48 protein-coding genes and 2 pseudogenes (2 of these 50 running past the window's edge) are annotated in these 56735 nt (G+C 72.0%); 27 read left to right on the top strand and 23 right to left on the bottom strand.

From position 1 onward, the window contains the following. The 3 genes in view from ABD976_RS10540 to ABD976_RS10530 are tightly spaced (at most 9 nt apart) and all read left to right on the top strand, a layout consistent with a single transcriptional unit that may run on beyond the window. Positions 1-638, top strand: the 3' portion of a protein-coding gene (locus ABD976_RS10540; RefSeq protein ID WP_345361086.1) for a DUF1028 domain-containing protein. Its footprint begins 31 nt before the window's first position; only the last 638 of its 669 coding nucleotides appear in the window; its start codon lies beyond the left edge, outside the window; its stop codon occupies positions 636-638. A gap of 9 nt (positions 639-647) precedes the next feature. Then, complete coding sequence (locus ABD976_RS10535) at positions 648-1799, top strand: M20 family metallopeptidase (RefSeq protein ID WP_345361084.1); 1152 nt, start codon at positions 648-650, stop codon at positions 1797-1799. After that, a complete protein-coding gene (locus ABD976_RS10530; RefSeq protein WP_345361082.1) occupies positions 1796-3223 on the top strand; it encodes an aspartate ammonia-lyase in 1428 nt (475 codons plus the stop codon). The genes ABD976_RS10535 and ABD976_RS10530 overlap by 4 nt, the downstream gene beginning before the upstream one ends. A 111-nt stretch (positions 3224-3334) precedes the next feature. Here the strand turns inward: ABD976_RS10530 and ABD976_RS10525 are convergent, their stop codons facing one another. Beyond that, positions 3335-4852 carry a SulP family inorganic anion transporter gene (locus tag ABD976_RS10525; protein WP_345361080.1) on the bottom strand — a complete coding sequence of 506 codons (1518 nt, stop codon included), beginning with the start codon at positions 4850-4852 and terminating at the stop codon, positions 3335-3337. A 345-nt stretch (positions 4853-5197) separates the two neighbouring features. Further along, positions 5198-5578 (bottom strand): MerR family transcriptional regulator, encoded by a 381-nt coding sequence (locus ABD976_RS10520; RefSeq protein ID WP_345361077.1) that lies wholly within the window; start codon positions 5576-5578, stop codon positions 5198-5200. A 568-nt stretch (positions 5579-6146) separates the two neighbouring features. Here ABD976_RS10520 and ABD976_RS10515 point away from each other — a divergent pair. Then, positions 6147-8378: a glycoside hydrolase family 3 protein gene (locus tag ABD976_RS10515; protein ID WP_345361074.1), complete on the top strand. Its 2232-nt coding sequence runs from the start codon at positions 6147-6149 to the stop codon at positions 8376-8378. Between the two features lie 186 nt (positions 8379-8564). Here the strand turns inward: ABD976_RS10515 and ABD976_RS10510 are convergent, their stop codons facing one another. Then, positions 8565-8876: a monooxygenase gene (locus ABD976_RS10510; RefSeq protein WP_345361071.1), complete on the bottom strand. Its 312-nt coding sequence runs from the start codon at positions 8874-8876 to the stop codon at positions 8565-8567. Between the two features lie 403 nt (positions 8877-9279). On the opposite strand from ABD976_RS10510, the gene ABD976_RS10505 reads away from it, so the two are divergent. After that, on the top strand, positions 9280-10629 hold the full coding sequence (locus ABD976_RS10505; RefSeq protein WP_345361068.1) for a DUF2252 domain-containing protein: 1350 nt from the start codon (positions 9280-9282) through the stop codon (positions 10627-10629). Between the two features lie 53 nt (positions 10630-10682). On the opposite strand, the pseudogene ABD976_RS10500 reads toward ABD976_RS10505, so the two are convergent. Beyond that, a pseudogene (locus ABD976_RS10500) lies at positions 10683-11249 on the bottom strand (LysR substrate-binding domain-containing protein); the annotation flags it as partial. 20 nt (positions 11250-11269) lie between these two features. Between ABD976_RS10500 and ABD976_RS29605 the strand changes: the two are divergent. Together ABD976_RS29605 and ABD976_RS10490 are read left to right on the top strand one after the other, a co-directional pair. After that, a pseudogene (locus ABD976_RS29605) lies at positions 11270-12309 on the top strand (TauD/TfdA family dioxygenase). After that, positions 12306-12944, top strand: coding sequence for an HD domain-containing protein (locus ABD976_RS10490; RefSeq protein WP_345361062.1), 639 nt, complete (start codon positions 12306-12308; stop codon positions 12942-12944). The pseudogene ABD976_RS29605 and the gene ABD976_RS10490 overlap by 4 nt, the downstream one beginning before the upstream one ends. Before the next feature lie 124 nt (positions 12945-13068). Here ABD976_RS10490 and ABD976_RS10485 read toward each other — a convergent pair whose 3' ends face one another. The 5 genes from ABD976_RS10485 to ABD976_RS10465 form a co-directional block, all read right to left on the bottom strand. Beyond that, positions 13069-14472 (bottom strand): hypothetical protein, encoded by a 1404-nt coding sequence (locus ABD976_RS10485; RefSeq protein ID WP_345361059.1) that lies wholly within the window; start codon positions 14470-14472, stop codon positions 13069-13071. Continuing rightward, complete coding sequence (locus tag ABD976_RS10480) at positions 14469-15278, bottom strand: alpha/beta fold hydrolase (RefSeq protein WP_345361056.1); 810 nt, start codon at positions 15276-15278, stop codon at positions 14469-14471. Before ABD976_RS10480 ends, ABD976_RS10485 begins: the two co-directional genes overlap by 4 nt. A 421-nt stretch (positions 15279-15699) precedes the next feature. Beyond that, positions 15700-17685: a hypothetical protein gene (locus ABD976_RS10475; RefSeq protein WP_345361053.1), complete on the bottom strand. Its 1986-nt coding sequence runs from the start codon at positions 17683-17685 to the stop codon at positions 15700-15702. After that, the gene (locus tag ABD976_RS10470) at positions 17682-18824 is read right to left on the bottom strand and encodes a 5'-methylthioadenosine/S-adenosylhomocysteine nucleosidase family protein (RefSeq protein WP_345361051.1); all 1143 of its coding nucleotides are present in this window, start codon (positions 18822-18824) and stop codon (positions 17682-17684) included. Before ABD976_RS10470 ends, ABD976_RS10475 begins: the two co-directional genes overlap by 4 nt. Then, positions 18821-19549, bottom strand: coding sequence for an NUDIX hydrolase (locus ABD976_RS10465; protein ID WP_345361712.1), 729 nt, complete (start codon positions 19547-19549; stop codon positions 18821-18823). The genes ABD976_RS10470 and ABD976_RS10465 overlap by 4 nt, the downstream gene beginning before the upstream one ends. Before the next feature lie 236 nt (positions 19550-19785). Between ABD976_RS10465 and ABD976_RS10460 the strand changes: the two genes are divergently transcribed. The 3 genes from ABD976_RS10460 to ABD976_RS10450 all read left to right on the top strand — a co-directional run bounded on the left by ABD976_RS10460 (position 19786) and on the right by ABD976_RS10450 (position 23156). Then, positions 19786-20667, top strand: coding sequence for a LysR family transcriptional regulator (locus tag ABD976_RS10460; protein WP_345361048.1), 882 nt, complete (start codon positions 19786-19788; stop codon positions 20665-20667). Positions 20668-20736: 69 nt separating this feature from the next. Next, positions 20737-21825 carry an MBL fold metallo-hydrolase gene (locus tag ABD976_RS10455; protein ID WP_345361045.1) on the top strand — a complete coding sequence of 363 codons (1089 nt, stop codon included), beginning with the start codon at positions 20737-20739 and terminating at the stop codon, positions 21823-21825. Beyond that, positions 21822-23156 (top strand): MFS transporter, encoded by a 1335-nt coding sequence (locus ABD976_RS10450; RefSeq protein ID WP_345361042.1) that lies wholly within the window; start codon positions 21822-21824, stop codon positions 23154-23156. Before ABD976_RS10455 ends, ABD976_RS10450 begins: the two co-directional genes overlap by 4 nt. 50 nt (positions 23157-23206) lie before the next feature. On the opposite strand, the gene ABD976_RS10445 is transcribed toward ABD976_RS10450, so the two are convergent. Continuing rightward, the gene (locus ABD976_RS10445; protein WP_345361039.1) at positions 23207-23914 is read right to left on the bottom strand and encodes a GntR family transcriptional regulator; all 708 of its coding nucleotides are present in this window, start codon (positions 23912-23914) and stop codon (positions 23207-23209) included. Positions 23915-24036: 122 nt separating this feature from the next. Between ABD976_RS10445 and ABD976_RS10440 the strand changes: the two genes are divergently transcribed. The 6 genes from ABD976_RS10440 (at position 24037) to ABD976_RS10415 (ending at position 32647) form a co-directional block, all read left to right on the top strand. Further along, on the top strand, positions 24037-25533 hold the full coding sequence (locus tag ABD976_RS10440) for a fumarylacetoacetate hydrolase family protein (RefSeq protein ID WP_345361037.1): 1497 nt from the start codon (positions 24037-24039) through the stop codon (positions 25531-25533). Positions 25534-25618: 85 nt separating this feature from the next. After that, entirely contained in the window at positions 25619-26596 is a 978-nt protein-coding gene (gene dapA / locus ABD976_RS10435; protein ID WP_345361034.1) for a 4-hydroxy-tetrahydrodipicolinate synthase, read from the top strand. Positions 26597-26607: 11 nt separating this feature from the next. Further along, a complete protein-coding gene (gene hpaE / locus ABD976_RS10430; protein WP_345361031.1) occupies positions 26608-28116 on the top strand; it encodes a 5-carboxymethyl-2-hydroxymuconate semialdehyde dehydrogenase in 1509 nt (502 codons plus the stop codon). A gap of 31 nt (positions 28117-28147) precedes the next feature. Then, positions 28148-29221, top strand: a complete 1074-nt coding sequence (hpaD, locus tag ABD976_RS10425) for a 3,4-dihydroxyphenylacetate 2,3-dioxygenase (protein ID WP_345361028.1) — start codon at positions 28148-28150, stop codon at positions 29219-29221. Beyond that, a complete protein-coding gene (locus tag ABD976_RS10420) occupies positions 29218-30684 on the top strand; it encodes an NAD-dependent succinate-semialdehyde dehydrogenase (RefSeq protein ID WP_345361026.1) in 1467 nt (488 codons plus the stop codon). The genes hpaD and ABD976_RS10420 overlap by 4 nt, the downstream gene beginning before the upstream one ends. 55 nt (positions 30685-30739) lie before the next feature. Beyond that, complete coding sequence (locus tag ABD976_RS10415) at positions 30740-32647, top strand: FAD-binding monooxygenase (RefSeq protein WP_345361023.1); 1908 nt, start codon at positions 30740-30742, stop codon at positions 32645-32647. A 145-nt stretch (positions 32648-32792) separates the two neighbouring features. On the opposite strand, the gene ABD976_RS10410 is transcribed toward ABD976_RS10415, so the two are convergent. From ABD976_RS10410 to ABD976_RS10400, 3 genes are read right to left on the bottom strand one after another with little or no spacing between them, the layout of a single operon-like run. Beyond that, complete coding sequence (locus ABD976_RS10410) at positions 32793-34055, bottom strand: NAD(P)/FAD-dependent oxidoreductase (protein WP_345361020.1); 1263 nt, start codon at positions 34053-34055, stop codon at positions 32793-32795. A gap of 3 nt (positions 34056-34058) precedes the next feature. Next, entirely contained in the window at positions 34059-34385 is a 327-nt protein-coding gene (locus ABD976_RS10405) for a 2Fe-2S iron-sulfur cluster-binding protein (protein ID WP_345361017.1), read from the bottom strand. A gap of 35 nt (positions 34386-34420) precedes the next feature. Further along, positions 34421-35626, bottom strand: coding sequence for a cytochrome P450 (locus ABD976_RS10400; protein WP_345361014.1), 1206 nt, complete (start codon positions 35624-35626; stop codon positions 34421-34423). Between the two features lie 168 nt (positions 35627-35794). Here ABD976_RS10400 and ABD976_RS10395 point away from each other — a divergent pair, with 168 nt between their 5' ends. Next, a complete protein-coding gene (locus ABD976_RS10395) occupies positions 35795-36688 on the top strand; it encodes a LysR family transcriptional regulator (RefSeq protein WP_345361011.1) in 894 nt (297 codons plus the stop codon). A gap of 96 nt (positions 36689-36784) precedes the next feature. Here the strand turns inward: ABD976_RS10395 and ABD976_RS10390 are convergent, their stop codons facing one another. Together ABD976_RS10390 and ABD976_RS10385 are read right to left on the bottom strand one after the other, a co-directional pair. Further along, complete coding sequence (locus tag ABD976_RS10390; RefSeq protein ID WP_345361009.1) at positions 36785-38152, bottom strand: MFS transporter; 1368 nt, start codon at positions 38150-38152, stop codon at positions 36785-36787. 495 nt (positions 38153-38647) lie between these two features. Continuing rightward, on the bottom strand, positions 38648-39664 hold the full coding sequence (locus ABD976_RS10385) for an NAD(P)H-binding protein (RefSeq protein ID WP_345361006.1): 1017 nt from the start codon (positions 39662-39664) through the stop codon (positions 38648-38650). Positions 39665-39772: 108 nt separating this feature from the next. Between ABD976_RS10385 and ABD976_RS10380 the strand changes: the two genes are divergently transcribed. Continuing rightward, a complete protein-coding gene (locus tag ABD976_RS10380) occupies positions 39773-40480 on the top strand; it encodes a TetR/AcrR family transcriptional regulator (protein ID WP_345361003.1) in 708 nt (235 codons plus the stop codon). Between the two features lie 67 nt (positions 40481-40547). Here ABD976_RS10380 and ABD976_RS10375 read toward each other — a convergent pair whose 3' ends face one another. The 3 genes from ABD976_RS10375 to mrf form a co-directional block, all read right to left on the bottom strand. Next, positions 40548-41831 (bottom strand): MFS transporter, encoded by a 1284-nt coding sequence (locus ABD976_RS10375; RefSeq protein ID WP_345361000.1) that lies wholly within the window; start codon positions 41829-41831, stop codon positions 40548-40550. Positions 41832-42071: 240 nt separating this feature from the next. After that, positions 42072-42224 carry a 50S ribosomal protein L32 gene (gene rpmF, locus ABD976_RS10370; protein WP_345360997.1) on the bottom strand — a complete coding sequence of 51 codons (153 nt, stop codon included), beginning with the start codon at positions 42222-42224 and terminating at the stop codon, positions 42072-42074. A gap of 53 nt (positions 42225-42277) precedes the next feature. Then, on the bottom strand, positions 42278-43504 hold the full coding sequence (mrf, locus tag ABD976_RS10365) for a ribosome hibernation factor-recruiting GTPase MRF (protein WP_345360995.1): 1227 nt from the start codon (positions 43502-43504) through the stop codon (positions 42278-42280). 85 nt (positions 43505-43589) lie between these two features. Here mrf and rpmB point away from each other — a divergent pair, with 85 nt between their 5' ends. The 4 genes from rpmB (at position 43590) to ABD976_RS10345 (ending at position 46100) form a co-directional block, all read left to right on the top strand. Continuing rightward, the gene (rpmB, locus tag ABD976_RS10360; protein WP_345360992.1) at positions 43590-43826 is read left to right on the top strand and encodes a 50S ribosomal protein L28; all 237 of its coding nucleotides are present in this window, start codon (positions 43590-43592) and stop codon (positions 43824-43826) included. A 16-nt stretch (positions 43827-43842) separates the two neighbouring features. Next, positions 43843-44148, top strand: coding sequence for a 30S ribosomal protein S14 (rpsN, locus tag ABD976_RS10355; protein ID WP_345360989.1), 306 nt, complete (start codon positions 43843-43845; stop codon positions 44146-44148). 5 nt (positions 44149-44153) lie between these two features. Further along, positions 44154-44357 carry a bS18 family ribosomal protein gene (locus tag ABD976_RS10350; protein ID WP_345360986.1) on the top strand — a complete coding sequence of 68 codons (204 nt, stop codon included), beginning with the start codon at positions 44154-44156 and terminating at the stop codon, positions 44355-44357. 162 nt (positions 44358-44519) lie between these two features. Further along, on the top strand, positions 44520-46100 hold the full coding sequence (locus ABD976_RS10345; RefSeq protein ID WP_345360983.1) for an amidase: 1581 nt from the start codon (positions 44520-44522) through the stop codon (positions 46098-46100). A gap of 41 nt (positions 46101-46141) precedes the next feature. On the opposite strand, the gene ABD976_RS10340 is transcribed toward ABD976_RS10345, so the two are convergent. The 4 genes from ABD976_RS10340 to ABD976_RS10325 form a co-directional block, all read right to left on the bottom strand. Beyond that, positions 46142-46585 carry a hypothetical protein gene (locus ABD976_RS10340; RefSeq protein WP_345360980.1) on the bottom strand — a complete coding sequence of 148 codons (444 nt, stop codon included), beginning with the start codon at positions 46583-46585 and terminating at the stop codon, positions 46142-46144. A 24-nt stretch (positions 46586-46609) separates the two neighbouring features. Next, positions 46610-47803, bottom strand: a complete 1194-nt coding sequence (locus ABD976_RS10335; RefSeq protein WP_345360977.1) for a DUF6745 domain-containing protein — start codon at positions 47801-47803, stop codon at positions 46610-46612. Between the two features lie 118 nt (positions 47804-47921). Further along, on the bottom strand, positions 47922-49676 hold the full coding sequence (locus ABD976_RS10330; protein WP_345360974.1) for an FAD-dependent oxidoreductase: 1755 nt from the start codon (positions 49674-49676) through the stop codon (positions 47922-47924). A gap of 288 nt (positions 49677-49964) precedes the next feature. Continuing rightward, positions 49965-50600, bottom strand: a complete 636-nt coding sequence (locus ABD976_RS10325) for a TetR/AcrR family transcriptional regulator (protein WP_345360971.1) — start codon at positions 50598-50600, stop codon at positions 49965-49967. A gap of 164 nt (positions 50601-50764) precedes the next feature. On the opposite strand from ABD976_RS10325, the gene ABD976_RS10320 reads away from it, so the two are divergent. The 5 genes from ABD976_RS10320 to ABD976_RS10300 all read left to right on the top strand — a co-directional run bounded on the left by ABD976_RS10320 (position 50765) and on the right by ABD976_RS10300 (position 55636). Next, positions 50765-52270, top strand: coding sequence for a flavin-containing monooxygenase (locus ABD976_RS10320; protein ID WP_345360968.1), 1506 nt, complete (start codon positions 50765-50767; stop codon positions 52268-52270). A 9-nt stretch (positions 52271-52279) separates the two neighbouring features. Beyond that, the gene (locus ABD976_RS10315) at positions 52280-53101 is read left to right on the top strand and encodes an SDR family NAD(P)-dependent oxidoreductase (RefSeq protein ID WP_345360965.1); all 822 of its coding nucleotides are present in this window, start codon (positions 52280-52282) and stop codon (positions 53099-53101) included. Between the two features lie 308 nt (positions 53102-53409). Continuing rightward, entirely contained in the window at positions 53410-53769 is a 360-nt protein-coding gene (locus ABD976_RS10310; RefSeq protein WP_345361709.1) for a bleomycin resistance protein, read from the top strand. 286 nt (positions 53770-54055) lie between these two features. After that, positions 54056-55201, top strand: a complete 1146-nt coding sequence (locus ABD976_RS10305; RefSeq protein WP_345360962.1) for a hypothetical protein — start codon at positions 54056-54058, stop codon at positions 55199-55201. A gap of 63 nt (positions 55202-55264) precedes the next feature. After that, positions 55265-55636 carry a YccF domain-containing protein gene (locus ABD976_RS10300; protein ID WP_345360959.1) on the top strand — a complete coding sequence of 124 codons (372 nt, stop codon included), beginning with the start codon at positions 55265-55267 and terminating at the stop codon, positions 55634-55636. A gap of 36 nt (positions 55637-55672) precedes the next feature. Here the strand turns inward: ABD976_RS10300 and ABD976_RS10295 are convergent, their stop codons facing one another. Next, positions 55673-56735 carry the 3' portion of a tripartite tricarboxylate transporter permease gene (locus tag ABD976_RS10295; protein WP_345360956.1) on the bottom strand. It continues 437 nt past the right edge of the window, so only the last 1063 of its 1500 coding nucleotides appear in the window; the start codon falls outside the window, past its right edge; its stop codon occupies positions 55673-55675.

Below are 56735 nucleotides of genomic sequence, written 5' to 3'. Positions count from 1 at the left end.
GGCGCTTCGGCATGGCCGTGAGCTCGTCGAGCCCGGCGGTGGCGGCCCGGTGCGTGCACCTGAGGCCGGGGGTGGGCGCGGCCGCGTCGCAGAACGTGACCGATCCGCGGCTGGGCGGACGCTTGCTCGACCGGCTGGCGGCCCACGGCGATGCCGACCGGGCCCTGGCGGAGGTGGGCGAGGGCGCCACCGATCTGGACTACCGGCAGCTGACCGCGGTCGGGGCGACCGGCCCGGCCGCCTGGTTCAGCGGGCAGCGCACCCTCGGTACCCACGGTGGCGCGGTCGGTCCGCACTCGGTGGCGGCGGGGAACATGCTCGTCACCAGCGACCTGCCGTCGATCATGGTCGAGGTGTTCGAGTCGGCGACGGGCGAGCTGGAGGAGCGGTTGCTCGCCGCGCTGCGCGCCGCGCTCGACGCGGGCGGTGAGGAGGGCCCGGTCCATTCGGCCGGCGTGGCCGTCGTCGCCCCCGACGTCGAGTGGCGGGTGACCGACCTGCGGGTCGACTGGTCCGAGGCACCGATCGACCAGCTGACCGAAGCGGTGCGGGTGTGGCTCCCGCAGCGCGACGACTACGTCCGCCGCGGGCTGCGGCCCGCGACCGCGCCGTCGTACGGCGTTCCCGGCGACCTGTAGGAGGAACCCATGTCGAGCACGGTGACCCGCGAGAAGGCCGCGGTCCGCACCGCGGTGGACCGGGCGGCCGAGGAGCTGGTCGCGCTGTCGGCGGCGCTGCACGCCCGGCCGGAGACGGCCTGGGAGGAGCACCACGCCGCCGCGGCGGTCCCGGAGCTGCTCGAGCGTCGCGGGTTCACCGTGACCTCGGCCTACCTGGGGTTGGAGACGGCGTTCCTGGCCCGGTACGGCTCGGGGCCGCTGCGGATCGCGTTGTGCGCCGAGTACGACGCGCTGCCGGGGCTCGGGCACGCCTGCGGGCACAACCTGATCGCCGCGTCGTCGGTGGGTGCCGCGCTCGGGTTGGCCGAGGTGGCCGACGATCTCGGGCTGACCGTCGAGGTGTACGGCACCCCGGCGGAGGAGGGCGGCGGCGGCAAGATCGAGATGCTGGACCGGGGCGCGTTCCGCGACGTCGATCTCGCGATGATGGTCCATCCGGCGCCGGTCGACGTCGCCGAGGCGCGGCCGTTCGCGGTCAGCCACTCCCGGATCTCCTACCGGGGCCGGTCGGCGCACGCGGCGGCCTATCCCGAGGACGGGGTGAACGCGGCGGACGCGTTCACCGTCGCGCAGGTCGCCATCGGGTTGCTGCGCCAGCAACTCCCGTCGGGTTCGCGGGTGCACGGGGTCGTCACCGCCGCGGGGTCGGCGCCCAACGCGATCCCGGAGGATTCGTCGGGGCGGTGGTACGTGCGTGCGGAGAGCCTGGCCGAGCTGGCCGAGATCGAGCCGAGGGTGCTGCGGTGCTTCGAGGCGGGGGCCCTGGCCACCGGGTGCGTGCTGGAGGTGGAGGCGGAGAGCAAGCCCTACGCCGAGTTCCGCACCGATGCCCGCACGCTGGAGCACTACCGGGCCAACGCCGTGGAGCTGGGCCGCGAGTTCGCCTCGGGGGACCTGGCGGGCCGGATGAACCGGGCGTCGACCGACATGGGCAACGTGTCGCAGGTCGTGCCGGCCATCCACCCCTACATCGGGATCGGGTCGCTGCCTGCCACCAACCACCAGCGCGCCTTCGCCGCGCACTGCGTCGGTGCGGAGGCCGAACGGGCCCTGCTCGACGGAGCGATCGCGCTGGCCTGGACCGGGGTGGACCGGGCCCGGGACGGGGCGAGGTCGTGACTCCCGCGGCGGGCGGCACCGCCCGCGGGCGGACCGAGCAGGACATGCTCGGCACCGTCACCGTGCCCGAGCACGCCTACTACGGCGTGCACACCGCCCGCGCGCTGACCAACTTCCCGATCAGCGGTGAGACCCTGGCGGCCCGGCCGCACCTGATCGACGCCCTGGCCGCGGTCAAGCAGGCCGCGGCGTCGGCGAACGTGGCGGTGGCGGCGCTGCCGGAGCACATCGGCTCGGCGATCGTCGCGGCCTGCGAGGAGATCCGCGGCGGGGGCCTGCACGACCAGTTCGTCGTCGACCTGGTCCAGGGCGGGGCGGGCACCTCGACGAACATGAACGCCAACGAGGTGATCGCCAATCGCGCCCTGGAGGTCCTGGGCCTGCCGCGCGGCGACTACGCCGCGGTGCACCCGCTCGACCACGTCAACCTCGGGCAGAGCACCAACGACGTCTACCCGACGGCGGTCAAACTCGCCCTCGACGCCCACCTCCGGGAGTTGCTGGGCGCGCTGGCCCGGCTCCGGGAGGCGTTCGAGGGCAAGGCCGCCGAGTTCGCCGACGTCCTCAAGGTGGGGCGGACGCAGCTGCAGGACGCGGTGCCGATGACGCTCGGCCAGGAGTTCGGCGCGTTCGGGGTGACGCTCGGCGAGGACGAGGACCGGCTGTCCGAGGCGCGGCTGCTGCTGCACGAGCTCAACCTCGGCGGAACGGCCATCGGCACCGGCCTCAACGCCCGCCCCGGCTACCGGGAAGCCGTGGTCGCGCGGCTGCGCGACATCACCGGGATCAGCACGCTCGTCTCGGCCCCCGACCTCGTCGAGGCCACGCAGGACGTCGGGGTGTTCGTCCAGCTCTCCGGCGTCCTCAAGCGCACGGCGGTCAAGGTCTCGAAGATCTGCAACGACCTCCGGCTGCTGTCGTCCGGTCCGCAGGGCGGGTTCGCCGAGATCGAGCTGCCCGCCCGCCAGGCGGGGTCGTCGATCATGCCCGGGAAGGTGAACCCGGTCATCCCGGAGGCGATCAACCAGATCGCCTTCGACATCATCGGCAACGACGTGACGGTGACCCTCGCGGCGGAGGGCGGCCAGTTGCAGCTCAACGCGTTCGAGCCGATCATCGCGCGCGCTCTCGGCTCCGGGCTCGGGAACCTCACCGCCGGGCTGCGGGTGCTCGCCGAGCACTGCGTGGCGGGCATCCGCGCCCGCCGGGACCACCTCGCCGCGGTCGTCGCGGGTTCGACCGGCCTGGTGACCGCGCTGAGCCCGGCGCTCGGCTACGAGACGGCGTGCTCGATCGCGGTGGAGGCGCACCGGGACGGCCGTCCCGCGCTCGATCTGGTGCGGGAGCGGACCACCCTCACCGAGGAGCAGCTCGCCGCGCTGCTCGCCCCGGACGTCCTCACCGGTCGCCGCACCGCCACCTGACCCCCGGGCGTTCCCACCCGAAGCCGGACGGGCCCGCCCGGCGGCGGCCCCCCTCTCGGGCGACGCGGGCGCGGGTCCACCGCTGTTCCGGTGGACCCGCGCCGCCTGCCGTCAGTGGCTGCCGACGAGTTCGCCGGTGAGCTTGCCGTGCATGGCGGCGCTGTGCTCGTTGAGCCCGACGATCTCGACGGACTTGCCCTTGGCCTCGTACTTGGTGGTGATGGCGTCGAGGGTGGCCACGGTGGAGGCGTCCCAGATGTGGGCGTCGGTGAGGTCGATGACGACCTTGTCCGGGTCTGCGGTGTAGTCGAACCGGTACACCAGGTCGTTGCTGGAGGCGAAGAACAGCTCGCCGGTGACGTGGTAGACGACCTGGCCGCCGTCGGGGTCGGTGATCGCCGTGACGTCGGCGAGGTGGGCGACGCGGCGGGCGAAGATCACCATCGCGGTGATGGTGCCGACGACCACGCCGATGGCGAGGTTGTCCGTGGCCACGACGATGGCCACGGTCACGACCATCACGAGGATCTCACCGGTGGGCATCCGCTTGAGGGTGGTGGGGGCGATGCTGTGCCAGTCGAAGGTGCCGAAGGCGACGAGCACCATCACCGCCACGAGCGCGGCCATCGGGATCTGCGAGACCAGCGGCCCGAACGCGATGCACAGGACCATGAGGAACACCCCGGCCAGGAACGTGGACAGGCGGGTGCGCGCCCCGGAGGTCTTCACGTTGATCATGGTCTGGCCGATCATCGCGCAGCCGCCCATGCCGCCGAAGAAGCCGGTGACGATGTTGGCGATGCCCTGGCCGATGGACTCGCGGGTCTTGTTCGAGCGGGTGTCGGTGATGTCGTCGACGAGCTTGGCCGTCATCAGCGATTCCATCAGCCCGACCAGGGCGAAGGCCAGCGCGTAGGGGGCGATCAGCCCCAGGGTGTCCAGGGTGAACGGGACGTCGGGCACCCCGGGCACGGGCAGCGAGGAGGGCAGGCTGCCCTTGTCGCCCACGGTGGGCACGGCGATGCCGGCCGCGATGGTCAGCGAGGTCAGCGCCACGATCGACACCAGGGGTGCCGGGATCACCTTGGTGAGTTTCGGGAACAGCACCATGATCACGAGCCCGGCGGCGAACAGCGGGTAGACCTGCCACGGCACGTCGATCAGCTCGGGGACCTGGGCCATGAAGATCATGATGGCCAGGGCGTTGACGAAGCCGACCATGACGCTGCGCGGGACGAACCGCATCAGCCGGGCCACCCCGAGCGAACCGAGGAGGACCTGGAAGACGCCGCCCAGGATCACCGCCGCGACGAGGTGGCCCAACCCGTGCTCCCGGGCCAAGGGGGCGACGACCAGCGCCATGGCGCCGGTCGCGGCGGAGATCATGGCGCTGCGCCCGCCGACCACGGAGATGACGACCGCCATCGTGAACGAGGCGAACAGGCCGACGCTGGGGTCGACACCGGCGATGATCGAGAACGAGATGGCCTCGGGGATCAACGCCAGGGCGACGACGAGCCCGCCGAGGATCTCGGTGCGGGCGACCTTGGGGCTGAGCCAGGACGGCCTACCCGGCCGCAGGCGTGCGAGGGGCGGGGACGAAGGATTCGACACGGAACAACCTGACATGCTCGGGCGCCGCATCGCGGCGCGAAAGGACCACCGCGGCGGCGCGGCGGAACGCGGTGGGAATTGGGGCGCTGAAGTCGTCTGCGGAGGAGCCGTCGGCGGTGACGGCGCGGCGGGCGGTCAGATCACCGCGGCCTGCTCGGCGGACATGGACGCTCCTCGGCTCGTGATCGGAGTCGGGGACGTCGGTGACCCCGGGCTCGGTCGCGGTATCGGTGGCCGCGATGGCCCGCAACTCTCCCCTCACGTTAAATGAGGGGGTGGGAGGCGTGGAGGGGGCGGGGAGCAAATGAGTGCCGGATCACGTCCACCCGCGGACGCCGGGGGCAGGCCGCCGGGTGCGGTTCAGCGGCCCGCGTCGAGGTGGCTGCGGATCGTGGCGGCGAATTCCTCGGCGATGCGCAGTCTCGCGCGCAGGTCTTCGCAGGCGTTCTCGGCGGTGGCGCTGAACTCCGCCAGGCGCGCCTCGGGGTCCTCGATCGCGGGGCTGTCGGGCGTGGGGTCGAGGATGGCCAGCAGGTCCCGCATCTCCTCGAGCTGGAAGCCCAGCGGTTTCATGCGCTTGATCAGCTGGAGCCGGTCGATGTCGGGTTCGGTGTAGAGGCGGAAGCCGCCCTGGCTGCGGGCGCTGGGCACGACGAGTCCGACCTCGTCGTAGTAGCGGATCGTGCGCAGGGACAGCCCCGTGCGTTCGGCCACCTCACCGATCTGCATCCGCTCGCCCACACTGCTCCCTTCCCGCATCCGTTCCGGCTCGGCCCGGTCGACCGGTCGCCGGGCATCTGCACGACACTACCGCCGCCCGAGGTCGGCCGTCGCCCGCGCCTCCGGTCCTGGTGGGCGTCGCTCCGGGGGAGGGTGCCGACTGGAGCCGGGGGCGGGGGCGCGAGCGCCGGAACTGCGATCGCGACGCCGGTGCGGGTGTCGAGCACGAGTGCGGCGAGCGATCGTCCTCGTGCCGGAAGCCCCTTGCCGCGGAACCGGTGATCATAGCCAGGGGCGCACGGCCATGGCACGTGGTTGTCATCAATTGCCGCACGCGGCCCGTTCGCCGCCGCGCAGCAGTGCCGCGCCGTGACAACAAACGGCAACGCGTTGCCCCGCGGGCAGCCGCGCGAGAACCATGTGACTCCGGTCAACGGCGCGTGATGCCGCCGGTTGCGGGAGGTGATGTCCGCCCGGCCGCAAGATGAACATCCAATTCGGACAAGGGAGTCAGGAATTGAGACGTCACCGCACCTATCCTCCTGGGTCGGCGGTCGCCGCTCTCGCGGCGGTTCTCGCGGTTCCGGCCATGCTGCCGGGTGGGGCGCTCGCGTCGTCGCCGGACGCGTCCGAGCGAGCAGGTCACGACGTTCCCGAGGTCGAAGCCCGGGCCAAGCCCATCATCGAGCGCGGCGACCAGCGCTTCCGCGATCTCAACGCCAACGGCGGCGTGGACCCGTACGAGAACTGGCACCTGCCCCCGCAGGTGCGCGCCCAGGACCTCCTCCACCGGATGACCTTGGCGGAGAAGGCCGGGCTGATGCTGATCGACACGCTGAACGCCGGTTGCGGCGGCGCGGTCGACACCGGCTTGGCCGACGACTACCAGCACACCCAGCACATGCACCGGTTCGTCTTCCGCAACGAGGTGGTGCGGGAGGGGCGGCAGCGGTGCGACCCCGGCGAGGGCGCCACCCTCTCGCCGGAGCAAGCGGCGACCCACATGAACACCATCCAGGAACGCAGCGAGTCCACCCGGCTCGGCATCCCGGTGCTGTACAAGTCCAACGCGCGCAACCACATCGACGCCGATGCCCGGGAGGGCATCAACGAGTCGAGCGGTGCTTTCACCGCCTTCCCCAAGGAGGCGGGCCTCGCCGCGGCGGCGCTGGGCCGCCGAGCCGCCGCGGGCGAGCGACCGACGACCGGTGACCTGTCCGCGGTCGAGGACTTCGCCGAGGTGATGGCCGCCGAGTGGGAGGCGATCGGGCTGCGCGGCATGTACGGCTACATGGCCGACCTGTCGACCGAGCCACGGTGGTACCGCACCCATGAGACGTTCACCGAGGATCCCGAACTGGCCGCCCAGATCATGACCACCCTGGTGGGGACGCTGCAAGGCCAGGCCGACCGGCACGGCGTGTCGCTGTCGCCCGACAGCGCCGTCGCGCTGACCATGAAGCACTTCCCGGGCGGCGGGCCGCAGGAGCTGGGGCTGGATCCCCACTACGCGTTCGGCAAGACCCAGGTCTACCCGGGTGGTGCGTTCGGCGCGCATCTCCGGCCCTTCGAGGCGGCCATCGAGGCCGGGGTGTCCTCGATCATGCCGTACTACGGCGTCCCGGTGGACGTCACCCACGAGGGCGTCGACTACGACCAGATCGGTTTCGCCTTCAGCGAGCAGACGATCGACGGGTTGCTGCGGGAGCAGCTCGGCTTCCAGGGCTACGTCAACTCCGACACCGGCATCATCAACGACCGGGCGTGGGGTCTCGAAGAGGCCTCCGTGGCCGAACGGATCGCTGCGGCGATCAACTCCGGGACCGACACCCTGTCCGGGTTCGACGAGGTCGGCGTGATCACCGGCCTGGTCGCGGACGGCCTGGTCACCGAGGAGCGGATCGACGAGGCGGCCCACCGGCTGCTGCTGCCGCTGTTCCGGCTGGGCCTGTTCGAGGACCCCTACGTGGACGCCTCCGCCGCCAACGGCATCGTCGGCAACCCCGAGCACCAGGAGACCGCCCGGCAGTTGCAGCGCGAGTCCGCGGTGCTGCTGCAGCACCGGCCCGCCGCCGACGGGCGGTCGGCCCTCCCGCTGCCGGAGGGTTCGACGGTCTACGTGCTGGGCGGCATCGACCCTGTCGTCGTGGAGAGCTACGGCTACGAGGTCATCAACGGCAACGCCGCCGATCGACCCAGCGCCGCGGGCGCCGACCACGTGCTCATCGACATGACGGCGCACGCCGCGAACACCTCGGACTACCGCAGCGACGACCCGGCCACCGGGCTCGACCCCGAGCACATCAACCCGATCGAACTGGAGGGGGTGCGCGGCCTGGACGGGCAGAGCCCCTACGGCGCCGCGGACGCCTGCAACGCCTACGGCGCGCAGGAATGCACCGATGATCGCCTGCGCTTCGGCGGCCCCTACCCGTGGGAGTCCGGCATCCTGGACTTCTCCGGCATGGCCGAGGCCGGGTCGTGGCAGGTCACCCCGCCGCTGGACGTGGTGCAGCAGGTGATGCGGGAGGTCGGCGACCCCGGCAAGGTGGTGCTCAACGTCTACTTCCGCCAGCCGTACGTGCTCGACCAGGCCAGCGGGCTGCGGAACGCGGGCGCCGTCCTGGCCACCTTCGGCACCTCCGACGAAGCCCTGATGGACGTGCTCAGCGGCGCGTCCGCACCCACCGGCCGGATGCCGTTCGCGCTCGCCGGCACCCGTCGCGCCGTGCTCGAGCAGCACAGCGACACCCCGGGCTACGCCGAGACCACCGACGGCGCGCTCTTCCCGTTCGGGCACGGCCTGACCTACGCGCCCTGATCCACGCCGAACGGCCCCGCGTCCTGCCTTCGCAGGTCACGGGGCCGTTTCGGCTGGAGAACGCCGCCCGCACGAGCTGCCGCAGTGCTTCCAGCGCTCGTTCGTCCTGCCGGGAGCGGACCGGCTCGAACAGGGGCGGGAAGGCGCGTTCGGGACTGCGGACCGCGGCGGCGGCCTGGGCCGGGTCTACGCGCGGGGGAGGGGAGCGTGGTTGATCGCGGACAGGGCTTCGTTGACCTCGAAGATCTTCGCGGTGACGCCGGTGATGCCGAAGCCGCTCAGCCGCTCGGTGTGCTTGTGCAGGTAGCGCTGCGCGGTCTCGTGGGATTCGAACAGGTAGATCCCGCCGGCTTCGCCCGCGTCCGCGTTCTCCGTCCAGATCTTCCAGCGGAAGCCGGGTTCGTCGTTGATGCTGGCGGCGAGTTCCGCGAACGCTTCGGCCATCGCCGATCCGAACGGACCGCGGGTGGGGAAGTCCATCTGCAGCAGGTACGGCATCGTGGTGGCTCCTCGTCGGCCGTTGGAGTCGAGGGCTGGCGGGACTGCCGCGCATGCTAGCCCCGTGGTGCGGCCCGTCCGCTGGCGGACCTCGCGCGGACGCGGACACCTTTCGGCTTCGTTGACCCGTTCCACGTGGTCCTGCCCGGCGGCGACAGTCTCCGGCGAGTCCTGCGTCACCTGCCGGCCGTCCGACGAAGCCGACGTCGCGGACCGCTCCGCCACCCGGGTCGCGTTCCGAGCCGGTGGCCGACCTCGTCGACCGACGGCCGCCCGGCCGTGGTGCCCCGAAGGGGGTACGGTCGCGTTACCGTTCCGGCCGCACGCGTGGTGCCGAACGACAGACGATCGCGCGCCGACCTCGAGACCGTCGGCGGTCGAACCGATCGGGAAAGGCCAGGTCATGTCCGAGCTCGCGCAACGTCTCGGCGTCGCCGACCAGGACCGGCGGCGAGGGTTCATCGTCGACACGCTGGTGGAGGCCTTCTCGGACCTCATGCAGGCGGCGCCGGTGGCGTTCCGCACCAAGTTCCGCAAGATGGCCGCCTCGCCTTGGGCGTTCTACCGGGGCAGCGCGTGCCTGTTCTACGCCGACGTGGCGCGCCTCGAAGACCCGTGGGCCGATGACCGCACCCGTCGGGTGTGGATCCAGGGCGACCTGCATGCCGAGAACTTCGGGACGTACATGAACGGCGAAGGCGTGCTCGTGTTCGACGTCAACGATTTCGACGAGGCCTACCTCGGTCACTTCACCTGGGACCTGCAGCGCTTCGCCGCCAGCGTCGCCCTGCTGGGCTGGCGCAAGGCACTGCCGGACACCGACATCGAAGATCTCGTCCGGACCGCCGCCCGCGCCTACCTCGACCAGGTCGGCGAGTTCGTGCGCGGCGAGCGCGACTCCGCGTTCTCCCTGCGGCTGAACACCACGGACGGCGCCATCCACGAGGTCCTGCAGCGGGCCCGCCTGCGGTCCCGCGGCAGCATGCTCGACGGCATGACCGAAACCGAAGGCTACAGCCGCAAGTTCCGGGAAGGGCCCGAGGTGCGCCGCCTGGAAGCGCCCGAATACCAGCGGGTCCTGGCCGCCTTCCGCCGGTACCTCACCACGATCCCGCAGGACAAGAAGATGCGCGAGGTGGCCTACGAGGTCAAGGACCTGGTGGGGCGCAGCGGTTTCGGGATCGGCAGCGCGGGCCTCCCGGCCTACAGCGTGCTCATCGAAGGTGAGAACGAGGCGCTGGAGAACGACATCGTGGTGTCGATGAAGCAAGGCAACGTCGCGGCACCTTCCCGGGTCGTTCCGGACGGGAACATCCGCACCCACTTCCGCCACCACGGGCAGCGCACCGTGCTGTCCCAACGCGCGCTGCAGGCACACGCCGACCCGATGCTGGGCTACACCGAGATCGACGGTGTCGGCTACGTCGTCGACGAGGTCTCGCCCTACGAATCCGATCTGGCCTGGGAGGAGCTGACCGAACCGGCCGAGATCGCGCCCGTCCTGGACTACCTCGGCCGCGCCATCGCCAAGATCCACTGCGTGTCCGACTCCGACTCCGACCAGGCGCTGGTGCCCTTCCAGACGGAGGAGGCCATCGCGGCCGTCGTCGACGGGTACGGGGAGGAGTTCACCCGGTGGTTGTGCGACTTCGCGCTCGACTACGCCGACGTGGTCCGCGATGACCACCGCCTGTTCGTCGACGCCTTTCGCAGCGGCGAGATCCCCGGTGTCACCTCCACCGCCAAGACCTGACCGGGAGCACTACCGGCAAGGCCGTCGCACCGTTGCCGCGGAACGGTTTCGCGTCAGCGGCCGGTTTCCGCGAGGAGTGCGTCCTGGTGCTCGATCCCGGCGAGCCAGCGGAGGAAGCGGCGCGCTGTCGGTGACGGGGGCGGTGCGTCGAGGGAACGCACGAGGTAGTGGGCTTGCCGCATGGGCCAGGCCGCGTCGAGGGCGAGGCTGACCCGACCGGTCGCGACGGCGGTGCGGGCGAACCGTTCGGGGATGATCGCGCAGGCCGGGCCGGCGGCGGCGAGTTCGAGTGCGCTGATGCTGGTGTCGACGGTGGTGGCGCTACCGGGTGACGGTGTCCCGGTGGGCAGGAGGCGTTGCCAGACGTCGTCGAAGCCGAGGATCTGGATTCTGGGCCGGTTCGCGAGGTCATCGGTGGAGCGGACGGGACCGTAGCGGTGGAGGTGCTCGGGGCCGTGGACGATCACCGCGTCGTCGTGGTGCAGGAGTTCACTGTGGACACCGGTCCAGTGCCCGCGTCCTTGGTGGATGTCGACGTCGACCTCGCCGGGGGTGAGCGCTTCGGACCAGACGGCGCAGATCAGGCGCACGTCGATGTCCGGGTGGGCGTGCAGGAAGCCGGGGAGTCGCGGAGCGCCGGGTGTTCCAGTCCAGCGAGCGAAAGCTGTTCACCGCGTCGATCCCGGACGGGATCGCACCGGCGGAGGCATCGTTCGACCCGGAACACGGGTTGGACGTGCGGTGGAACGATGGGCGGCGCGCTCGGTACTCGTCGCAGTGGTTGCGCCGCCACGACTACTCCACCGAGCCGAAGGCCCCGCGTCGGCACCGCGTGACGCTCTGGAGCGCGGCGGGCGCTGAGGTCCCGCGCATTCCGCACCACGAGGTGGTGGGGACGGTCAGCGGGGAGCTGGCTTACCTCGATGCCGTGCGGGAGCACGGTGCGGCCGTGGTGACCGGCGTTCCCTCGGTCGAGGGCGAGGTCGAGCGGTTCGCCGAGGCGGTCGGCCACGTCCGCGAAGTCGCCTTCGAGCGCGTGCACAACGTCCGGCACGACCCCGCCGGTTACAACGTGGCCCACACGCCCGGCGAGCTCGAGCCGCACACGGATCTGCCCAGCTACAACTGGCCACCGTCGATCCAGTTGCTGCACTTCCTGGCCAATCGGACCACGGGCGGGGAGTCGACCCTCGTGGACGGCTGGGCCGCCCTCGCGGAACTGCGCCGGAACGCGCCCGAGCACTTCGACGTGCTGTGCCGGGTCCCGTGCCGTACCAGCTGTTCAGCGAGGACGAGGACACCTGGGCCGAGAACCCCATGGTCCAGCTCGACACCGACGGGGAGGTCAAGGTCTTCCGGTTCTCCAACCAGCTCGCGCAACCGTTGTCCGTCCCGTTCGACCAGGTGGAGGCCTTCTACGAGGCGTACCGGCAGTTGGGCAGGATCATCGACTCCGGGCGCTACCGGGCGACGTTCAAGTCCGAGGACGGCGACCTGCTCACCGTGCACTCGCACCGAGTGCTGCACGGCCGGTTGCCGTACGACCCGTCCAGCGGCGTCCGCCACCTGCAGGACGTCTACATGGAGTTCGACGACTTCCTCGCGCGGCGCCGCGTGCTGCGCGGAGAGCACAAGCCGCTGGCAGCGCAGCAGCCCACCCACATCGAGGAGAACGCATGAGCACGAACCTCGAACGGCCCGGCGGGCCCGACGGCGCGCAGCAGCCTTCGGTGGGTTTCACCGCGATGGCCGACGGGACCGCCGAGGACTACCGGCTCCTCGGTCGCTACGAGGACGCCGAGCTCGCGCGGTTCCCCGACCGCGTCCTGAGCTGGTTGCGGGACATGGACGACCACGGCGGTTACCAGATCACCCGCCTGCAGCACTGCCTGCAGGCCGCCACCCGCGCTTACCGCGCCGGTGAGGACGAGGAGATGGTCGTATGCGTGCTGGTGCATGACATCGGCGACATGCTCGGCCCGGCCAACCATTCCGAAGTCGCCGCGGCGGTCCTGCGGCCCTACGTGTCCGAACGCAACTACTGGGTCGTCAAGCACCACGGGGTGTTCCAAGGCGCGTACTGGTTCCACCACGTCGGCGCCGACCCGCACGCCCGCGAGCGCTGGGCCGGCCACCCCTGGTACCAGGACTGCGTGGACTTCTGCGCCCACTACGACCAGAACTCGTTCGACCCGAACTACCCCACGGAAACGCTGGAGTTCTTCGAACCCATGCTCCGCCGCGTGTTCGCACCCGAGCGCGTCAAAGCACCGGACCTGCAAGACCCCGACGGCTCAACGCCTGCGGAATCCTGACGCGGACGCGGTTTCCCGGTGATCTGGTCGGCGCGGGGCAGCCTCGGGGGCCCAGGAGCCCGCTGCCGTCAGCGCCGCACTCGCGGAATCAGCGGCACGGCCTCGGCCGGTCGGTCCCGTGCCGCTACGCGCTGTCTTCGACCAGGTAGGTCACGGCCGGATCGGGCGAGTGCTGCAGGCGCCGCCGGACCCACTCCCACGGTGCGGGGTGGGGAACAGGCGCCGCCGGGCCCCGGGCGGCGAGCTGCGCGTGGAATCGGACGTTGCTGGCGAAGTCCTGCGGGTACACCTCGCGGTCGACTCCGCAGTAGTCACCTCGATGGCGGGCCAGGCGCAGGACCTCGTCCCAGTCCTCGATGTTCGCCAGGCCTGCCGAGCAGGTGCCGTGCGAGAAGAGCCCGAGGTCGATCTCGTCGTAGTCCGGGCCGTCGGCCAGGTGGTCGAGGAGCGTGTCGCGCGCTGAGCGGGTGCCGAACGTCGTCCAGTACGGGACCCGCCCTTGCCGCAGCGGCAGGTGCACGTCGAGCAGGGCGAAGCATCCGACGAGCAACCGGTCCGGGGGGATGCCGTGCTCGGCGTACCAGTCCCGGTAGATCCTCGCGACCGGTGCGCTGAGGGTATCGGGGTGCTCGAACCGCAGCCGTTCGAGCCGCCATCCCTCCTGTTCGCACAGCCGGGCGAGATCGGGCAGGAGCGCGGGATCGAAGCCCCATTCGGCCTCGGGGCTGGAGGTGTCGGGGGGCGGTGCGTCCCAGCGGGAGTACGGTGAGCCCTGCTCGGCCAGGAAGCGCGCGACGCGGGGACCGCCCTCGGCGTACTCCTCGGCGGTGAGCCCGCCGACGGCCCCGTGCTGGAACACCTGCCGCTCCCCGGTGGTCGTCGTGGGCCAGCGCTGACCGCAGTCGGCGACGAGCACGGTGCCGCCCGGCTGCAGCCGGGCGCGGAGGAAGTCGGCATACGCGGCGGGAAGCCGCCGGTACTTCAGCCGGAAGTACGCCATCCGCCGGATCATCAGCCGGTCCTGGTTGGCATCGTGCATGTGGTGCAGGCCGACGGTCGGGTTGGCGGTGAGGATGGCGGCGCGGGCGGCCGCGAGGCCGTCCACCGCGGCTCTGGGCTCGTCCGGGTGCAGCCCGCGGTGCCGGACCGGCACCAGCACGGTCTGCGGCAACCACGGCACGCCGGCGAGCGCGGCGAGGTGGGTGCTCGCACCCGAGGTAGAACCGATCATCACCGCGGGACCTCGGCGGCGCGGGTAGTGCCCGGTGACCCAGCCGGCCACGTCCTCCATGTCGACATGGCGCAGCCGGTCCTGGCCGACAGCTTCGAGCTGACCGGACCACGCGTACGCCCGTTCGCGCAAGGCGGAGGGGAGCCGGTTCACCCAGGGCAGGAGGCCAGGTCCCGCCAGCCGCGCGGTCGGCCCGAGCCCCAAGGCGGGGCTGCTGCCCCCGTGCAGGTGGCGGGAGAGCACGCGCAGCATCGCCGACGCGGAATCGAAGGCGGCGACGGCCTGCCGCGGCCTCACCCCTGCGCCGGCGCGTCCCATGCCCGCGAGATGAGGTCGTGAATCGGCGTGCACCACGCCGTCGGGTGACTCCAGACGAACGTGTGCGGTCCGGGCACGGCCTCGAACCTCCCTTCCGGGGCGAGATCGGCCAGCGACCGCGCCCACGACTCGGTCGAAACCTCGTCGTGCTCGCCGCGCAGGACGAGCACCGGGCAACGCACCGCCCCGATCACGTCCTCGAGGTGATCGCGCAGGTGCACCGACACGAGGTTGCGCAGCTGGCGCGCGCCCGCACGGACCCACTCGGGGGTGTGCTGCTGCTGCAACCCGGGCAGAGGGTAGCGCGAGTCCCGGCGCCACTGCAGGATCAGGCGTGGCCACGACCGGACCGCCGGATCCACCGTCGGGCTCGCCAGCACCAGTGCGCGCACCCGACGCGGACGCGCCACGGCGACTCGGGCGACGACCTGGGTGCTGCTCGAATGCCCGACCAGCACGACCGGCGGCAGGTCCGCGGCATCCAACCAGGCGGTCACGGCGGCGGCGTAGCCCGGTACGTCGAGCAGCTCCGTCGCGGGCCCGCTACCGGCGAGCCCCGGCAGGTCCACCAAGTGCGTCCGGGCACGGTCGCTCAGCGCGGTGAGTGCGGGCAGCAGGTACTCCGACACCGCCATCCCCTGGACCGCGACCACGTGCGGCGCCTCGTCGCCGGCGGGACCCAGCGTCCGGCTGCGCATACGGCCCTGGGGCGTGTCGGTGAACCGCACCAGGTAGCTGTCCGGTTGCGGAGCGCTCCGCGGTGCGGAGCGGTCACGGGTACTCATCCGTCCCCACCTTCGGTTGCCGGGTTGCGACACGGCGCCCGCCTCCGGTCGTCCGAGATCGCTCGAAAGCGATAACCACAGTGCGACTGCGGAGTACCCGGCAACGGCCGCGGGCAGTCCACCGACCCTTGTGACGCCAACACGCGCCACGGCGAGCAGCAACATCCCGCCTTGGCTCCACGAGGTGCTGCGTACGGGGTGCGAGAACGGCCGGGCGGAAGCTCGTCAGGGGACGCAACCCGACGTGGACGGTCTCCGCTGCCCCAGCGGGGGGCAAGCCGCCCGCGGTGAGCTCACCGACCCGACCGAGCAGTCCGCCACTGCAGCCGCGCCCGATACCGAGCACCTGGTCGACAGCGACCGATTCGCGCAGCGTAGCCTCGCAAGGCTGCCCGGATGGTTCGCTGGAGCTTCCCCGGTACTAGGTGAGGGGCATCAGGCTCGTGGTGTCGGCATCGATCGGTACTTTCCGGGCGTCGGTGCGTTCTAGCCATGCCTTGCCTTCGGCTGCGATGCCCTCCAGCACGTGCAGGGCGTGGGTGAATCCAGCGGAGTCGAGGCTCACTTCGGGCAGGCCTGCCTCGCCCTCGGTGCTGAGCTCAGCGCTCTGCTCGGGTTCTGCGACGCGGATGGTCCGGGAGGGACCGTTCGTGAGGGTGAGGTCGATGGTGTAGTCGTACTCGCCGGCTTTGACCACGTGCAGCGAGGAGACGGCGTCGAATCGGAAGTTCCCCCGCTCGTGTCCGTGGAATGATGCGCTTTCGAAGTCGAGCTGCCTGGTGAGCTCTCGAACGCCGTCCGAGGTGATGAGGAACAGGTGCAGGTCGTACTTGGAGTAGCGCCAAGGACCGCCTGGGACGTGGGCTTGTTTGCTGTTCTTCGCCGGGCTCTGGACGATGGCGTGGGCGATGATGTCGCGCCAGGCGAGTCGGTAGTGGCGCAGTGCTTCGTCGATGAGGAGCGCCCTGTCGCACGCCAGCCACGCTTCCATCTCGTTCTCCGTGGGGCAGGTCGCTTCGAGCTTGCTCTTCCACCTGCTGTGCTCGGCTTCCCTCTCTTCCAGGGTGCGGAGGTACTCCCGTTCCTCTTCAGCGACGCGGCGACGTTCGCTCATGATGAGCGACCACGTGGCAGCGGCGATCCGTGTGCTCACGAGCGCGATGAGCGCGGCGCCCACCGCGGGGAGAGGGTCCGTCAGGAATGCCGCCATGACGACGATGGACATTGATGCTGCGGTGATCGCGAGGCAGAGGAAGCACCAGGCCTTGGTCGCCAGGGAAGTCCGGTAGCGCTCGCGGTACTCGAACAGCGTCTCGTCCCGCCATTGCTTCCTGACCTGACGGATCACGTACCGGATCAGCCAGTTGACCTTGGCGATGGGAATCCTGCTCTCGCGGTAGAGCTCGACGATCTCGTTTCGCCGCGCCGCCCGAGCAGACCTGGTGCTCAGGAGCCAGGAGTCGGTGTTCACGCCCTTCGGGGCGTACTTGTGGGAGTAGTATCGGAAGGAGCGATCGACGTCGTTGGCGAATCCTGCTTCCGCGTTCTCGGTCGGACCGAAACTCCCGGAATGCTCGCGGTCTTTGGCCCTGCGTCGGTGCACGCGGTAGTGCCACTCGAATCCGGACTTGGCGGCACCGCAGCCTGCGGCGAGCGCAGCGAGGTAAGCGATGACCGGAAGCGGGGTCGGCTGCCTCAGGACGAGCCAGCCGAGGTAACCGATGGCGAGGGCCAAGGAAGTGGTCGACAGGGCGGTGCGAAAGCGGTCGCCAAGCGTGCAGGCGTTCGGTGTGGGGCGGCGGGCACGCGGACCGGCGGGGCGGGGGTGGAAGTAGGCCCACACCCGGTCGAGCCGGTCGTCGTGGCATCTCATCCGGTCCGCTTCTCGGCGAATCCTTGCCCAGAAGTGGTCTTTCATGCCGCCGGTGAGGACGAGATCGCAGTGCCGCACGATCGCATCGCGCTGCTGGGAAGGCAGCGCTTTCAGCTTTCCGAGTGCTCCGCTGGGGTCGCTCTCGGAACCGTCGAGCTCGCCGAGGAGGTCGGTCACCGCATGCAGCGCGCGTTTCCACTCGCTGTCCGAATACTTGGCGAGGTGGTCGGGCAGACGCGCCAGTTGGGCTCGTTCCTCGGCGGTGAGGTCGCGGTACGAGCGTTTGCTGAGCATGGCCAGCACCCAGTGGAACCGCACTTCGGCGTTCTCGTAGTTCCGGGTGATGGCTTCGGTGATCAGGTCCCGTGCCCGTGACGGTACGCCGTCATCCAGGTACCGCAGACCGACCTGGTACTTCACTTCGGGCGGGTCCCCGGGAAGCACCTGGTACACGGTCGAGTTGTGCACCTCATCGGCTTGGATCCCCACGAACGAGCCGGATTCCGCGGTGTTCTTCGTGTGGCCGTCGCTCACGACAGCCCGCTCACGGCGGTGATGAGCGCGGCGACCTTGGCCGCGATCTCGGCGGATTCGTCGATCAAGCCGCGCAGTCGCTTGAGCGCGAGGACGGACTTGCTCTTCGCGTCGGGCGTGCTCTCCTCCAAGGCCTTGCCGACGAGGTCGAGCTCGTCCTGCGCCGCATCGCAGGTAGCCGCGTCGAGCCGCCCGCTCGATCGCGCGCGGGCCAGTTCCTCGCGGACGGCTGCCAGTTGGGCGGCGAGATCGGGCGTGGGCGGGGTAGGCCCGGGAATGCCCATCCAGACGGAGCTATTGCTGACGTCCCGGGCCTGGATGCCGACGTTTCCGTAGGCGATGCTGGTGACGTCCCCGGTGCGGTCCGTGTCGCGGTGGCGCATCGTCGAGTGCTCCTGTTCTCCGATGAGTTCGTCTGCCAGTCGGTTCGCGAACGCTGCCGCGTTGTTGGCGGCCCGTGGTTGCCACCTGCCGTCGTCGTCGGTGTTCTTGGTCCCGTCGGCGTGGTCGCTGATGCCGCGCACGATGGCCACCGGGGAGCCGCCCAGGTGTCCGGCCTGGGCGACGCCGGCGGATTCCATTTCGATCGCCACGGCGTCGTTGTAGTGCTGCCGGATCCATTCCGCCTCGGCGGAGATCCTCGAGTTCTGCACGACCTCGCCAGCGGCGATGGGACCGAAGTGGACGCTGGGTCGCCGCTTTCCAGGATCGGCCTCCTCCGCCCAGTGCCCGGTTCGGGCGATGTGGGAGGCGAGCTGGCTGAGCCTGTGATCGGCTTCCCATGCCCTGGGCCGTGCTTTGAGCCCGTCGTCCTCGCTGGTCCCGCCGTGGTAGGCGTACACGTGCGTGGCCACCACGACATCCCCGAGCGGAGTCGCATCCCACAGCGCGCCCGCGACACCGACGAACAGCACGGCGACCGGTTCGAACTCCTCGATCGCGCGCTCGGCCAGGACCGCTGCGGAATGGTTGCCCTTGCCGGTCAGCGCGAGCGCCACTTCACCTCCCGCAGCGAGGGTCCCGACCTCGAAGCGGGTACCGCGCACGTGGATGTGGGTTCGGAGGTTGACCAACCGCCGCCGCACGGCTTCGTACTCCACGTTGAGGGCGGTCAGTATCACCACCATGTGGTCCGTCATCGTTCCCCTTCGCTCGTCGTTCGACCGGGCCGGACCAGCGGGGGGTGCAGCACGGTTCGCGGCCCTGCTCGGAACAGCCGAGCGGGACGTCCTCCCGTGGTTCTGCGATCCGTGCCCGCCGGTTCGACGAACCCGGGTACCGCCTGGATCTTCCGGTAGAAGTTCCGGGGGTCGAGTTCGACGCCCCAGACCGCTTCGTAGACCTGCTGAAGTTCCGCGATCGTGAACGTGCCGTCGCAGAACGCGGTCGCGAGAGCCGAGTGCTCCAGCTTGCTCCGCGCACGCTCCACCCCATCGGTGAGGATCTGGCGGTGGTCGAAGGCCAGCTTCGACCACCCGGTGAGCAGGTCCTCGACGGGCACCCAACCGGCTTCCGCCGCGTCCGTGCCCGCGACCGGTTCAGGAAGGCCCGGGGCGATCGCGAGGTAGGCCACCGAGATCACCCGGCCACGCGGATCACGTGACGGCGCACCGTAGGTGCCGAGTTGCTCCAAGTGCAGCTGCGCGCCGTCGAGGTCCGCTTCCTCCCGCAGCTCGCGATGAGCGGCGTCCAGGATGTCCTCCCCGGCGTTGTTCAGGAAACCGCCGGGCAGCGCGCGCGCACCCCGGTACGGCTCGACTCCGCGCTCCACGAGCAGCACCTGAAGCCGTGCCTCCCGCAGCGTGAGGATCACCAGATCCACCGTGACCAGAACTTCCGGCGGCGACCACGAATCTTCGACCACGAGATCGGAAGGTACATTACTGTCAAACTGACATAAACCCCGGAGGGTCAGGTTCACCCGGATGCGGGACTCCTTGTCCGTCCGCGAGCGCCGCCCGCCCGGTCGCGGTGCGGGAGACGATCATCGATCTGGTCCGCAAGAGCGCCGCGGACATTTCGTATGCACTGGGCCCCTGAAGCCGCTCTGCGCCGTCGTGCTCGTCGGCCGGGGTTGGTGGGGCCGCCTAGGGTGTGCGCGTGGAACGACGTCAGCTCGAGTACTTCCTCGCCGTGGTGGACCACGGTGGGTTCACCGCAGCCGCCGGCGCGCTGCACGTGGCGCAGCCCTCGCTGTCGCATTCGATCAAGGTCCTCGAACGGGAACTCGGTGCGGAACTGTTCCACCGGTTGCCGCGCAGCGTGCGGCTCACCGCGGCCGGCACCGCGCTGATCGATTTCGCCCGTCGGGCGCTGCGCGAGATGGAGACCGGGCGGGCCGCGGTGCGCGAGGTGACCGGGCTGATGGCGGGCAGGCTGGACCTGGTCACGCTGCCCACGCTCGCGCTGGATCCGCTGGCCGAGGTGATCGGGCGGTTCCGCGCTCGCCACCCGCAGGTCCGGGTGCGGTTGAGCCAGCCGGAATCCGAGGACGACGTGCGTGCGGCCGTGCGCACCGGGCAGGCCGAGCTCGGCTTCTCCGGCGTGACATCGCCTTCGGACGACGAGCTGGAGACCGTCCCGATCGGCGAGCAGGAGCTCGTCATCACCATGCCGCCGGGCAGCGTCCCGTCGCCGGACGGTCGGATGACCGTTGACGAGCTGCTCGCCAGGGACGTGGTGACCGGCTTCGAGGGCACTCTGGTGCGCGACCTCCTGCGCGCCGAGGCGGAGCGGCGCGGCGTCGAGCTCAACGTCGTGGTGGAGGTCGGTCACCGCGAGTCCGCGCTGCACCTGGTGGTCGCCGGTGCCGGGTGCGCGGTGCTTCCGCGCCCGCTCGCGCGGCTCGCCGAGCTCGAAGGCGCGGTGCTGTGCTCGGTGGAGCCGGTGCTCAACCGCCGGCTCTACCTCTTCCGCCGCCCGGGCAGGCTGTCGCCCGCCGCGCAGGCGTTCCACGGGATGCTGGGGTGCCCAGACTCATAGTCGTCTTCTATCGGTACACCTGAAATTCGGTATTTGTTTCGATCGGTGGAGCGGTTTCCAATCGTCGGCATGACCGACACCACACACCTCCGGCTCGGCAACGCCGCCGATCCGAGGCCGAGGGTCGTCACCCTCGGGACCGCAGGAGGGCCCCGCTGGTGGGCGGGCGAGAACGCGGGTGAGCGTTCCGGCATCGCCACGGCCGTCCTCGTCGGCGGCCGCGCCTACCTCGTCGACGCCGGTCACGGGGTCGGACGGCAGCTGAACCTCGCCGGCATCCCGATCAGCTCGCTGCGTGCGGTGTTCCTGACGCACCTGCACTCCGACCACACCGTCGACCTGGCGGGCCTGGCGATCTTCGGCATGTTCGCGCTGGCGGAGGACCAGGACCCGGTCCGGATCATCGGGCCCGGCGACCGCGGGGCGCTGCCGCCCGTCGCACCACGCGCGGTGGTGCCACCGGCCCCGGTGTTCCCGGAGCAGCCGACCCCGGGCACGGCGGCGATGTTCCGGCACCTGATGGCCGCCTACGCCACCGACCTGAACGACCGCGTGCTCGATGCGCTGCGGCCCAGCCCGCTCGACCACTTCCGGGCCGAGGACATCCGCGTCCCGGAGGCCACCGGCTACCACCCGAACGACAACCCGACGCCGGACGGCGTGCGGCCGTTCGAGATCTACGCCGATGACCTGGTCACCGTCACGGCCACCCTCGTGCGCCACCCGCCGATCGCGCCGGCGTTCGCGTTCCGCTTCGACACCGCGCACGGCTCGGTCACCATCTCCGGCGACACCGCGCCGTGCGACAACCTGATCCGCCTCGCCCGGGACACCGATCTGCTGCTGCACGAGGCGATCGACTTCGACTGGGTGCACCGCACCTACGCCGGGGGTGGCCCGACCGCGCAAGCCTCGATCGACCACCACACCAAGTCCCACACCAGCCCGGACCAGGCGGTGGACATCGCCAACGCCGCGGGCGCCGGGGCGCTGGCCCTGCACCACCTGGTGCCCGGTACCACGCCGCGGTCGGTGTGGGAGGCCGCGGCCGAGCGGTGCCAGGGCACGTTCGTCGTCCCGGACGACCTCGACGTGCTGCCCTTCGGCACGTCGCCGCCCGGATCCCACGTCACGCGCGCAGAGGTGGTCGCACCATGAACCAGCGGACCACCGCCCCCGCGGACCGGGAGTCCGCATCGGACAGCCTCAACTCCCGGGAGATGCGGCGCATCCTGGCGTCGAGCTTCATCGGCAGCGCCATCGAGTTCTACGACTTCATCCTGTATGCGACCGCCGCCAGCCTGGTGTTCGGCGAACTGTTCTTCGCCGGGATGCCGCCCGCCGTGGGCCTGTTCGCCTCGTTCACCACCCTGGCCGTCGGCTACGTCGCCCGCCCGCTCGGCGGCGCGATCTTCGGCCACTTCGGCGACCGCATCGGCCGCAAGGGCGTGCTGATCGTGTCGATGGTGCTGATGGGCACGGCCACCACCGCGATCGGCATGCTGCCGACCAGCGACCGGATCGGTGTCGCGGCACCCGTGCTGCTGGTCGTGCTGCGGCTGGTGCAGGGTCTGGCCGTCGGTGGCGAGTGGGGCGGCGCGATGCTGGTCGCGCTCGAGCACGCCCCGGCGAAGCGGCGCGGGTTCGCGGCGAGCTTCGCCAACATGGGCGGGCCGGCCGGTGCGGTGCTCGCGACCCTGGTGGTGTCGGCGTTCTCCACGTTGCCGGACGAGCAGTTCCTCAGCTGGGGCTGGCGGGTGCCGTTCTTGCTCAGCGCCGTGCTGATCGCCGTCGGCCTGGTGATCCGGCTGAAGGTGTCGGAGACGCCGTTGTTCCTGGACCTGGAGGAGAAGGCCGAGCGCCGGAAGATCCCGCTGCTGGAAGTCGTCACGCAGTACCCGCGCAACCTGGTGCTCGGCATCATCGCCGGGATGAGCTCCTACACCGTGCAGGGCCTGATGACGGTGTGGGCGGTGGCCCACGTGATCGATCTCGGCGTGGACCGGACCGGCGTGCTCAACGTCAAGGCGGTCGGGGCGACGCTGACGATCGTCGGGATCTGGTTCGCGGCCCGCCTGTCCGACCGGTTCGGCCGCAAGCCGGTGATGGTCACCGGAATGTTCGCCGGGGCGGTGCTGGCGTACCCGATCATCCTGCTGCTGCAAACGGGCACGCTGTGGGGCTTCGCGATCGGTCTCTTCCTGGCCAACGGCATCGTCCAGGGGGTGATCTTCGGACCGTTCGGTGCGTTCGTCGCCGAGCTGTTCCCGACCCGGATGCGCTACACCGGCGCGTCGCTGGCCTACCAGAGCGCCTCCACCCTCGGCGCCGGTTTCACCCCGATGATCGCCTCCGGGCTGGTGCTCGCGGCCGGTGGCGGGCTGTGGTTGCTCGCGCTGGTGTGGGCGTTGTCGTTCCTGGTGTCGGCGGCCTGCGTGCGGGCCACCCGGGAGGGGCGCGAGGTCGATCTCGCGGGCGAGACCAAGTAATGGCCGGTGCGGGTCGGGTCGCGTTCCGGCGCGGCCCGGCTCGCTCGCGCTTACGCCTGCCCGCCGTGGGACGGTCCGTGCTGGTCGTGGTCGCGTTGGAACTGCCGGAACGCGTCGAGGGTGGCGGTGCGGTGCCGACGAGCGGCGAGTTCGACCTCGACCGGGTCGCTGCCGTCCTCGATCAGGGCGACGAGCTGCTCGTGCTCGGCGACGGATTCGACCGCGCGGCCCGGAACGAAGCTGAAGGTCGAGCCGCGCAGCATCCGCATCCGGTTCCAGCCGCGGTGCACCAGGTCGGTGATGTGCTCGTTCGGGCAGCGGGCGAACAGGACGGCGTGGAACTCCTCGTTGAGCTCGGTGAAGCGGCGCGGGTCGAAGTGCTGCAAGCACTCCCGCATCCGCTGGTTCACCTCGCGCGCGCCGGCCAGGTCGTCGGCGGTCAGCAGCGGGGCGGAGAACCCGGTGGCGGCGCCTTCGACGACCGCGAGCGTCTGCATGGTGGCGACGTACTCGCCCTCGTCCACCATGGCGACTTGCGCGCCGATGTTCTTCTCGAAGGTGACCAGGCCTTCGGCCTCCAACCGCCGGATGGCCTCGCGGACCGGGACCGTGCTGACGTTGAGCTCGTTGGCGATCTGGCTCAGCACCAACCGGTAGCCGGGGGTGAAGCGGTGCGAGACGATCCGCTCGTGGAGCCACTCGTACGCCAGTTGGGATTTGCTGGCGGCGACGCGGCCGGCCGGTGCGTCCGTGGTCATGGGTCCTCGTTTCGATCGACGTCCACTTCATCTTGCCCGAGGCGCGTGGCGCGTCCGGTCGTCCCGTCGCGAGCGTACTCGCGGCATTGATATCAGATACGTCATCGTATACGTTCTTTGGCATGACGCACGACGATGTCGGTTCCCCCTCCGAAGGACTCGCTCGGCACCCACTCGTCGGGCGACCGGGCAAGGTGATCGCGCTGCACCTGAACTACCGGTCGCGGATCGCCCAACGCGGCCGGACCCCGGCCAAGCCGTCGTACTTCCTCAAGCCGGTGACCTCGGTGGCGGCCACCGACCAGACCGTCGAACGCCCGCTGGGCGCGGAGCTGCTGGCCTTCGAGGGCGAGATCGCACTGGTGATCGGCAAGACCGCCCGCCGGATCGCCCGCGCGGACGGGTGGGCGCACGTGTCCGCCGTGACCGCGGCCAACGACCTCGGCGTCTACGACCTGCGGGCCGCTGACAAGGGTTCGAACCTGCGCTCCAAGGGCGGCGACGGCTACACGCCGCTGGGGCCCGCGGCCCTGCCCGCCGCCGAGCTCGACCCGGCCGCGCTGCGGGTCCGGACGTGGGTCAACGGCGAGCTCGTGCAGGACGACTCCGCGGGCGCCGTCGCCTTCCCGTTCGGCGAGCTGGTCGCGGACCTGTCGCAGCTGATCACCCTGGAGCCGGGGGACGTGGTGCTCACCGGCACCCCCGCCGGGTCCTCCGTGGTGGTCCCGGGCGATGTCATCGAGGTCGAGGTGGACGTCCCGGACACCGAGCACCGCACCGGCCGGCTGCGGACCACCGTGGTCGAGGGTGCGGTCCCGCTGCCGGACTTCAGCGCGCAGCCGGCCGTCGACGACCACCAGCGCGCCGAGGCGTGGGGGAGCCGCGAGGCCGCCGGGCTCGTCCCGGAGCCGGCCCCGTTCGAGCTCACCGACGAGCTGGTGGCGAAGCTGCGGCAGGTCTCGGTGGCGACGTTGTCGGCGCAGCTGCGCAAGCACGGCCACAACCAGCTGTCCATCGACGGCGTGCGCACCAACAGCCCCGGGCGGAAGATGATCGGCCGGGCGCGCACGCTGCGCTTCGTGCCCGGTCGCGAGGACCTGTTCCGCAGCCACGGGGGCGGGTACAACGCGCAGAAGCGGGCCTTCGACGCGCTCGGTCCCGGCGACGTCCTGGTGGTCGAAGCCCGCGGTGAGCGCGGCAGCGGGACGGTCGGCGACATCCTGGCGCTGCGGGCGCAGGTCCGGGGCGCGGCGGGCATCGTCACCGACGGCGGCGTGCGGGACTGGACCGCGGTCGCCGGACTCGACATCCCCACCTTCTCCAGCGGTCCGCACCCGGCCGTCCTCGGGCGGCGGCACGTCCCGTGGGACGGCGACCTCACGATCGCGTGCGGCGGTGCGACGGTGCAGCCCGGGGACGTGATCGTGGGCGACGACGACGGCGTCCTGGTCATCCCCCCGGCGCTGCTGGACGAGGTGCTCGACGCCTCGATCGAGCAGGAAGCCGAGGAGGAGTGGATCGCGGCCCGGGTCGCCGAGGGCGCGTCCGTCGACGGCCTCTACCCGCTGTCCGGCCAATGGCGCGAGCGCTACGACGCCGAGCGGAACTCCGACCGCTGAAGCACCGCGGTGCGCAGGGCGCTCCGGGCGGCGTTACCGGCACCGCCGCGCACACCACCCGCAACCATTCCCCAGGAGGTTCGACATGAGCAACGCTCCGGGTGCCTGGCGCACCCGTCCCGAGGAACTGACCGGATCGATCGCGCCGGTGATCACCCCGTTCACCGCCGACGGCGAGGTGGACCACCGGTCGCTGGCGAACCTCGTCGACTGGCAGCTCAAGCAGGGCTCCGACGGGATCTCCATCGGCGGCTCGACCGGTGAGCCGAGCGCGCAGACGATCGAGGAACGGGCAGCGGCGATCCGCACCGTGCTCACGACCGTCGACGGTCGGGCCCCGGTCGTCCCGGGCACCGGCTCGGCCAAGCTCGACGAGACCATCGAGCTCACCGGCGCGGCGCACGACGCCGGGGTGGACGCCGCGCTGATCATCACGCCGTACTACGCGCGGCCCACCCAGGAAGCGCTGTACGCCTGGTACTCCACGGTCGCCGCGGAGTACCCGGACCTGCCGATCATCGCCTACAACGTGCCGAGCCGGACCGCGGTGGAGATCGCACCGGAGACGGTCGCCCGGCTGCACCGCGACGTGCCCAACTTCGTCGGCATCAAGGAAACGACCAAGGACTTCGAGCACTTCTCCCGGGTGATCAAGGCCGCTGGTCGCGAGCTGCTGGTCTGGTCCGGCATCGAGCTGCTGTGCCTGCCGCTGCTGGCCCTCGGGGGCACCGGCTTCATCAGCGCCACCGCCAACATCGCACCGGCCGCGACCAAGCGGATGTACGAGGCCTACCGCGCCGGGGAGCTCGACGAGGCGCTGGACCTGCACTACGGCCTGCACCCGCTGGTGGACCTGATCTTCGTCGAGACCAACCCGGCCCCGGTGAAGTGGGTGCTCCAGCAGCGCGGCCTGATCAGCTCCGGCCACGTCCGCTCGCCGCTGATCACGCCGACCGGACCGGGTCAGGACACGATCCGCGCGCTGCTCGCCGAAGGCGCGAACCACCTCTCGCCGGTCGATGACAGCGACACCATCGCCGCCCGCACCGCCGCAACCGCTTGAGGAGAACGACCATGACCGACGCCGCCACGCCCGCCCGGCGCGTGCCGCAGGACCTGCCGGAGCGGATCCAGCACTTCATCGACGGCGAATTCGTCGACAGCTCGGACGGCGCCACGTTCGACGTCCTGGACCCGGTGTCCAACCGGAACTACCTCCAGGCCGCGGCCGGCACCCGGGCCGACGTCGACCGCGCCGTCGCGGCCGCGCGCACGGCCTTCGACGAGGGCCCGTGGCCGCGGATGCTGCCGCGCGAGCGGGCCCGCGTCCTCAACCGGATCGCCGACATCGTCGAGTCCCGCGACGAGCGGCTGGCCGAGTGGGAGAGCTTCGACTCCGGGCTGCCGATCACCCAGGCGCTCGGGCAGGCCCGGCGGGCCGCGGAGAACTTCCGGTTCTTCGCGGACCTGATCGTGGCGCAGGCCGACGACACGTACAAGGTCCCCGGCAAGCAGGTCAACTACGTCAACCGCAAGCCCAAGGGCGTGGCCGGCCTGATCACCCCGTGGAACACGCCGTTCATGCTGGAGAGCTGGAAGCTCGCCCCGGCGCTGGCCTCGGGCTGCACCGTGGTGCTCAAACCCGCCGAGTTCACCCCGCTGTCGGCGAGCCTGTGGCCGGAGATCTTCCGCGAGGCCGGTGTGCCGGACGGCGTGTTCAACCTGGTCCACGGGATCGGCGAGGACGCGGGCGACGCGCTGGTCAAGCACGAGGACGTCCAGCTGATCTCGTTCACCGGGGAGTCGGCGACCGGCAAGCTGATCTTCGCCAACGCCGCGCCCACGCTGAAGGCGTTGTCCATGGAGCTCGGCGGCAAGAGCCCGGCGGTGGTGTTCGCCGACGCCGACCTCGACGCCGCGATCGACTCGACGGTGTTCGGCGTCTTCTCGCTCAACGGCGAACGCTGCACCGCGGGCAGCCGGATCCTGGTGGAGCGCCCCGTCTACGACGAGTTCGTCCGGCGCTACGTCGAGCGGGCCGAGAAGATCAAGGTCGGCGACCCGCACGACCCGGCCACCGAGGTCGGCGCGCTGGTGCACCCCGAGCACCACGAGAAGGTGACCGGCTACATCGAGATCGGCAAGACCGAGGCCACGCTGGCCGCCGGCGGTGGTCGCCCGGAAGGCCTGGAGTCGGGCAACTACGTGCAGCCGACGGTGTTCGTGGACGTGCCGCCGACGGCGCGGATCTTCCAGGAGGAGATCTTCGGCCCGGTCGTGGCGATCACCCCCTTCGACACCGACGAGGAAGCGCTGGAGCTGGCCAACGACGTCAAGTACGGGCTGGCCGCCTACGTGTGGACCTCGGACCTCGAACGCGCGCACACGTTCGGGCAGCGCGTCGACGCCGGCATGGTCTGGCTGAACTCGCACAACGTCCGGGACCTGCGCACCCCGTTCGGCGGGGTCAAGGCATCCGGTCTGGGCCACGAGGGCGGCTACCGGTCGCTGGACTTCTACTCCGACCAGCAGGCCATGCACATCTCGCTGGCCCCCGTCCACACCCCCAAGTTCGGCGCCTGACGGCGCCACGCACGCGAAGGAACGTTCAACGATGAGTGTCTCGGCTGCGACATCAGAGCTTCCCCCGCCCGACATCGTCCGCTGCGCCTACCTCGACCTGGTCGTCACCGATCTGGCGGCTTCCCGGGAGTTCTACGTGGACATGCTCGGCCTGGCGGTCACCGAGGAGGACGACGAAGCGATCTACCTGCGGTCGTTCGAGGAGTTCATCCACCACAACCTGGTGCTGCGCAAGGGCCCGGTGGCCGCGGCGGCGGCGTTCGCCTACCGGGTCCGCGCCCCGGAGGACGTGGACCGGGCCGAGCAGTGGTTCGCGGCGCGCGGCTGCCGCACCGAACGTCGCGCGGACGGCTTCACCGCGGGCATCGGTGACTCGGTGCGGGTCACCGACCCGCTGGGCTTCCCGTACGAGTTCTTCCACGAGGTCGAGCACGTCGAGCGGCTCGCGTGGCGCTACGACCTCCACACCCCGGGGGCTCTGGTGCGGCTGGACCACTTCAACCAGGTGACCCCGGACGTGCCGAAGGGGCGGGAGTACCTGGAGGACCTGGGTTTCCGGGTCACCGAGGACATCAAGGACGACGAGGGCACCACCTACGCGGCCTGGTTGCGGCGCAAGGACACCGTCCACGACACCGCCCTGACCGGTGGCGACGGCCCGCGCATGCACCACATCGCCTTCGCCACCCACGAGAAGCACAACGTCCTGTCCATCTGCGACAAGCTCGGTGCGCTGCGCAGGTCCGACGTCATCGAGCGCGGCCCGGGCAGGCACGGCGTGTCCAACGCGTTCTACCTCTACATCCGCGACCCCGACGGGCACCGGGTGGAGATCTACACCCAGGACTACTACACCGGCGACCCGGACAACCCGACCGTGACCTGGGACGTGCACGACAACCAGCGCCGCGACTGGTGGGGCAACCCGGTCGTGCCGTCCTGGTACACCGAGGCCTCGCCGGTGCTGGACCTCGACGGCGAGCCGCAGCCGCTGCAGGAGCGCACCGACAGCAGCGAGATGGCCGTCACCGTCGGCGCCGACGGCTTCTCCTACACCCGCAAGGGCGACGAGAACGAGGGATTCAAGCTGGGGGCAGCACTATGACCACGACGGAGCGCGACCTCCTCGGGCGCATCCCCGACGGGCTGTTCGTGGCCGGGGAGTGGATTCCCGGCGGCGGCGGTACCTTTCCGGTGCACGACCCCGCCACCGGCGCGGTGCTCGCCGAGGTCGCCGACGCCGCACCCGCCGACGGCGCCGCCGCGTTGGACGCGGCCGCGAGCGCGGGACGGGACTGGGCCCGCACCCCGGCGCGGCACCGCGCCGAGCTCCTGCGCCGCACCTTCGACCTGGTGCAGGAGCACGCCGACGATCTCGCCCTGCTGATGACCCTCGAAATGGGCAAGCCGCTGCGGGAGGCGCGCGGCGAGGTCGGGTACGGCGGGGAGTTCCTGCGGTGGTTCGGCGAGGAAGCCGTCCGCATCGACGGCCGCTACCGCAGCAGCCCCGAGGGCAACGGCCAGATGGTCGTGACCCACCGGCCGGTCGGTCCTTCGCTGCTGATCACGCCGTGGAACTTCCCGCTGGCGATGGCGACCCGCAAGATCGCACCGGCCCTGGCGGCCGGCTGCACCGTCGTGCTCAAACCACCCGCCCTGACCCCGCTGACCACCCTGCTGCTGACCCGGCTCCTGCAGCGGGCGGGAGTGCCGGAGGGCGTGGTCAACGTGGTGCCGACGTCGCGTTCCGGGCCGCTGTGCGGGCCGCTGATCAGCGATCCGCGGTTGCGGAAGCTGTCGTTCACCGGATCCACCGAGGTCGGCGTCCGGCTGCTGGAGCAGGCGGCCGGGGGAGTGCTGCGCACCAGCATGGAACTCGGCGGCAACGCGCCGTTCCTGGTCTTCGACGATGCCGACCTGGACGCGGCGGTGGACGGCGCGCTGGCCGCCAAGTTCCGCAACATCGGGCAGGCGTGCACCGCCGCCAACCGCTGCTACGTCCACGAATCCGTCGCGGAGGAGTTCAGCCGGCGCGTCACCGAACACGTCGCGGGGATGCGCACCGGACGCGGCACCGAGGACGGCGTCGACATCGGACCGCTGATCGACCGCAAGGCCGTCGACGACGTCGCAGCCCTGGTCGACGACGCCGTCGACCGCGGCGCCGTCGTCCGCACCGGCGGGTCGGGGATCGACGGTCCGGGCTCCTTCTACCGGCCGACCGTGCTCACCGACGTGCCGCCGGACGCGAAGGTGATGCGGCAGGAGATCTTCGGGCCGGTGCTGCCGATCGCCACCTTCACCTCGGAGGAAGAGGCGATCGAGCTGGCCAATTCGACCTCGTACGGCCTCGTCGGCTACGCCTACACCCGCGACACCCGCCGCGGCCAACGCCTGATCGAGGAGGTCGAGACCGGGATGATGGGCCTCAACGTCGGGGTCGTGTCCAACGCGGCAGCACCGTTCGGCGGCGTCAAGCAGTCCGGACTCGGCCGCGAAGGCTCCCGGGAAGGAATCCAGGAGTACCTGGAAACGAAGTACACCCTGATGCCCGGCCCCTACGCGTGAGGCGTGATCCCACCTCGGAAGAACCGACTTTCTCGCAATGACGTGAGGAGAGATCGTGCAGTTCCACCACCACGGGTACGTTTCCGGCGACCCCCGCGTCCAGCCGGCCGCTGGGACGGGAGTGGATCGCCCTGCGGAGCTTCCCGACGAGGTCGATGTCCTCATCGTGGGAAGCGGGCCGGCGGGGATGATCGCCGCCGCCCAGCTCGCCCAGTTCCCCAACCTGGTCACGCGGATGGTCGAACGCCGCCCCGGTCGGCTGGAAGTCGGGCAGGCCGACGGAATCCAGGCGCGCAGCGTCGAGACCTTCCAGGCGTTCGGATTCGCCGACCGGATCATCGAGGAGGCCTACCGGATCACCGAGATGTGCTTCTGGGCGCCGGACCCGGACAACCCGCGCAACATCGTCCGGACCTCCCGCGCACCCGATGACCCGACCGGGATCAGCGAGTTCCCGCACCTGATCGTCAACCAGGCGCGCGTGCTCGACTACTTCGCCGAGGCGGCGCGCAACGCACCGGCCAGGCTCGAACCCGACTACGGCTACGAGTTCGTCACCCTGGAGATCGCCGACGAGGGCGAACACCCGGTCGCGGTCACGCTGCGGCGCAGCGCCGGTGCGAACGCGGGCGAGCAGCGGATCGTCCGCGCCAAGTACGTGATCGGCTGCGACGGTGCGCGCAGCCGGGTGCGCGAGTCGATCGGCCGGGAACTGGTCGGCGACCAGGCCAATCACGCGTGGGGCGTGATGGACGTGCTCGTCGAGACCGACTTCCCGGACATCCGCACCAAGTGCGCCATCCAGTCGCACGACGGAGGCAGCATCCTGCACATCCCGCGCGAGGGCAATCACCTGATCCGGATGTACGTCGACCTGGGCGAGGTCTCCGCGGACGACCACGGCGCGGTGCGCGGCACGACCCAGGAGGAGGTCGAGGCCCGGGCCAACGCGATCATCCACCCGTACGCGTTGACGGTGAAGCACGTCTGCTGGCGCAGCGTGTACGAGGTGGGGCACCGGCTGGCGGACCGGTTCGACGACGTGCCGGAGGAGCTGGTGGGTGTCCGCGGTCCGCGGGTGTTCATCACCGGCGACGCCTGCCACACCCACAGCGCCAAGGCCGGGCAAGGCATGAACGTGTCGATGCAGGACGGGTGGAACATCGCCTGGAAGCTGGCGCACGTGCTCGAGGGGCGCGCCCCGGAATCGCTGCTGGACACCTACTCCGCCGAACGCCAGGTCATCGCGCAGAACCTGATCGAGTTCGACCGGGAGTGGTCGAGCATGATGGCCGCCAAGCCCGAGGAACTCGGCGACCCGAACACGCTGGCGGACTTCTACGTCAAGACCGCCGAGTTCCCCGCCGGCATGATGACCCGGTACCAGCCCTCGCTGATCACCGGCGACGCCGCGCACCAGGAGCTGGCGACCGGGTTCCCGATCGGCAAGCGCTTCAAATCCAACGCCGCCACGCGGGTCTGCGATGCCAACCCGGTGCACCTGGGGCACCACCACCGCGCGGACGGGCGCTGGCGGATCTACGCGTTCGCCGACCGGCCTGCCCCGGGGCAGCGCTCCAAGGCCGCCGACTTCGCCGAGTGGATCAGCGGTTCACCGGAGTCGCCGGTGGTCGCCTTCACGCCGGAGGGCGCGGACGTCGACGCGTGGTTCGACGTCAAGGTGATCTACCAGCAGGACCACACCGGTGTCGACCTCGCCGCGGTACCGAGCGCGTACCTGCCGAAGGTCGGCCCGTTCGACCTCGTCGACTACGAGAAGGTGTACGCCGCCGACCCGCGGGACGACATCTTCGAGGCGCGCGGCGTGGACCGGGGCGGTGCGCTCGTCGTCGTGCGTCCCGACCACTACGTCGCGACCGTGCTCCCGCTGGACGCCGAGGAGGAACTGGCGGCGTTCTTCGCGGGGATCGTCAACGCCGAGAGGCAGCCCGTCGGCATCTGACGGTCCCCGAGCACAACGGGTGCGAAGGCGCGGCGAGGACCGGCCGCGTCTTCGGCGTTCCCGACTCGACGGCATCGCGGGGAGGCGCTCAGCGCGGCGTGCCCGCTACCGGCGGCGGACACGCCGCGGGGCGTGCGTTCCGAGGTCACGACCGGTGTGCGCTCCCGGCCCGGTCGGTTCCGCGCTTGGCGTGGGCCTTGAGGTCGAATGCCGGGTCGGCGGCCTGTTCCGGCCGGAGCGGCGACTCGGCTGCCAGCAGGCGGCGGGCGGCCAGGTGGTCGGCCGGTCGATTGGCGGACTCGACCGCGGTCAGCTCGCCGTCGCGGAACCGGAACACCGAGAACTTCCCGGCGCCGACGTCGCCGCGCAGCACGGCGTCGTCCCCGGGAAGTCCGAGCCCGGCGATCTGGAGCCGGAGGTCGCCCTGGTTGCTCCAGAACCACGGCACGTCCCGGTAGCGGGAGGGGCCGTCGATGATGGCACGAGCGACGTGCCGCGCCTGGTCGGTGGCGTTCTGCACGGATTCCAGGCGGGTCCGCGCCCCGAGGTGGTGGCTGGGGAAGGCAGCGCAGTCCCCGATCGCGTAGATGCGCTCGTCGTCGGTCCGCAGCGAGTCGTCGACGAGCACGCCGCCGTCCACCGCGAGCCCGGCCTGCTCGGCGAGGTGCGTGCGCGGCGAGGCACCGACGCCCACCAGGACGAGGTCGGCCGGGTACCGCCCGCCCGATGCGCCGAGGACCGCCGCGACCCGCCCGGCGCGGCCCTCGAACGACTCGACCCCCGCACCGACGCGCAGGTCCACGCCCGTCCGGCGGTGCGCGGTCGCGACGAAGTCCGACAGCGGCGCGGACAGCACGCGTGCCATCGGCCGGTCGGCCGCTTCGAGCACCGTGACGTCGAGGCCGCGCTCGCGGGCGGCCGCGGCGAATTCGAGCCCGATGAACCCCGCACCGATCACGACCGCGGACCGCGCGCGTTCGAGGTCGGCGCGGACGGCACGCGCCTCGTCCAGCGTGCGCAGGTGGTGGATGCCGTCGAGGTCGGCGCCCGCGACGCGCAGCGTCCGGTTGGCCGACCCGGTGGCCAGCACCAGGTGCGAGTACGGCAGCACGCCACCGCCGTCGAGCGCGACCTCGCGCCGCGCCCGGTCGATCACCGCGGCGCGCGCCCCGGTCCGCACCTCGACGTCGAGCCCGGCGAAGTGGTCCGCGGCGCGGATCGGTAGTGGTGCGGGTTCACCACCCGGGCGCAGGTAGTCCTTCGACAGCGGCGGGCGCTGGTAGGGCGGGCAGTCCTCCTCGCCCACGATGGTGACGGTGCCCGCGAACCCCCCGGAGCGAAGCGAATCCGCCGCCTGGAGCCCGCCCTGCCCGGCCCCGATGATGACGACGCGGTCCGGTGCGGACATCGCTCAGACCTGGCTGGCGGGGACGTCGACCTCGATCCGCGCCACGTCCCCGCCGAGCGGGATCTGGCAGCCGAGCCTGCTGCGCCGCTCGTCGCGGGGTTCAGCGGTGCACTCGAGCATCTCCTCCTCGTCCTCGCCGATCTCCGGCAGACCGTCCAGGAACGGCTCGTGCACGTACACGTGGCAGGTCGCGCACATGGCCTGCCCACCGCATTCCCCGACGATGCCGCGAACTCCGCTGCGCACGGCGGCCCGCATGACGGTGGTGCCGGACTCGGCCTCGACGGCGTCCACCGCGCCGTCCGGGTGGTGGAAGTTGACCTTCGCCATGGGGTGCTCTCCTCGGTCGTCCGGTCGGTTGGGGGTCATCCGCGGTCCCACCGCACCGGGAGGCGGAGCACACCGCGGAACACCCAGCCCCCGGACAGCGCGGGCGCTTCCGGATCCAGTCGCAGGTGGGGCAGCGCGTCGAACAGGCGCGGCATGGCGACACCCACCACGGAGGCGCGGGCGACCCAGGCGCCGGCGCAGAAGTGGTTGCCACCGCCGAAGGCGAGGTGCGGTTGCTTGGCCCGGTTGATGTCGTAGGTCTCCGGGTCGGCGAAGACCTTCGGGTCGCGGTTGGCCGCGCCGACGACCACGCCGAGCCGAGCGCCCTCGGGCACCAGAACGCCTTCCAGCACGGTGTCCCCGGTGGATTCCCGCGGGTACATCCCGATGGGGGCGACCCAGCGGACGGACTCCTCGAACGCGGCGGACCACCGCGACGGCTCGGCCAGCACCTGCCTGAGCTGGTCCGGGTTGGACAGCAGCGCCCACACCGTGGTGCCCAGCGCGTCCCGCGGCTCGTTGAGGCCGCCGCCGATGGTCATCTTCAGGTTGGCGCGGATGGCTTCCAGCGGGATCGGCAGGTGGGCCAGCCCGGACAGCAGGCTGTGGTCCGGGTCCTCGCGCAGGCGCGGCAGCACCTCGTCGATCGCGGCATCGACCTCGTGCCAGGACCGCTCGGCCTCGGCCCACACGTCCGGGTCGTCGGCGTAGTTCCCGGCCCCGTCGATGAGCGTTTGCGACCAGCGCTGGAGGTCGTCCTGCGTCGCGTTGTGGAAACCCAGGACGAGCCGGAGGTTCTCGGCGGCGTAGGGCGCGGCGAACTCGGCGATGAGGTCGGCGCCCGGTCCCGCCTTCGCCAAGCGTTCCAGGTAGGTCGTGCAGTTCCGCTCGAAGACCGCGTTCCAGTGCTTCTTGATCGCGTTCGGCCGGAGCACTCCGCCGTAGGCCTTGCGGTCGACGTCGTGCGCGGGATCGTCCTTGCGGAGCATGCTGTGCCCCATCGCCCGCTTCATCAGCGAGCCGGTCTCGTCCGCGGAGAACCGATCCTGGTCCTGTTCGATGGTGTGGCAGGCGGCGTAGTCGGTCACCAGGTACCGGTTCACCGCGGGGACCCAGTGCACCGGAGCTTCGGCGCGCATCCGCTGGTAGAGGGGGAAGGGATCGGCGTAGAGGTCTGCGATGGTGACCCAGTCCGCGACCGGGATCGGACGGGCCTCGGCCGGGTCGGCAGTGCGCGTCATCGTTGACCGCCTCCACTTCGTCGAGGATGCCGAAAAGCCTGGCAGAAGCGAACAAACCATGTAAACTTCAAACTTGTTCGATGTATCCACTACTGAGTGGTGGATGTCCGCATCGGCTGCTGTGGACGGACCTGCGGGGTTGCGATGGCGAAGTACACGCTTCGGCAGTTGACGTACTTCGAGGCGGTCGCGGAAACGGGCTCGATCTCCAGCGCAGCGAGCTGGCTGCACGTGTCGCCGACGGCGGTCGCCTCGGCGCTCAACGAGCTGGAACGCGTCTTCGGCACGCAGCTGGTGGTGCGCCGCAAGGCCCACGGGGTGTCGCTGACACCGGCCGGGAGCTACCTGCACTCCCGTGCCGCGGACCTGCTTCGGCAGGCCGACGACCTGGAGCTCAACGTGGCCAGCGGGGGAGCGGAGCTCAACGGTCCGCTGGTGATCGGCTGCTACGCCACCGTGGCGCCGACCGTGGTGCCGCCGCTGCTGGAGTGGTTCGCCGACAACCACCCGAAGGTCCAGGTGCGAGTGGTGGAAGGCAGCCAGTCCGAACTCCCGGGCAGGTTGCTCGCGGGCGAGCTGGAGCTGGCGGTGGTGTACGACCTGAACCTGCCGACGGGCCTGGACTCCGTGGTGCTCTACGAGGCGCCCGCCTACGTGCTGCTCCCGGCTGGGCACCGCTTGGCGGAGCAGCCGGTGGTGTCGCTGGGTGAACTGGCGAGCGAGCCGATGGTCCTGCTCGACGTGCCGCCCGCCGCGCAGCACACGATGGCGCTGTTCGACCGCGCCGGTGTGGTGCCGGAAGTGGCCGTGCAGGTGTCGGACTTCGAGCTGGCCCGGTCGTTGGTCGCGCGGGGGATGGGGTACGCGATCATGATCCAGCGGCCTGCGGTCGGCAAGTCGTACGAGGGATTGCCCGTGGTGGCGAAGGAGATCCGGCCGGCCGTGCAGCCGATCCGGGTGAAAGCGGTCTGGCCGGCGGCGGTCCGGTTGACCGACCGGGGCCGGGCGCTGCTCGACCTCGCGCGAGGACCCGGAATTCCGGATGCGCCGCGAGCCCGCTGACTCCACTGAGGACACTATCGTCGTCCCGTCCTCGGGACCGGTGCCCGCGATCGCGACCGGTGTGGGCGGCCGAGCGGCCCGGCCGCCCACACTCGGTTACCGGTCGATCGCTGCGCTGAGCTTGGCGGCCCCGGGGATGTCCAGCGCTTCCGCGCCGAGGGACTTGCCGGTGCGGTCCTTGATGGTGAAAGCCGCGATCATCCCGATCACCGTGAGGCCGAACAGGTAACCCGAAACGGCCATGGTGCTGCCGAACGCGGCTTGGAGCCAGGTCGCGATCATCGGGGCGAAGGCACCTCCCAGGATCGCGCCGAAGGCGTAGGACAGCCCGGCCCCGGAATAGCGGACGTGGGCCGGGAACATCTCGGCGAGCATGGCCGCCTGCGGCCCGTAGGAGAACCCGATGCCGACGCTGAAGACCAGCATCGCCAGCCCCATCAGCATCACGCTCCTGGTGTCGATCAGCCAGAACATCGGGAAGACCCAGATCAGCAGGACGGCGAAACCGATCTTGTACACCGCGGTCCGCCCGATCCGGTCCGACAGGATCGCTCCCGACATCGTCGTGACGACCCAGGCCGCGCTGGTGAGGGTGACCAGGTTGAGGATCGTGGAGCGGTCCATCCCCAGCTCAGCCGTGGTGTAGGAGAGCACGTAGCCGCCGGTGACCATGTAGCCGGCCGCGTTGTTCGCGGCGAAGGTGAGCGCCCCCTGGAGCACCTGCGGTCCGTTGAACCGGAACATCTGCACCAGCGGGAGCCGGACGGCTGGCTTCGCGTCCTCGGCTTCGGCGAACACCGGCGACTCGGCGACGCCCAGCCGGATCGCCATGCCCACCACGACGAGCACGACCGACAGCAGGAACGGGACCCGCCATCCCCAGTCGAGGAACTGCTGCTCGGACGTGGTCATGGTGACGATGCTGAGCACGGCGGTGGCGATCAGCATCCCGATCGGGACCCCGATCTGCGGGAAGCCGCCGTACCGGCCGCGCTGGTGCGCGGGAGCGTGCTCGACGGCCATGAGCGCGGCACCGCCCCATTCACCGCCCGCGGAGAACCCTTGCAGTACGCGCAGCACGATCAGCAGGATCGGACCCCACATCCCGATCGAGTCGAAGCTCGGGACCAAGCCGATCGCCGTCGTGGCCCCGCCCATCAGCACCAGCGTCAGGACCAGCATGGCCTTGCGCCCCAGCTTGTCCCCGAAGTGGCCGGCGACCGCCGCACCGAGCGGGCGGAAGATGAAGCTCACCCCCACGGTGGCGAACGAGATCAGCCGACCGGCGAGTTCTCCGTAGGAGGCCACGAACGGCTCGAAGAACAGGGGCGTCAGCACCAGCGCGGCGGCGTTGGCGTAGATGAAGAAGTCGTACCACTCGATGGTCGTGCCGATCAGCGTGCCCACCGCGACTCGGCGGTGGTCCCGTCGAGATCGCTCCCGGGTGTGTTCTCGGTCGGACATGGCAGCTCCCTTGCTGTCTCTGGCGCGGTGCCGGGCTGACGCGAGCGCCGTCCCGGATCCCGCCGCTCGGCAGCCCTCGCGGCCGGAGGAGCCTTCCGCTCCCACCGCGACCTCCATCCCGGTCGGCTCGGTGCTCCGTCAGCGAGGCGCGGAGTGCGGAGGGCGTCGTAGGCGTGCGGCCCCGTCGTGCTGCGCGGGGGAGCTGTTGGGCCGCGCCGCGGCGACTGCGCCCGGCAGGCGTCCGAGGGCGGTGGTCACGAGGTCGCGGGTCAACGGAAGCTCCCAGGATCAGCTACGAAATCGCATACGATCCAGGATGGTGATCGCTGCGGGCCACTGCTGTCAATGGCCGGATGACCGCGGCTTGCCGGAGTCGACCCGCACCGCTGTCGTCCGGCTGCGCCAGGCGCGCGCCGGCGAAACCGCGGAGCTCGCCGGTCGCGTCGCCTCCACCAGGGCGCCACCGCCGGGGCGCGAGCGCTGGAGCCGCGCCAGTCACCTCTCCGGCTGCATCGGCTCCGACTGCGACCGCACCCGGCCGACGACTGCTGGATCTGCGTGCGGGAGCGCGGTTTCCGGGAGGGAGCGCGCGGCCGCGACCGTGCGGTCCACGGCGTCTTCCCAAGGTGTGGGTTCGAGCCCTTCCTGCGTGGTGAGGAGGCCGGGTGCCAGCGCGCACGGGTGGTGCCACAGGTCTTCGAGCCGGGACAGCTCGCGCATCAGGGTCGAGAACGGTGCGGCGGCGCGCATCGCGAGGCGTGGGATGCCCAGCGGTGCCCTGCGGCGGACTCCGCCGACGTCGGCCGCACGTCCGGCCAGTTCCCGCATCGTCCGCGGCGGGGCGGTCGGTGCGTGCAGCACGCCGTCGACCGGCAGCCGGTCGAGGTGCCGGGCGGTGTGCAGCATCGCGGTGGCCAGGTCCGGGATGAACGTGAGCGAGTGCGGGGCGTCGAGGGCGCCCGGGAGCACCGCGCGCCGGTCCGCGAGCACCGGTTCGATGACGGTCGTGCAGGCGACCGAGGCGCCGGTGCCGAGGCTGGTGGGCCCGACGAGGTCGGAGGCCACGATGCTCGTGGTCCGGGCGGCGTGGGCGCGGCGCCGTTCGATGAGCAGTTGCCGGATCCGGCCCTTCTCGTCCCGCGGCGCGAACTCCGCCCCTTCGTGCAGGTCGGAGGCCAGCCCGACGAACGGGTACATCGACTCGGGGAACACGACCGGTACGCCGTGGCGGGCGGCCGCGTCCAGCACCGCGTCCTCGCGCGGTGGCAGGTCGCGCCGCCAGATCCGCGAGTCGTAGGGGGCGTGGAAGCAGGCGTGGACGGCGTCGGCGCCGCGCAGCGCCTGCTCCAGCGCGGCCGGATCCAGCACGTCGCCCGTCACCCGCGAGATCCCGCGGTCCTCGTCCTCCTGGACCTCGCTGCGGCGCAGGACCGTCGCGGTGTCCCCGTCCCCGATCGCCCGCGCGATGATCTCGCGCCCGATCTGCCCTTCGCCGATAACCAGGTGGTGCATCGCTCCCCCTTCGCAAACTGTGAGCACTGCTCTCTGTCTGAGCAAGAGTGAACACTGCTCTCGCCCGGTGCGTCAAGAGCGGTGCTCTCTGTTTGGCACACTGCGAGGATGGCGGATACCCCGGACCCCCGACCGACGGCGCGAAGCCGAGCCCGCGAGCGGACGATGCGGCGCATCATCGCGCTCGGCAACGCCCAGCTCGCCGAGCACGGGCCCGAACAGCTCAGCGTGCGGGAGATCGCCCGCGGTCTCGGGATGGTCTCCTCGGCCGTGTACCGCTACGTCGTCAACCGCGACGAACTGCTGACGCTGCTGCTGGTGGACGCCTTCGACGATCTCGCCGATGCCGTCGAGGCGGCGATCGCGGAGGTATCGGCGGCGGACCCCGCGGAGCGGTTCACGCGCCTGGCGCACGCCGTGCGCTCCTGGGCGATCGTGAACCCCGCCCGGTGGGCCCTGCTGTACGGCACCCCGGTGCGCGGCTATGCGGCTCCGGCCGAGATGACCACCGGGCCGGGCACGCGGGTCCTCACCCGGCTGCTCGAGGTCGTGGCCGAGGTCGATGGTGCCCCCGCCGGGCCGGAGCTGGGAGCAACCCTCGCGGCGGCGCTCGAGCGGGGAGCCCACGAGCTCGGGACCGAGGTGTCGGCCTGGACGGCGCTGCGGGCGACCGCGCTGTGGAGCGGCCTGGTGGGGGTGGTCAACGGGGAGCTCACCGAGCAGTACGGCGCGCAGTTCGCCCCGGTCGCCGAGGAGCTGTTCGCCGCCCAGGTCGAGGTTCTGCGAGGCGTGCTCGGGCCGGAGCGCGGCTGCTGACCTGCCGTCCTGCCCCGGTCGGGCGCGGGAGCGGTGTCCGCACGCCGCCGAGGTGGTGCCGCGGTGCTCAGGCCGCCGCGGGTTCCGGTTGCGGGTCGGTGAGCGGGTGGGCGAGCTCCTCCTTCGGCAGCCGCGCCAGCACGATGGTGACCAGCGCCGCCAGCAGCGGGACCGCCGCGGCGATCAGGAACGTCGGGGTGAGGCCGATCAGCGCGGCGACCGGTCCGGCGATGGCCAGGGACAGCGGCATGAGGGCGATCGAGACGAAGAAGTCCAGGCTCGACACCCGGCCGAGCAGGTGCGGTGGCACGAGCCGCTGGAGCAGCGTCCCCCAGATGACCATCGGCGCGGAGAACAGCGCACCGAGCACGAAGGCCGCGATCGCCACCGTCAGCAACCGGTCGCTGACCGCGATCAGCGCGAACGAGGTGCAGGAAAGCCCCCACATGCCGAGGGTCGCGGTGAGGTAGCGGCGGGGGATCCGCAGCGAGGTCATCACCGCCGAGCCCGCGGCACCGCCGATCCCGAAGGCGGCCATCATCCCGGCGTGGGCGGAGGCGTCCCCGCCGAGGTGGTCCTTGATGAAGAACGGCAGCAGCACCTGGAGCGGGCCCATCACCGCCAGCACCATCAGCGCCGCGAACAGCAGGCTCGACAGCAACCAGCGGGTCGAGGCGACGTACCGGAACCCTTCGAGCAGGTCGGCCACCGCCGAGCGCGGGGCGGTGCCGCGGGTCCCGCGCAACGGCGTCGCGGGCACGGTGGTGAGGATCCCGGTGGCCAGCAGGGCGCAGCAGGACGCGGCGGCGAGGGCGATCCCGGGGGACAGCGCCCCGATGATCAAGCCGGCCACCGCCGGTCCGGCGGCCTGCTGCACGGTGGGCCGCAGCGCGCCCTCGAACCCGTTGACCGCCATCAGGTCGTCCGCGGCGACCAGCGCCGGGATCCACGCCGAATACGCCGGGTAGTAGAACGCGGAGGCCATGCCGCCGACGAACCCGATGACCACCAGGTGCCACAGCCGGGTCTGGCCGGTCAGCGAGAGCACCGCGGCGGCGCCGAAGCAGGCGGCCTGCACGCCGTGCACCCCGAGCAGGATGTGCTTCTGCGGCAGGCGATCGGCCAGCACCCCGCCGACCAGGCCGAAGACCAGCGTGCCCGCCGAGGCCGCCGCGCCCACCGCTGAGAGCTCCGGCGGTCCGCCGCCGATGCGGATCACCTCCCACACCTGCGCCACCGCCCACAGCCCGCTGGTGAACAGCGAGAAGAACAACGAGACCGCGAGCCTGCGGTAGGCGCGGTGCCGGAACGGCAGCAATGCGCGCGGGAGACGACGGGCGGGAGTCGTCATGGACGTTCCTCCTGGCGGGTGCGGCGGATCCGGCCTCGGATGCGCGGACCATCGTGGCAGGACCGGCCGACACCCGCGGCGGAGCCGCGAACCGGTGCCGGTCATGAACACCACGCTAGGAATTCCAGCGCGGTCGAGGTCAAGCCGGATGTCGTCCGGCGGCGGCCCCGCCGCGGCGAACGGGCGCCACGCGCCGACGGGGACCTGCCGGTGAGCGGCAGGTCCCCGTCGGCGGTCGGTTCAGCGGCCGTGGAAGTGGCGGATCAGCTTGCGCGGCACCAGCTTCCGCTCGCCGTCGACCACGATCGGCACCAGCTCGGGTGCGGCGGCCTTCCACCGCGCCCGCCGGTGGCGGGTGTTGCTCCGGGACGTCTTGCGCTTGGGCACTGCCATGTCTTCCTCCTCGATCGGGGTGGTCGCCGGGATCCCGCTGCGCGAGCGGGGGCTCAGCCGTGCTGGTCGCGGGGAGCGGGCTCGCACGGGTCCTCGTGCCAGGTGATCGCCGACTCGGCGGGGGCGCGCCACGCCTGCTCGCCCGAGGCGAGTTCGTCGTCGGTGAGCAGCGCGCCGCGCAGCGCGCGCAGCACGTCGCCGGGGTCGGCTTCGTGGACGAGGACGACGAGTTCCTGCATCCGGTCGCCGTAGTGCTCGTCCCAGTGCAGCGAGGCCCGCAGCCGCTGCTCCACCGGAACCTCGGCCCACCGCTCCGGGGGCAGCGCGGCCAGCCACGGCCCGGCGTGGCCGAGGTGCAGCCCACCGCCCGCCGATTCCAGCCACAGCACGCTGTCGGGATCACCGGCCACCCACGCCCGGCCGCGGGCGCGCACGACCCCGTCGAGCAGCGCGTCCAGCGCTTCGTGCAGGCGTTCGGGGTGGAAGGGGCGGCGTTGTTCGAACAGCACGACCGCGACCCCGGCGACCGGTTCCATCGGTGGCTGCCCGCGCAGCAGCGGCCCGTGCGCGCCGTCGACCGCGCCGCGCCGGGCATCGGCCGGGATCCGGTCCAGCAGCGCGGGCACGTCGAGTTCGCCGAGCGCGGCGCGCGGTGCGGTCGGCGCCAGCCGCGCGAGCACCGCCTCGGTGCGCCTGGCCCGCCAGCGCTCCGCCTCGCCCGACAGGACCACGGCGTCGGCGAACTCCACCTGGCCGACGGCGACCTGGGCGACCGTGCGCTCGTCGTCCGCGCTGCCGCCGAGCCCGCGCTCGCGCAGCTCCTCGTCGCCGCCGGCGTCGTCGAGCCAGCTCGGCAGGTCCACCACCGCGAGCGCGGCCCGCACCTCGACGTCCTCGGCCACCGGGGCGTCGTCGACCACGACGTGCTCGATCGCCCAGCAGATCGCCTCCGGTTCCAGCGCCGGGTCGAGCCGCACGACGATGCGCCGCACCCCGGGCGTGCGGGCCAAGCGGCGCAGCAGCGGCAGGAAGTCCTCCCGCAGCGTGCACGAGACGCAGCCGTGGGCGAGTTCGAGCACCGCGGTGTCCACGGCCTCGCCGTGCCGGACGTGGCGGCGCAGCACGCCTTCGGGCAGGGTGCGCAGGTCGTGGTGCACCACGGCGGTGCCGCGCGGGTCGGTCGCGCGGACGGCGTCGGTGACGGCGGTGACCGGTTCCTCGGGAAGGCCCGCCACCAGCAGCAGCGGCACTCGGGAGGTCCGGGTCGGCTGGCTCCGCACGTGCGCCTCCAATCGACAATGGTTTTCAATTGCTTGCCGGGACGCTACACTAACTGAAAACGGATGTCGTTATCAGGAGGTTGTGGTGTCCGTCCGATGCCAGGTGACCGGGCGCGTGCCCGGACACGGCAAGCAGGTCTCCCACTCGCAGCAGCGCACCTCGCGGCGCTGGCTGCCCAACGTGCAGCGGCGCCGGTACTGGCTCCCGTCCGAGCAGCGCTGGGTGCGGCTGCGGGTGTCGGCGAAGGGGATCGGGACGATCGACCGGCGCGGCATCGAGGCGGTCGTCGCCGAGCTGCGCGCCCGGGGCGAGCGGGTCTGAAGGCGGGAGGGGAGCAGTGGCCAAGAAGTCCAAGATCGCCCGCGATCAGCAGCGCCGCGTCGTCGTGGCCCGCCACGCCGAGCGCCGCGCCGAGCTCAAGCGGATCATCAAGGCACCGGGCAGCACCGCCGAGCAGCGCACCGCCGCCCGCGCCGAGCTGTCCCGCCAGCCGCGCGACGCCAGCGCGACCCGGGTGCGCAACCGCGACGTCGTCGACGGCCGTCCGCGCGGCTACTTCCGCAAGTTCGGGCTCTCCCGGGTGCGCCTGCGCGAGCTCGCGCACCGCGGCGAGCTGCCCGGCGTGACCAAGTCGAGCTGGTGACGGCGATGGCGCGCACCCGCCGGCGCGGGGCGGACCCGCCGCGCCGCGGAGGGGTCACCGGGGTCGACGGGAAGGACGTGGCGCCGCTGCGCGAGTTCCCGCCGCACCGGGGCAGGACCCGGCCCCGCCGGATCCCCGGCCCGCGGGAGCAGCGCCAGGTCGCCCGGGCCACCACCCAGGCGCGGGAGAGGGCGCCGGTGCGGCGCTGACCCCCGCTTCCGCCGCAGTGCGGCGGACCCGCCACCCCCGGTCGCTCCCGCGTGTTCCCGGCAGAGCCGCTCCGGCGCACCGGGGGTGGTGCGGCCCGGTCGTCCTGCGGCGGGACACCGGCGTTCGTACCCTCGGCACGTCCACCATTGGGGGGAGTGGCCATGCTTGCGAGGCGACGGCTGTTATCGGTGGTGCTGGCGGTACCGCTGCTGCTCGGGACCGGGGCGGCGGAGGCCGCACCGCCCAGCCCGGTCCAGGTGGTCGGGCTCGACGTCGTCGGCACCGCCCGGCTGCTGGCCGAGGGCCGGACCACCTCGGTGGCGCTGGTCGACCGGTACCTGCGCCGCATCGACGCCTACGAGGACGCCTACGCCGACCAGCCGGGCGTGAACGCGATCATCGCGATCAATCCGCACGCCGCGCGGCGGGCCGGCGAACTGGACGAGGAACGGCGGCGCGGCGCGGTGCGCGGACCGCTGCACGGCGTCCCGCTGGTGCTCAAGGACAACGTCGACGTGCGCGGGATGGCCACCACCGGCGGCTCGGCCGCGCTGCGCGGTTCCCGGCCGCACGACGACGCGACGCAAGTCCGGCGGCTCCGCGAAGCCGGCGCGATCGTGCTGGCCAAGACCAACATGCACGAGTTCGCGATGGACGTCACCACGGTCAGCTCGGCCGGCGGCCAGACCCGCAACCCCTACGACCAGCGACGCCACCCCGGCGGGTCCAGCGGGGGCACCGGGGCGGGCGTGGCGGCGGCCTTCGCCCCCGCGGGTCTGGGCACCGACACCTGCGGATCGCTGCGCATCCCCGCCGCGCACACCAACCTCGTCACCCTGCGGGCCACCACGGGACTGTCCAGCCTCGACGGAGTGCTGCCGTTGGCCGGCAGCCAGGACGTGCTCGGGCCGATGGCCACCTCGGTCCGCGACGTCGCGGTGGTGCTCGACGCCACCGCCGGACCCGACCCGGCCGACCCGGCGACCGCGCAGGCGCACGGGCACGTGCCGCCGAGCTACCTGCGGGGGCTGCACCCCGACGCGCTGCGCGGTGCGCGGCTCGGCGTCGTCACCGACTACTTCGGCGACGCGGCGGCCGAGCGGCCGACCAACGCCGTGGTGCGCACCGCCATCGCGGACATGACCGCCGCCGGAGCGCACCCGGTGGAGCTCGGCCCGCTACCGCGGATCACCGGCGAGCTCGCGGAATCCAGCCGCATCAAGCACGAGTTCGAGCACCACGTCAACGCCTACCTGGCGCGCACGCCCGGACCCCCGGAGCTCGCCGGGCTGGAACCGCCCCGCGACCGGACGACCCTGGACGACGTGGTGGCCGCCGAGACGGCGATCCCGGAGGTCCAGCAACGCCTGCGGACGCTGCTGGACAGCCCCGCGCTGCCCAACGACGCGCACGACGAGGCGCTGCGCCGGCGCGACGTGCTCCGGCGGCAGCTGCACGAGCTGATGGTCGCCCACGACCTCGACGCGCTGGTCTACCCGTCGGTCTCCGCCCCGCCAACGGAGCTCGGCACCCGCCAGTCGCACCTCAACTGCCGACTCGCCGCGCACAGCGGCTTCCCGGCGCTGAGCGTGCCCGCCGGTTTCACCCCGGACGGGCTGCCGATCGGCGTCGAACTCATGGGCGCGCCCTTCGCCGAACCGCACTTGCTCGCCCTGGGGCACGCCTACGAACAGCGCACCCACCACCGCGTCCCACCGCCCACGACCCCACCGCTGCCCTGATGGCCGCTGCCCTGGTCGCTTCCGTCCACAGCGGACGGTCGTCAGTCGGCGACCAGGACGCGGCGGGGACCGGAGCCGCGGGCGGCGCCGCGTTCCTGCTGGCGCCGCACCAGCCAACGGCCGGGCGCCACCCCGCTACCGCCGTGCTCCGGGTGCACCAGGAACGCCGGGGCGGTGTTCTCGAACGCCGCGATGGCCAGACCCAGCGGGTCGTGCACCGCGGGGGTCCACCCGCAGGTGCCCCGATCGGACACCAGGGTGTGCGGGTTGCCGCCCGCCGCGCCGCGCAGCAGCTCCACGCCTTCCGGCGGAACGGGGTGCCAGGGGGCGCGGGTGGGCACGGTGACGGTGCCGAGCATCGCCAGCGGCAGGACGAGCAGGTCGCCCTGCGCCTGGAGGCCGTCGAGCACCGGTACGGACAGCTCGCGTTCCAGGTGGTCCAGGGCGTCGAGGCCGGTGCGGTCGAGGAGTTCGGCGAGATTCATCTGCATCACCTCGGGAAGTCGTGATCAGGTGCGGCGGAGCAGCCGCGCGTACTGGGCTCCGGTGAGCCCGTAGGACCACCCGGCCGCGTCGACCGGGTCGCGGAACCAGGGCGGCACGTGCAAGCCGTAGCGGCGCCGGGTGCCGTCGCGCTCGGCGGAGCCGTTGACGGCCAGCAGCAGCCGCACCGAGCTGCCCGACTGCCGGTACGGCACGTCGTAGAGGTGCAGTTCGCAACCCGGGTTGCCCGGATCGGGAGCCGCGCCGACCAGCGCCAGACCGGCCACGTCGGCGTAGCGCTCCCAGCCGCCGAGGCGTTCGATCGCGCAGCGCCGCACCTCCACGTTGCGCTCGGCGGCGATCCGCTCCGGCGCGGGGTCCTCGATCACCCAGGCGGGCACCCGGGTGCCGTGCCAGGAGTGCACCGCCCAGCCGTCCGGGTACCGCACGGCCGGTCCGGTGGCGGCGTGCAACCGCAGCTCACCGGTGCTCGCACCGGGCACCGGTTCGACGCGCACGGCGGCGGGGCGTTCGGCGACCACGCACCGGCCCTCGCGCGGCCACCACCAGCCGGCGGAGCGGGCCAGCAGCGCCCACGGTTCCAGGGCGTCGGCGTCGTCGAACCGCCACAGCCGCCGGTGCACGTCGCAGTGCGCGATCCAGTCGACCTCGTGCTGCCCGAACCAGCACAGGCCGGTCGGCCCGGGCAGCGCCGACTTGACCGGTCCGGCCACCGCGTCCCGGATCCGGCGGCGCAGCGCGCGGTGCACCTCCTCGGCCAGCACCGGGCGCAGCGGTGCGCCGGAGCGCAACGCGGTTTCCGGATCGGACGGTGGATCGCGCGGCTCGGGGACGCGGAGGGGATCGCCGAGGGGATCGCCCAGCCGTTCCCGCAGGGACGACATCAGCGACGCCAGCCGGTGTTCCACCGCGGCGAACCGCGCCGGGGCGGGCGCGGTCGACGCGGGCACCGAACGCAGGGCGGCGGCCGGGGAATCCACCCACTCGAACGCGGGCGGTGGCGCGCCCACCCTCGCGTACAGCGCGGTGATCGCCGCCTCGGCGGCGGCCCGGTCGGCGGGAGCGCTGCGCAGCGCGTGGCGCTGCCAGTCGGCGCGGATCTCCACCGCGCGCCGCCAGCGCGCGAGGCGCCGGTCCAGCGCGGACCGGTCGGAGGGGAGCGGGGAACGGCGGGCCCGGCGCCCGCGGCGCCCGCTCAACGCGTCAGGGCGGTCGCGCCCTTTCCGGTAGACATGCCGTGATCGTGGCATCCCCGCCCGGCGCCCCGCAACCTCCGTCCGCGCCCGCACCGCGCCGGGCGGTGCGGGCGATCGGACTTCAGCGGGACAGCACCGCCACGAGGGCGTCGCGGAGCCGGGCGGCGGGGTCCTCGGGCAGCGTGGCGCTGCGCCAGGCGACGTGGGCGTCGGGGCGGACCAGCAGCACGCCGTCCTCGGCGATCTCGCTGAGCCGGGCCCAATCGTCGTAGAGGTCGGTGTAGGGCCGGCCGGGGCCGATCAGGTGCGCGTCGACCTCGACGCCGAGTTCGGCGCCGAGCTCCGCGGCGGCGTCGACCCAGGGCTGCCCGCCGAGACCGGTGAGCACGGTGAACCGCCCCCGGCCGACGAGGTCGTGGGTGGAGACCTTGTGCCCGTCGCGGCCCAGCCAGGCGTGCGGCAGGCGGGCGCCGGGCCAGGTGGTCGGGTGGTGGTGCAGCTCCGGATCGCGGGTGTACTCCGGCTCGGGGGTGCCGTCGCCGACGACGGCCGTGGAGGCGTAGCGCTGGCCGAGCTCGACGCCCAGCGCGTTGAACTCGTAGTTCTTCAGCTCCATCGCCTTGCGCAGCAGCTCGCGCTTGCGGGCGCCCTCGGGCGTGGCGTCGCGGCGGGAGTCGATCGCCGCCCGCATCGCCTCGGTGTCCTCGGTCTCGTGCACCCCGAGCGCCTCCAGGATGGCGCCGAACTCCTCGATGGACTTGTTGGCGCGCAGCACGATCTGCTCGCCCACCGGGGCGCGCTCCGCCTCGTAGCTGTCCAGCAGCGCCTCGCCCGCGACGCCGCGCAGCACGTGGGCGAGCTTCCAGGCGAGGTTGTAGGAGTCGCCGATGGAGGTGTTGGACCCCAGCCCGTTGGACGGCGGGTGGCGGTGCGCGGCGTCGCCCGCGATGAACACCCGGCCCTGCCGGTACCGGGTGGCGTACATCTTGTTGTTGCCCCACAACGACATCGAGCGGATCGTCACCGGGATCGAGGGGTCGCCGACGAGTCCGCGCACGATCTCGGTGGCCATCGCCTCGTCGAGTTCCGGCGGCGGCTGGTCGATGTCGTAGCCCCAGGTGACCAGCCACTCGTTCCACGGCCGCACCATCCGGACCAGGCCCAGCCCGATCCCGCCGATCGTCGCGCCGGGTTGCAGCACCCAGTACAGCACCGACGGCCGGTGCTCGACCAGGTGCGACAGGTCCGCGTCGAAGACGATGTTCATCGACCCGGCCACGTCCATCTCGCCTTCCATCGGCAGCCCGAGGTCGGCGGCGACCTTCGAGCGGCCGCCGTCGGCGCCGATGGCGTAGCGGGCGCGGACGCGGTACTCGTGGCCCGTCGAGCGGTCCCGGACCAGCGCGGTGACCCCGGAATCGTCCTGGGTCAGCGACAGGTACTCGGTGTCGAAGCGGAACCGGGTGCCGCGCTCGGCGGCGGCGGAGACCAGGATCGGTTCGAACAGGTGCTGCGGCAGGTCGCAGTTCATCGACGGGCTGGCCATCACGTAGTCGGCCTCGCGCTGCGGGTGGGTGCCCCAGGTGCGCACCCGGCCGATCTCCTCACCGGCCAGCGAGGAGCAGAACACCGTGTCGCCGATCAGGTGGTGCGGCGTGGCCTTCGCCTTGACCTGGTCCTCGATCCCCATGTCCCGCATGATCTCCACCGTGCGCTGGTTGGTGATGTGCGCGCGGGGGGTGTTGGCGGTCCACCGGTACTTGGAGACCACGAGGTTGTCGACGCCGTAGGTCGACAGGAACAGCGCCGCCGAGGCCCCGGCCGGCCCGGAGCCGATGATCAGGACGTCGGTGGTCAGGTCGGGGGGCGTGGACACGTCTGCTGGCCTCCGTGGCGTGGTGGGCTGCTGCGGGCGGGCGACGTGGCGGGGCGTCCTCGCGCAGGCGGGGGCCGTCCGCGTCCCGCCGGGTGCCGCGCCCGGTCGCGTGCCGATGGTAAGCGGCGGCGCAGCGTGATGATCATGGCCGCGGTCCGCCGCGGCACGGCCCCGCGGGCGGCGCCGACCTGCCGGATCGGCCGCCCCGCGCGTCACCGAGCGCGACGACCGCACGCAGCGTCGCGGACCCGGTACGTCCGCTTCGGCCCGTGATGATCACCACAGGGATCAGGTGTCGTCGCGCAGCGTCCGGACGTAGGAGAGCAGGGCGCGGCGCACTTCGGCGCGCACGGCGGTGTCGGTGGCCCCGGCGCTGCGCCCGACCGCGTAGAGGCCGTTGCTGATGTGCACGATCACCGATGCCGCGGTCTCCCGGCGTTCCGGCGGCATGGCCGGTGCCAGGACCTCCAGCCGCTGCACCAGGCGGCTGCGGATCGCCTCGACCACGCCGGGCGCGGCCGGGGGCGAGGTCGACGAGCTCAGCAGGAACCCCAGCAGTCCCGGCGGGTCCTCGTTCAGCGCGGCGTGGATGTCGAGCACCTCGTCGATGAGCTCGGCGGGCTCGGCGTCGAGCGCGTCGCGGAGCCGCTCGTCGAGCGCCGCCCCGAGCCGGATCGTCCACTGCTCCTGCAACGCCGTGAGGATCGCGTCCTTGTCGGCGAAGAACTGGTACAGCGAACCGACCGAGACGCCGGCCCGCGCGGCGACGAGGTTCGTGTTGACCTCCGCGTACCCGCGCTCGGCGAACAGCTCGCCCGCCGCGGTCAGGATCCGCTCGACGAGCTCCCGGCTGCGCCGCTGCTTCGGCATCCGGCGGCGCCCGGGCGTGGGTGCCGCCGCACCGCCGGGTTCCGGCACGGGCATGGTGGCCGCTCCTCCCCGTGGAACGCGAGTGATCGCAGCATCACCGCAGGTGCGAACGCGAGTTGTCAAATGCGAGTTATTGCTCGGATAATAGCCCTGGTCAGGAGCTGATCGCCAGCGCGGCGGCTCCGGCGGCCGGTCGTTCCACGCGGAGGAGTCCATCCATGACCAGCAGGCACTGGGACGTGCTCATCGTCGGTGCCGGCCTCTCCGGCATCGGTGCCGCCTACCGGATCGGGTCGGCGGCGCCGGACCGCGACTACGCGATCTTCGAGGCGCGCGGCGCGATCGGCGGCACCTGGGACCTGTTCCGCTACCCGGGCGTGCGGTCCGATTCGGACATGCACACGCTGGGCTACCCGTTCCGCCCCTGGACGCGGCGCGAGTCCATCGCCGACGGTGCGTCGATCCGCGAGTACATCCGGGACACCGCGGCCGAGCACGGCATCGACCGGCACATCCGGTTCCACCACCGGGTGGTGGCCGCCGCCTGGTCGTCGGCGCACGCGCGGTGGACCGTCGAGGTCGAGGTCGGCCCGGAGCGGCGGACCGAGACCCACACCTGCTCGTTCCTGTACCTGTGCAGCGGGTACTACGACTACGACCACGGGCACGTGGTGGACTTCCCCGGCCAGGACCGCTTCCGCGGCCGGATCGTGCACCCGCAGCACTGGCCGGCGGACCTCTCCTACCGGGGCGAGCGCGTCGTGGTCGTCGGCAGCGGTGCCACGGCGGTCACGCTCGTGCCGTCGATGGCCGAGGACGCCGCGCACGTCACCATGCTGCAGCGGTCCCCCAGCTACATCGCCTCCCGGCCGGACGTCGACCCGCTGGCGGAGCGGTTGCGCGCGCACCTGCCCGATCGGCTCGCCTACCGGCTCGTGCGCGGCAAGAACATCCTCACCGGCACGCTGGTCTACCGGCTGTGCCGCCGGTGGCCGCGCCGGGCGGCCCGGGTGCTGCGCGACGGCGTCGCCGGGCAGCTCCCGGACTCCGTCCCGCTCGACCCGCACTTCGCACCCCGCTACGACCCGTGGGACCAGCGGCTGTGCCTGGTGCCCAACGGCGACCTGTTCCGGGCGCTGCGGGACGGCCGGGCGAGCGTGGTCACCGACGGCCTCGCGTCCTTCACCGAGCACGGCGTGCGGCTCGCCTCGGGCGCGGAGCTGGCGGCCGACGTCGTGGTCACCGCGACCGGGCTGGAGATGCTGGCGTTCGGCGGGATCGACCTGACCGTGGACGGCGAAGCGGTCGACCCCGGTCGCCAGGTCGTCTACAAGGGCGTGATGTTCAGCGGGGTGCCGAACCTGGCGTGGTCGCTGGGCTACACCAACGCCTCCTGGACGTTGCGCTCGGACCTCACCGCCCGGTACGTGCGCCGGGTCCTCGACCACATGCGGCGCCACGGGCACACCACCTGCCTGCCCCGACCGCGCGGCGCCGGGGCGCGGCGCTCGGAGCGGCCCATCCTGGACCTCTCCTCGGGTTACGTCATGCGGGCCGCCGACCGGCTGCCGAAGCAGGGTGCCCGGCGGCCGTGGCGGCTGCACCAGAACTACCTCGTGGAGCTCCCCGCGATGCGGCTCAGCCGCGTCGACGACGGCTCCCTGCTGTTCAGCCGGACCGCCTCGGCACCCGACCGGTCCGCGACCACCGCACCCACCCGCTGAGGAGATCCCGTGCGCGACTTCGCATTCCCCGGCACGACCGCGCTGATCACCGGCGCCGCGAGCGGCATCGGCGAGGCGCTGGCGCACGACCTCGCGGGCCGGGGCTGCGCGCTGGCCCTCCTCGACCGGGACGCGGCGGGCCTGGACCGGGTGGCGCGGCGGTGCCGCGCGCTCGGCGCGGACACGAGCGTCCACGTGGTCGACCTGTCCGACGGCGCCGACCGGGCGGACCTGGCCGAGGAGGTGCTGGATCGCCACCAGCGGGTCGACCTGCTCGTCAACAACGCCGGGGTGGCGCTCGCCGGTGAGCTGCACCAGGTCGGCATCGAGGACTTCGACTGGCTGATGGAGGTCAACTTCCGGGCGGTGGTGACCACGACGATGGCGTTCCTGCCGCACCTGCGCGGCAACCCCGGCGCGCACGTGGTCAACACCTCCAGCCTGTTCGGGCTCGTCGCCCCCGCCGGGCAGGTCGCCTACGCGGCGAGCAAGTTCGCGGTGCGCGGGTTCACCGAAGCGCTCCGGCACGAACTGGCGGGCCGGGGGGTCGGCGTGACGGTGGTGCACCCCGGCGGTGTCAAGACCGGCATCGCCACCAGCGCGCGACTGGGCCGCGGCACCGACGACGAGCAGCGCGCGGCGCGCGACGAGTTCACCAAGCACCTGACCATGCCGCCCGCGACGGCGGCGCGGCTCATCACCGAGGCCGTCCGCACCCGCAAGCCCCGCCTGGTCATCACCCGCACGGCCAAGGTCCTCGACCTGCTCGCCCGGCTCGTCCCGGGCCGGTACGCGACGGTGCTCACCGCGCTCAGCGGCCTCCGGAAGTGAGTCGCGCGGATCCCTGGTCCGGAGCCGGTCGTCCAGCGCACCGCCCAGCACGGCACCGCGGGCGCGCTTGCCGAGGGCCCGCCGACGAACCCGGAACGCGCTTCCCGCCCAGGTGAACCCGCGGGTCCGCGGGTCGTTCACCGTTGCCGGTGAGAGCGCGCGCCGCTCGGTGCGTCCCGGCCGGTCGGCGATGCCGTCCTGGTAGGTTCGGCGCCCTGCGCGGCGGGATGCGACGCCGCCGCCCGCGATGGCGATTCCCGCGGGTCCGCCGCCGTCGAACGAAGAAGAGGGGTTCCGCCGTGCCCAAGATGACCGCCGCCGTTCCGGTGCTCACCGCCGTCGACGTGCCCGCCGCCGTCGAATTCTGGTCCCTGCTCGGTTTCACCCGCGAATTCGCCGAGTCCGACTTCGCCGGGGTGGGGCGCGACGACGTCACGCTGTTCATCTGCTCGGTGGACGACCAGGTGGTCCCGGACAACACCCAGGCCTGGGTGGAGGTGCACGGCTTGGACGACCTGCACGCCGAGTGGGCCGGTGCGCTGCTGTCCACCGACTACCGGGACACCTCGGGACCGGCGATCACCGCGATCAGCGACCAGCCGTGGGGCCGGGAATTCGCCGTCCGCGACCGGGCGGGCAATTGCGTGCACTTCGTCGGCGAGCACTGATCACCCGGAGGTGTTGTTCCGGAATCCCGGAATCGCGGCAGCCCGTTCGGGATCCCGGAGATTCCCGCGCCGCGCGTGAATCCCGCTCGGTGATCGCGAGGGCGGAACTCCCGAATTCCCCGGGCACGGCCCGAACCCCCCGTTGACATGGTGATCCGCCCGGTTATGTGATGGGTGGGCGGCGGAGCGGTTCGTCGCGGCACAGCCGAGAGCGGAGAACGGTGCGCAGTTCCGGTGCCCCCGGATCCGTCCGCGCGTTCGTCCGCTTCGCCGGGGGGAGGAACGCATGGCCGGCACACGAGGCATCGGGACGGCGGAGGCACCGCGGGAATCGGCGCCGTGGTGGCGGCGGGCATCGAACACCGGGCGCCGGGTGGTCCCCGCGCGCTGGCGCGTCGCCGCGCGGGACCGCCGGTTCGCCGCCGAGGAACGACCGGAACTCCAGGCGTTCCAGCGCTTCTACGAACGGCTGGAGCGCAAGCGCGGCGCGGTCTACCTGTTCGTCACCGGCGGGCTGCTGCACCGGCTGGTCAGCGCCGAGCGCCTGGTGCCCCGCGACGTCAACCTGGTGCTGCTCGGTTCCGGCCTGGCGGAACCGGAGGTGCGGTGGATCCGCACCCGCCTGGACCGCCCGTTCCACCACATCGGGCTGCCCGTCGACGCCAACACGGCGTGGGAATTCCTGTTCGCCACCAACCGGTTCGACTTCGGCTACGTCGACGCCGACTGCCTGGTCCTGGAGCCGGCGGTGTTCGACGACCTGCTGCGGTTCGACGACGACATCGCGCTCAACGCGGCCTGGACCCACCCCGCCGAACCCGGTCTCGCGCTGGCCGTTCCGCCCCTCGTCGGCGTCCACGTCGCGGCGGTGCGCGAACTCCGGCGCGGCGGCCGGTACCTGAGCCCGGCGCACCACGACTGGGACGGCTCGGTGCTGCCCGGACCGCAGCCGCGCTCCTACCGCCGGGTGCCCACCGCCCGGCAGCGCCGCACCCTGCTCGAAGTGCTGCCCGCCGACGAGCGCGGCAGGCCGGTCCCGCCGGGCGGCGCCGCGCACTTCGACACCCTCGTCGCCTTCCAGATCGGCGCCGTCACCGCCGGTTACCGCACTCGCGCCGTGCGCCCGCTCGCGCACCGGCCGCCGGACGCGGCCGCCGCCTCCGGGGCCTGGCAGCAGGACCTCAGCGACGAACTCGTGCACCTGCGGGAGCTGGACCGCCACGTCCGGCTGCACCTGGCCGTCGAGCACGCCCTGCTCAGCGCCACCGGCGCCGAGCTGCCGGGGAGCTACCGCGCTCGGCTGCGGGAGGTGGCCGGCCGGCTGGCGGGCCTCGGGGTGGCCCCGGAGGAAGCCGCCGGGCTGGTCCGAGCGCACCTGAACGACCGGGGGGTGGGCGAGCGGTCGGCCGACCGCGTGCTGGGCGCGGGGTGACCCGGTCGGTGCTGATCGGCGTCCGGTTGGGGGTCCGGCGGTGGCGTCGGGACAATGGGAGGCGTGAACGCGATCCTCAACGTGCTGTGGCTGGTCCTGTCCGGTTTCTGGATGGCGGTCGGCTACGCGGTGGCCGGTGTCATCTGCTGCATCCTGATCATCACCATCCCGTTCGGCATCGCCTCGTTCCGGATGGCCAACTACGCGCTCTGGCCGTTCGGGCGGACGCTGGTCGACCGGCGCGATGCCGGGGCGGCGTCGCTGCTGGGCAACCTGGTGTGGCTGGTCTTCGCCGGGTGGTGGCTGGCCCTCGGGCACCTGGTCACCGGTGCCCTGCTGTGCATCACGATCATCGGCATCCCGCTCGGCGTGGCGAACTTCAAGCTGGTCCCCGTGTCGTTGGTGCCCCTGGGGCGCGAGATCGTCCCCGCCTGAGGGACCGGTGGCCCCGCCCCGCGGGGCCACCACCGGTCACACCCGCTCCCGGGTGCGGCGCCGGGCCCCGACCAGGCGCCGCACCAGCGGGATCAGCGCGACGACGACCAGCAGGGCGAACAGGGTGCCGGAGATCGGGCGGGCGAGGAACCCGGACGGGTCGCCGTCGAAGAGCAGCAGGGACCGGCGCAGCGACTCCTCCAGCATGGCGCCGAGGACGAACGCGAGCACCAGCGGTCCCGGTTCGAAGCCGAACTTCTTCATCAGGTAGCCGAGCAGGCCGAAGAACACCACCAGCGCGATGTCGAAGACGCTGTTGCGCACCGTGTAGACGCCGATCAGCGTGATGAGCACCGTGATCGGCGCCAGCACCGCCGCGCGCACCCGCAGGATCTTCACGAAGAGCCCGACCAGCGGGATGCTCATGATCAGCAGCAGCACGTTGCCGAGGTACATGGAGTTCACCACGCCCCAGAACAGCTCCGGTTCCTGGTCGACCAGTTGCGGGCCGGGCGTGACGCCGTGCACCAGCAGCGCCCCGAAGATCATCGCCATCGTGGCGTTGGCGGGGATGCCCAGGGTGAGCAGCGGGATGAACGACGAGGTGGACGCGGCGTTGTTCGCCGTTTCCGGAGCGGCGACGCCTTCCACCGCCCCGCGCCCGAAGCGCTCCGGGGTCGGCGACCGCCGCTTCTCCAGCGCGTAGGCCGACAGCGAGGACAGCGTCGCGCCGCCGCCGGGCAGGATGCCGAGCAGGAAGCCGACCACCGAGCCGCGTCCCATCGCCCCGGAGGAGCGCCGCAGGTCGGTGCGGGACGGCCACACGTTGGGCACCCGCGACGGGGCGGCCACCGCGGTGCGCCGCCGCTCCAGGTCGTGCAGGATCTCGCCGAGCCCGAACAGCCCCATCGCGATCGGCACGAAGTCCAGCCCGTCGGACAGGGCCAGCGAATCGAAGGTGAACCGCTCGACGCCGGTGAAGGTGTCCCGGCCGACGGTGGCCAGCAGCAGCCCGAGGCAGGCCGCGACCAGCGCCTTGAGCCGGCCGCCGTTGCTCACGGTGGCCACCAGCAGGATGCCCAGCAGCGCCAGCGCGGTG

This window comes from Saccharopolyspora cebuensis, assembly GCF_039542665.1.
Taxonomy (GTDB): domain Bacteria; phylum Actinomycetota; class Actinomycetes; order Mycobacteriales; family Pseudonocardiaceae; genus Saccharopolyspora; species Saccharopolyspora cebuensis.
Note: the sequence above shows the minus strand (reverse complement) of the source record. Positions and strands in the feature narration are given on the sequence as shown.

Excerpts from the sequence above, each read along its gene's own strand:
- ABD976_RS10385 (WP_345361006.1), bottom strand. The coding sequence starts at position 39,664 with ATGCACCACCTGGTTATCGGCGAAGGGCAGATCGGGCGCGAGATCATC.
- ABD976_RS10380 (WP_345361003.1), top strand. The coding sequence starts at position 39,773 with ATGGCGGATACCCCGGACCCCCGACCGACGGCGCGAAGCCGAGCCCGC.
- ABD976_RS10455 (WP_345361045.1), top strand. The coding sequence starts at position 20,737 with ATGACCGACACCACACACCTCCGGCTCGGCAACGCCGCCGATCCGAGG.
- hpaD (WP_345361028.1), top strand. The coding sequence starts at position 28,148 with ATGAGTGTCTCGGCTGCGACATCAGAGCTTCCCCCGCCCGACATCGTC.
- ABD976_RS10490 (WP_345361062.1), top strand. The coding sequence starts at position 12,306 with ATGAGCACGAACCTCGAACGGCCCGGCGGGCCCGACGGCGCGCAGCAG.
- ABD976_RS10440 (WP_345361037.1), top strand. The coding sequence starts at position 24,037 with ATGACGCACGACGATGTCGGTTCCCCCTCCGAAGGACTCGCTCGGCAC.
- ABD976_RS10375 (WP_345361000.1), bottom strand. The coding sequence starts at position 41,831 with ATGACGACTCCCGCCCGTCGTCTCCCGCGCGCATTGCTGCCGTTCCGG.
- ABD976_RS10505 (WP_345361068.1), top strand. The coding sequence starts at position 9,280 with ATGTCCGAGCTCGCGCAACGTCTCGGCGTCGCCGACCAGGACCGGCGG.
- rpmF (WP_345360997.1), bottom strand. The coding sequence starts at position 42,224 with ATGGCAGTGCCCAAGCGCAAGACGTCCCGGAGCAACACCCGCCACCGG.
- dapA (WP_345361034.1), top strand. The coding sequence starts at position 25,619 with ATGAGCAACGCTCCGGGTGCCTGGCGCACCCGTCCCGAGGAACTGACC.
- ABD976_RS10525 (WP_345361080.1), bottom strand. The coding sequence starts at position 4,852 with ATGTCAGGTTGTTCCGTGTCGAATCCTTCGTCCCCGCCCCTCGCACGC.
- ABD976_RS10390 (WP_345361009.1), bottom strand. The coding sequence starts at position 38,152 with ATGTCCGACCGAGAACACACCCGGGAGCGATCTCGACGGGACCACCGC.
- hpaE (WP_345361031.1), top strand. The coding sequence starts at position 26,608 with ATGACCGACGCCGCCACGCCCGCCCGGCGCGTGCCGCAGGACCTGCCG.
- ABD976_RS10310 (WP_345361709.1), top strand. The coding sequence starts at position 53,410 with ATGACCGCCGCCGTTCCGGTGCTCACCGCCGTCGACGTGCCCGCCGCC.
- ABD976_RS10450 (WP_345361042.1), top strand. The coding sequence starts at position 21,822 with ATGAACCAGCGGACCACCGCCCCCGCGGACCGGGAGTCCGCATCGGAC.
- ABD976_RS10480 (WP_345361056.1), bottom strand. The coding sequence starts at position 15,278 with ATGAGTACCCGTGACCGCTCCGCACCGCGGAGCGCTCCGCAACCGGAC.
- ABD976_RS10535 (WP_345361084.1), top strand. The coding sequence starts at position 648 with ATGTCGAGCACGGTGACCCGCGAGAAGGCCGCGGTCCGCACCGCGGTG.
- ABD976_RS10325 (WP_345360971.1), bottom strand. The coding sequence starts at position 50,600 with ATGCCCGTGCCGGAACCCGGCGGTGCGGCGGCACCCACGCCCGGGCGC.
- ABD976_RS10420 (WP_345361026.1), top strand. The coding sequence starts at position 29,218 with ATGACCACGACGGAGCGCGACCTCCTCGGGCGCATCCCCGACGGGCTG.
- ABD976_RS10510 (WP_345361071.1), bottom strand. The coding sequence starts at position 8,876 with ATGCCGTACCTGCTGCAGATGGACTTCCCCACCCGCGGTCCGTTCGGA.
- ABD976_RS10470 (WP_345361051.1), bottom strand. The coding sequence starts at position 18,824 with ATGACGGACCACATGGTGGTGATACTGACCGCCCTCAACGTGGAGTAC.
- ABD976_RS10445 (WP_345361039.1), bottom strand. The coding sequence starts at position 23,914 with ATGACCACGGACGCACCGGCCGGCCGCGTCGCCGCCAGCAAATCCCAA.
- ABD976_RS10405 (WP_345361017.1), bottom strand. The coding sequence starts at position 34,385 with ATGGCGAAGGTCAACTTCCACCACCCGGACGGCGCGGTGGACGCCGTC.
- ABD976_RS10350 (WP_345360986.1), top strand. The coding sequence starts at position 44,154 with ATGGCGCGCACCCGCCGGCGCGGGGCGGACCCGCCGCGCCGCGGAGGG.
- ABD976_RS10400 (WP_345361014.1), bottom strand. The coding sequence starts at position 35,626 with ATGACGCGCACTGCCGACCCGGCCGAGGCCCGTCCGATCCCGGTCGCG.
- ABD976_RS10340 (WP_345360980.1), bottom strand. The coding sequence starts at position 46,585 with ATGAATCTCGCCGAACTCCTCGACCGCACCGGCCTCGACGCCCTGGAC.
- ABD976_RS10345 (WP_345360983.1), top strand. The coding sequence starts at position 44,520 with ATGCTTGCGAGGCGACGGCTGTTATCGGTGGTGCTGGCGGTACCGCTG.
- ABD976_RS10305 (WP_345360962.1), top strand. The coding sequence starts at position 54,056 with ATGGCCGGCACACGAGGCATCGGGACGGCGGAGGCACCGCGGGAATCG.
- ABD976_RS10320 (WP_345360968.1), top strand. The coding sequence starts at position 50,765 with ATGACCAGCAGGCACTGGGACGTGCTCATCGTCGGTGCCGGCCTCTCC.
- ABD976_RS10515 (WP_345361074.1), top strand. The coding sequence starts at position 6,147 with ATGCTGCCGGGTGGGGCGCTCGCGTCGTCGCCGGACGCGTCCGAGCGA.
- ABD976_RS10410 (WP_345361020.1), bottom strand. The coding sequence starts at position 34,055 with ATGTCCGCACCGGACCGCGTCGTCATCATCGGGGCCGGGCAGGGCGGG.